This window comes from Lysinibacillus sp. F12 (genome assembly GCF_057773605.1).
The window spans coordinates 515,626-557,619 of the sequence record NZ_JBYMLP010000003.1; the positions used below are offsets into that span (position 1 = coordinate 515,626).

Below are 41,994 nucleotides of genomic sequence, written 5' to 3' on the forward strand. Positions count from 1 at the left end.
GAGCAGTTCAAATATAAAGGCGTGGTTTTAAATCGTTTGATTGAATTCCTCTTCATGATTCTACAATGCTATTCATCAATTTTGTATCCGATACCTCTTACTGTTTTAATATAGGGTATATTTAACTTTTTTCTTATATTTTTTATATGGGCATCAATCTTCCGTGTTTCTCCTGAATATTCATAATCCCAAACCTTTTGTATAATGGTATTTCTAGTAAGAACCTTTTTCTCGTTACGAAGTAGTAGCTGTAAAATTTTAAATTCTTTTGTGGTTAACTGTATTTCCTCTTTATTTACATAAACTTTAATTCTTTTACAATCAACTTGAAGTTGATTAAAATACAAATAATTTTCGAGATTTGTATTATTGCTTCTTCTAAGTACTGCTTGTACTCGTCTAATCAACACATGAAATGGAAATGGCTTAGTTATGTAATCGTTAATCCCAGGATCAAAGCCTTTTATTTTACCTAGTTCTTCTTCTAAAGCAGTTAGAAATATAATGGGTATATTAAATTGACTGCGAAACATTTTGACCACTTCATACCTTTTGGGCATTTTTATATCGAGGAGAATCAAATCATAGGATTGGGATTTTAGTCTCTTTATTCCCTCGTCTGCATCAGATACTACTTCTACATAATAATTATGTGTCATCAAAAACTGCTTAATTAATTCTTGAACTTTTAAATCGTCTACTACTGCAAAAATTTTATAGTTCATTTGATATCCCCCTAGTTTGACATTATAACCACGCTATCTGTAGTTTATGTGGAGAAACCTAGATTTTCTACAAAATTACTCATTTAAAATAGGTGGTAGTGGTTTTTAAGAATGATTCAATGCCCCGGATCTATTGAAAAAGGTACTTTTGCAATAGAGAGACAAAAGTACCAAAACGCTATATTTAGGGTTTTAAAACCACTTTAATACAGTCTTCCTGTTTTGTATCAAATATTTCATAACCATGTTTTGCTTTTTCAAGAGGGAGGACGTGTGTAATGATATCACCTGCGTTCACTTTACCATCTGCGATTAAGTTATAGACATGAGGCATGATATGAACAACTAGGGCTTGTCCAGTACGAATCGCTACATTACGCTGGAACATATCTCCGAGTGGGAAGGCGTTGTATCGACCTCCATATACACCTGTAATTTGGATAGTTCCTCCTTTACGTACAGCTTGACTGGCTGTGACGATAGCTCCCATAGCACCACTTTGAAGTTTTACGCCACTTGAAAGAAATTCGAGAGGCGTCATTTTGAAAGAGGGGGAGTAGGGGAAATTCAGGTATGGGGGAATGAATAGTTTTAATTAAGAAGATTGTCCATATTAAGTAGTTAAAATAGACTTATACAATAATTATAAACAGAACTTGAAAGCATATATCTTTGTCAACGGTTGGATCGGGTTGTTGGTAGTAGCCTATCCAAATTCAATAAAAATCGAAGGGAAATCATTGTTGGTATTTTGCTTATGTAATAGAGTTCATTACTGTTCGATAATATTGTTCAAAAATTTATTATGCAAGCAGTACGTTAGTATGTAATTAAACCTGATACTATTCTACATTAAAAGATGGAATCAAAGCGCAATTTATCAAATAAAAAGAAAAAAATTGACCGAACTGAGGTTACACCCAGATGTTGTTTACTAAGTCCTTTTTAGCGAATCTGTTTTTGCATTATACTTTTGATATATGGGTGGCTCCAACAAATCAAATCCTGAAAGCACCATTTGACCAATGATGCCATATTGCAAGCAACAACTGAAACAATAGAGATTCTAGCTAAACTTAATCTAAGAATGAGAGACTTTAAAATAAGAAATATATCCTGAGAAAACAAGACTATTTAGAATAAGGAAGAGAGGTACAATAGTGTAACCTTATTGGAGGTATTAAAGTGTAAGTTACTCCGGAACTCTTCAGTGCCCCCCACGCTTACTGCAAATCATTACCCCATCGGGTCCCAGATTGCTTAACATACAAAGTTACTCCATTAAAAACTTCATAATTACATAAAAAAATGTGTCATTTGATGAAGAATTTTATTTTTTTACTGCTCTAATTAAGTATTATCACGTTGATTTCAATATTATTTATAATACAAAGTGTGAAAAAGTAAGAAAAACCCCACATTATGAGCCTCTTTTGAGTATGTTTATGGACAATTTGTAAAATACTGTGAAATCTAATAAACTATTAATAAATAAATTATTAGGATGTGATTCTAGAATAAAAAGAAAATATGTATCTAGTGGATTAATAATGTTACTTTATTAGGTAGTGGTCTTATTCCTAATATTGTCAAAGCTGCTGAAGTTCAAGAGCATAGAAATAATATTCTAAATATGGAAAACACAGGTCCACAAGGAGCCGATTCCACCCATAGCTGGTTTTATACCATATCTTCGTACTCCTGTATTCGGTGAAGATGTTGAATACTCTGGAATAAATTTCAAACAAAATAATGTTACAAATGTGGTACCTATATTTATGGGAGAAAATACTTTTATAAATAATTCAGAGCAAGAACAGACATTTAATATTACTTCTTTTAGTGAATCAATTACCAAAAGTACATCCACTTCCATAGAAAGTGGATTCAAATCATCCATTACTACAAAAGGCAAAGTTGGTATTCCTTTTGTAGCAGAGGGTGAGGTATCTGCAATCCTTGAATTTAATTTGTCCACTACAATTAGTACAACAAGCACCATTACTGCCAATTCACAAGCTGTTAAAGTTCCACCAAATAAAATATACAGGCATTTGTCGAAACAAAAATAATTCCTATAAACTAAAAAACATTGTAAATCAGTGCTTATTTATTCTTAGTTCTATTATTTGTGTTTGATAACATCGAAAGTTATGGGGCCTTCACCTCGTTCACTACGGTTTTAGTTTAGACGCTACCATTATACTGAATTTGGGGAGTTGCCCATCAGTATGAGGTATAGTACTAAGTATGTAAATTCTCTGCTCTTATTTCCGTTCAGTTTCTGTTATAGTTTTTCCACAAAAGGTTAATATCTTTTAATCATGTCTTGTACAGTACTGGGTGAGATGAATGAATTAAAACCATACCACTTCAAGCCCCAATCATACTGTAGATATTCCATTACTGAACATTCAATTAAAAATTATATTATTCTACCAATTATTAATTTTTATGGATTATGTATTATAAAATTAATATTTTTTGTTTATTAATCCAAAAATAATAACAACTAAACTTAGTATGTAGCCATACGCTAAATTATACATACTAAAATTGGAGGAGAAATTATGAAAAACAAAGCAAAAGTAATATTAATGGGAGCTACTATTGGTCTAAGTTTACTTTCATCACCAATAGCAATGGCGGCAAATGGAGATAGTAATGTTAAAGAGAATCAAAGTATAGCAAATTTTAGTCCCGTTAAAAATAGCTTTCCAGATGCAGCAAATGGTTCAAGGTTCCTAGTTAATTACTACGGCAGATATTTGACTTCTAATGGGCTAGGTTCAATTGGTAAACACCCAGAAAATATTGACTTTGAAGTAAAAAATACCTATGGTAAATTATCTATGGAACCTCAAGTAATTAGTCAAAATCCTCTTTGGGCTGGTCAAAGTGACTTACGAAATGATACCGATAGGGATCAAACGTTAAGCTCGCAGGAATTTCGCAAATCATTTTCAAATACTACAACGGCTACAACTGAACATGGATTTATGTTTGGTACTGAAACCAGTCTGGCAACAGGGATACCTTTTCTAGCAGAAGGTAAAATCACACTAAAGGCAGAATATAATTTTAGTAGTAGTCAGGCAAATGAGACTTCGGAAACTGTAGAATATGTTGCTCCTTCTCAATCTATTGTTGTTCCACCACATACTATTGCTAGAGTAGTTGCTGTATTAGAAATTAAAAAAATCAAGGGTGAAATGGATATTTATGCAGAAGTTGGATTAAATAAAGAAAAATTTGGTTATGAGGAGCTTCCAATTTCTAGTATGGGAGGACTTAAGTGGGTATCTCTCGGTTCGATTTATGAAGAGGCTTACAATCAAGCTAAATTATCTGGAACTCATGAATTTCCAGATATTAAAATAATATCAAGAAGTGTCAATAACCCTGATTATTTTTTAGCTAGTGGAAAGGGACGCTTCGAATCAGAATACGGAAGTCTATTTAATGTTCAAGTTGAATATATAAGCACAAAAAGTAATGAAGTTATAAAGACCGAGAATTTGATGGTAAGTCCCACAATAATTTCCGAGTAAATATATAAATAAAGTTATATATGTTGTGGATAATTAAGTGATTTATACATTTATTGTAATAAATAAATTGAATATTAACATTCAGGAAATTGGTCTAAAAGGTGCGACATAAAAAAGATATAAGATATTAGAAGACCTACTACTCCCATTTCGTAGACAGATGAAAAAACATACTCCTGCAGCTGCTATCGGAGTTCTATATTTCGTACCAGGTATAGGACAAGCGCTCGTAATTGGAACAGGAATCTTCACAGTAGGTTTGGCCACTTATAAAGTAGGAACTTGGATTGGAGACTGTATAAATTCGTTCATAGAAAAAGAGACAGCAGACGAATATATTTCTAAGAACAGAAAAGGCTCTATTAGAAGTGAATTCCCAGGGGAATATTACGGAAAAACTCTCAATGAAATCGAAAAAGATGCCAACAACGGCAATGCTGCAGCAAAAAAAGCAAAAAAATTGTTAAATGATAATCGCTTTAAAAAATAATTAAATAGTTTAGGGGTATAAATTATGAAGATATATTCAGTGAAAATATTATTAGAATCTACTGTAATACCAAACACCCATTCATCTAAAACATTCGAAGAAATTATCATATTGGTAGAAGCTCAAAATTCCGATGAAGCAGAAATAAAAATCCGCCAAAAATTTGTTGATGATACTTACATAAATGCAGATGGTGGGCAAACTACATGGAGTCTTGTAAAAATACTTGATATATTTGAAACTGTTGATCAATTCGAAGGAGATATGAATTTCAAAGAAGTTTATAGTCGCTTTTTACCTTTCGATAAACCAATTACTGCAGATGAAGTCATAAAATTATATTCCCTTGATAAATAAAAAAAGGGCAACAGTATTTAATACTGTTGCCCCTTTTTATTTCAATAAAGAAACATCTATTTCTTCAACACTCTATCATTTATATTAATTATCTGGAGTATAAGTGGGGTATTAATTATCATTGTCCTGAAGTGTTGAAACAAGATATTGTGAGAGAGCAGAGCAATTTATAGCTGCTCTTTTTATTTATGCTGTATTAAAAACAAGCTCAAAACTTATTCGTGGTGAATGGACTTTTGAGTTAATATATAAAGAGAATATTATCTGTTCAAGTAAAGTTAATTATAATATTCTTAATAATAGTTATAAAAAACACAAAAACCACCATGCTAAAAATACTGCTTTTTAGAGTAGACATAAGAATGTAAGGAGCCATCTGCTATGAGATTGGATTCTATCTTTGTTAGATAAAGATAATAAGTATAAAAGGTTTAAAATATTAGGTTTACTATTAGTTGCCTGCCTTATATTAGAAAACATACTATTTGAGACTGGGATATAACTAGTTATTAGTTCACGATAAAATAGGAATTACATACAACGATGCGTAAAATAAAGAAAGTTTGTATCCAACAGAAAACCAATCTAAGCGATGTAATACCAACATTTAGATTGGTTTTCTAATAAACTACATCAAAAATTAAACTTCTATTTTTACCCCCATCCTTACTTGGTTAGAACGTTGTGTCCAATTATTAAAACAAAATGAATCAGTAGTGAATATTCACAGAAAAACAGGTCTTTCTAGGAACACTGTTTACTCAATTAAAAGGCAATTAGAAAAATGAATGTAGATATGAAATAAAGTCACAACGTTAATAAACAGTTTTAAGTAAAATCCTGTGTTGGCATGCAGGATTTTTTAATTGTTCCACAAACGGGTCAGATCATGGAATATCGATAGGGTATCTTTCTTGCGTATGAATATTTGCCACAATATTTAACAAGAAATGTTATGAACTGTTGATAGATATCTCCTTAAATCCTCTATATTATAAAAATAAAAGGAGATGAAAAACATGATTGGTATGAATATTCGTGTTTTGCGTAAAAGGCATAAACTAAGTCAAGAACAATTGGCTGAAAAGGTAAACGTATCAAGGCAGACCATAGCGAAGTGGGAAAATGGGGAGGCTATACCTGATATTTACAAATTCAAAATGCTCGGTGATATTTTTCAAGTAACCATAGATCAATTATCCCAAAATATGAATGAAGAAGAAGCAAATCGGATTAGTCCTAAAGGGAAGCAGTTCTTTGGTGTTGTGAAGGTAGGAGAACGCGGACAGATTGTAATTCCAAAACATGCACGTGAAATGTATCAGATTCATGCAGGTGATAAACTGGTTGTTTTGGGAGAGGATGCGACAAAAGGAATCGCTGTCTTAAAAAGTGACGGCTTCCTAGAATTTGCAGAGATGATTCGAAATGCGGAATCCAAGGATGAGAGTGAATGAGTAAAATCATCTTTTTTTCGTTACCCGCACATGGTCACACCAACCCCACTATTCCGGTAGTAACCGAATTAATAAAGAAAGGTCATCAAGTTTGGTATTATTCCTTTTTAGAATTTCAGGGCAAAATAGAAGACACTGGTGCTTTTTTTATAGCTTGTGATGAATTCTTACCTAAAGTTACACATTTAGAATTGGATCGTAAGGTTGGCAAAGATTTTGCAGCATTAATTGAAATGGCTGCGGATATAACAATTGCTTTGGATAAAAAGGTGTGTAAAGAATTAAGGGATATTCAGCCAGACTGCATTGTATCTGACTCTTTATGTATTTGGGGAAAATTATTTGCTGCGAAACTAGGAATTCCATATATTTGTTCGACTACTTCGTTTGCCTTTAATCAGTATACAGCAAAACTAATGAAGCGGAGTTTCATGGAAGTCTGGAGAATGATTCTAGGCATGCGGAGAATTAACAGAAAAATTAAACTATTAAATGATCATGGTTATCGAGTAGAGAATTTTGTATCGTTAGTTCAAAATGATAATGAAACAGACACCATTGTTTACACTTCGAAAGAATTTCAGCCAATGGCGGATACCTTTTCTGGGCGCTATGCCTTTGTTGGACCGTCCATAAAGCAGTCTATACCGATACAGAATGAAAAAAGAGGTAGAAAAGTAATCTACATCTCTCTTGGAACAATACTAAATCAGAATCAGGATTTTTACCAAAACTGTCTCAAAGCATTTGGGAAGACAGACTATGATGTTGTGATGTCAGTCGGAGAAAAAACGGAGATTTCGTCTCTTGATAGCGTACCAGAAAATTTCATAGTGAAAAACGCTGTGGATCAGATCTCGGTATTACAGAAAGCAGATGTATTTATTACCCACTGCGGGATGAATAGTACGAATGAAAGTCTATTTTTTGGAGTTCCAATGGTTTTATTTCCGCAACATAGCGAACAAAGAATGGTAGCTGACCGAGTTGCCCAGCTCGGTGCAGGAGTAAAACTTAAAAGAAAAACTCCAAAGGATTTAGCAACAGCGGTAGCTGAAGTGCTTACAAATCGAGTATACCAGGAAGAAGCGCAGAAACTGTCAGAAAGCTTTAGGAAAGCTGGTGGTGCGTTAGAAGCAGCTAATGTGATCCTGAGTATAATTGGAGAGAAATCCTAACGCCTTTGTATTCTGCAAAAGTTTATATGGTGAACAAAACTTCAAGAAGCAGGCGCATTTCTTTATTAAGGAATGCGTCTTTCTTCATCTAAAGGGTCAGATTATAGAATAACGTACTTTAACGCTGTGGGAATTTACTATTCTGTAATCTTCAAACAAAAATTGGATGACAAAGTAACTGGGCTAACCCATGATATTCGAGATAATATCATAGAAGTAAAAGACTCTGCTAAATCAACGGTGAAACAGACCATTAATGTACTCAATATGCTGGTGCGAGTTTTCAGTCTGTAGGTAAGCACCGCATTGAGGCTTTTTGCCCCAGTTTTAAATTTTACCAGACCGTACAGCAGTTTTTTAAATGATAACAATAAAAGATATAAAGAAGTCTACTAAGCAGGCGTCTGATAAGAAAAGTAATCTTTACAATCGTTAAAAAAAACTTTATCAAACCCGTACAGGTTTTTTAATGGGCTTTAAAGCCTTTGTAGGTGTTATATATGAGTCATTGAAAAAAATCAAAGCAGAGGACAAGTTAGGGTTGTCTCACGGCTATTTAGAAACAATCAAATATCACTCATTAGATGCAGCCATTTCAGCCAGTGATCAATACGTTAAAATCAATCCTAAAAAGTACACATGGCATATCCCTAAGTATTTACTTGATTTAAACATCCAACCAGGTGATATTGTTAATGTCGGAAAACCAATTGCACGTATCTTAGTAACAGAAGTTTTTAGGGAAGAGATTGAAGAGACAGGAAAACAATATAAAAGAATTAGAGGGCTTTTGGAAAAAGTATCCCAAAAAGTATAAGTTTTTACAACATGCAAGGATCGGGTACTAAGAGTTATCTTAGTTGCGTGAAAAGAGCCAAGTATAACGTGCAGGATTAAGAGTGTGCTACAGCACACTCGAAAAGCGCGTCGCACTTGGGTTGGAACGGTATACGGGAGGGTTTGATATTGTATACATAACAAAGTAGAACTATATGGAGAACGAAATGATAGGTATACCGGTTGAAAAAGGAATGAAATTTTGTTGTAAGGGTAGCCAGAATAATCACCATTAAATTTCAGAGTGCCCTTCTACGCACCTTCAAAAATTCGGTGTGCTTAATGGCATAAAATCGGAATCCGATTTTTGACCTCTGGCGATTTAATTTTCTCTAAATAGTGTTCCCAATGGGAGTGTGGCCACACTCCCATTGGGAGGAGATTCCTATGACCTTTACGAATATTTAGTTGTTATTTTTCAAAAAAATAAGCAGTTATATTTGTTGTTGCTTTGCTCGAATTGTAAAGAAAAAACTATAAGTGAAAATAAGTAAACTATAATTATTAAGAGTAACGAATTGGTTATTCAAATCTAAAGACAGTAGGGATAATACATTGTCCCTACTGTCTTTAGATTTTTGAAATTTTTATTTTTTACTCTTTTCTGATGATTTTATAATTATTAAGCTAACGATACTTATAAGCGCAACTCCATACATAATAGTTTTATTGGTTTCGCCCCAAGTATCAACCATTGCTAGTAGAATTATTAGTAGTAATAAAAAGTAAAGTAAGTAACTTCGCATTTGTTAAACTCCTTCTTAAGTATAGGAAAAAAAGTAGAATTAATAAATTTCCACTTTTAACCATTCAGTGTTAAGCTAAATTCTTTAAAGCACGTTCATTAAAGAAGTAATTTTCATCTTCATGTTTATTATTTTCGTATGAAAATAAAGGTCCACAAGATCCTATGATTGCACTTATATTAAAGAAATCCATAAATAATTGTTTAGATGCTGAAGATAACTTACTAGCAACAGAGAAATCTTCTAGAGCTTGACTTAGAGCTTTAGTTTGGCTATACCCCTTGTCTTTACGATAATATTTATAATTTGTAAGAACTTGTTGCATTACTTTAGTGGCACCACCAAGAGTGTCTAATAATTTGTGAACTTTAAGGATTTTTGTTACAGGAATAAGTCCTCCAAGAGCTCCGACGCATGCAGCTATTTCTATAACTGAAAACGAGTAAGCTGAAATATTAGGAATTTGAACTTCACTTTCACCAATTTGCTCTAAGGAACCAAAGTTTAAATATTCGCCTTCAGCTGTGATTGTTAAACCAGAATGGTTTGATAACCATTCTGCGACTTCTTCAGCACTTTGCTTTTCAGATGGTAGTTGCTCAATTGCATGCAGTAATTTATAAAAATCACTATCTTTATTAAATCCTAATTCATTTAAATATAATTCTTCTTCATTTGTTAGTTCAGTTGCTTGAGTAGAAATTGCCGACATAGTTACTCCACCAACTAATAATGCAGAACAGCAAAATGTTGTGAATGTCTTTTTGAATAAACTATTATGAATCATTATTTTTTCGCCTCTTCCTTATAAGTATATACTGTAAATTTTTTTATTAATTGTAAATTATTCATATTATTTACTATTACAATAATAACATTATTGAGGTTTAATAGAAAGTGTTTGTAAAAATGACTAAATATTCCTTATTTTCTGTTTCATCTTAATTCTGCAGTGAAACCATGTTTGGTTATGCGATTTTATACACGTTGCAGGTAGTAAGACTACCCTTAAAACGCTGTCAAAACAAAGATATATAAAATTTCGTATACACAATAACTAGTGATTCAAAAAAAGGCAGTAACGACAAAGGTTGGTCCTTCATCGTTACTGCCTTTTTTTAATGTTATGTATAGTTGAAATGCATGAACGTGAATAATTTTTTAACTTTTTTTAAAAAAAAGGTTGTTAAACCGAAATGAAATTACCTTTATAGAATGTTAGATGGTTAGCCAATTATAACAAATACAAAAAATATCTATACTTCTACAACATTCTTGTATCCACACGCAGGTCAATGCTGAAACTGAAGAAGTTTCTGAGAAGAATTCTATCGATGAAGTAGATAAGGAGCTTCATACAAAATATAGACAGTATCATGAAAAACTCAAAAAGCCTAGGTACTCCACATTGCTATTCCACATACATAATATTCTCTTCTAAAGGTTGAAGGTTGAAATCTGATATAATTCATTTGTATGAGGTTCAATAATATCTAAATTAGACTCATTCATCTAATTAGATAAATATTGTGTGGGCGGAAAAAAAGAAGGAGGAAAATCAGAGTTTAAAGGACGCTGATCTTTTTTGCATAACGTAGGGCGTATCCACCCTCTTCTTTTTCCGTCAAGTGAATTTCATATAATAATGAAGTGAGGTAAGGTGTTCATTCAATTTGAAAACTAAAAAAAGATTTTATCAGAAAAAAAAGCGATGGATGATTCCCGTTTATATTATTGTCATTCCTATATTGCTTATATTTATAATTGGTCAGTTTACACCTGTACTTAATACCTTTATTATCAAGCAGCTTTTTGAATCTGATTCTTTTGCATCCCCTAAGGACATTGAAACAATAAAAAGGCAAGTCCATGTTGAAAAAGATATTGTTTATGATGAACATGGAATTGAGAATAGTCTTTTAGATATTTATTATCCGAAAAATATGAAGGAAGAACTCCCTGTTATTATGTGGATACATGGTGGTGCATTTGTATCAGGTAGTAAGGAACAAACGCAAGAATATGGAATGGCATTAGCCAATGAAGGATATGTTGTAGCAAATATAAACTATGCTATTGCACCGGTACAAAAATATCCGGGGCCAATCATACAAACTAACCAAGCTCTTAAATATTTACAGGATAATATTTCGAAATATGGCGGCAATATGAATCATTTATTTATTGGCGGTGATTCAGCAGGTGCACAAATTGCCAGTCAAACCATTGCGATAATAACAAATGAAGCTCTAGCAAAATCAATGGATATTCAACCTACAGTTGATAAAAAACAGTTAAAAGGTGCTCTTTTATTCTGTGGGGTTTATAACATGGATAAAATAGGTGCTCAGTCATCTCCAATAATAAAAAAAGGTATCCAATCAGTATTTTGGGCATATACAGGAACAAAAGATTTCAAGTCTTACTCTAGAATAGATGAGATGTCTACAGTTAAACATGTAACACCTAATTACCCACCTACCTTTTTGACAGTTGGAGATGCAGATCCACTAGCCCCACAATCAACAGAGCTTATAGATGTTCTCAAAAAGAATGGGGTGGAAGTAGAAAGTGTTTTATTTGAAGGAACAAATTCTGACCTAGGTCATGAGTATCAATTTGATTTTACTACTACGCACGCTGAACAAACACTTGGGAAAACGCTTGCCTTCATAAAGAAGTATAGTGGGAAATAGCTCAATACGCACATCAGGTTTGGTTTAATGAAATCGGCTTCTGTCCGTTACTAGTGAGCTAAAAAACATCACATGGTATTAATCATCACCTTTGTAGAAATACCTTGTAACTTCATCACCTGATTTTAATTTTACTTCTTGCCGATGACTTCCTCTCGTTCCCATAAAAATAAGCACCTCCGATTGATATTAGGATACATTACCCTAAATTCAATTGAAGATGCTTTTTTGTTTTGTCTAACCCGAAGGAGTCAGTTCAAGGGGCAGCCTACCCCTCTTTTTGTTACCTAATTGAGTTTTGTGAAGTATCTTATCTCTTCTTTATCCGTATAAAAGCCAACCGATTCGTATAGAGATAAGGCTGATTTATTTGTCGTTAGTACCATGAGAGTGGCTTTTTGTAGCTTATGAGACTTAAGATATTTCAAAGCCTGTGTAAGCGTAAACTTTGCAATTCCACGCTTTCTCCATGGTTCACGGACAAAAACGTCCTCAATTACACCGTAGTCTTCTTCCTGCCATGTCATTAGTCCGCCAACAATAGTGTCTATTTGACGTATGACCATGGATGTCCATAGCTTGTTTTTTTTGTATTCAGACAATCTATTAAGACCAAGTGGAGCATCTGGCCAAATTTCAGCTTCAATATTAAGGTAATCTCTTTCCTCGCTAGATGTCTCCATGCTCCAGTGTGAGAATTGAAACTCCTCCTGAAGTTTTAACTCCACAACCGGTTCAGTCAAATCTCGATTCATGCTATACAAACTATTCAGAGGGAGATATCCTTTTTGGATAAAAAACTGATTGTTTGCTGTTTCTTTCGAATCGTTACCTACACAAAGTATTGTTCCGTATTCTTGAGGTAAAGTTACCTTTAATTGCTTTGCTCTTGTTAAAAGATATTGATAGACTTTGTCGAGCAACGTAATGTCCTGTTCTCTTTCAGAAATGGTTTTCAGATTAATATATATAGAGTGATTGTTCTCTTTTGAACGACCTGGAGGAACAACGTTAATGATGCTAACTTGCCCCTTAGCGACCATTTTCCCATCTTCAAATGCGCAATAAACGTTACTCCAATTATCTTCGTCCCCGACCCACCAAAATGTCGCGTTGTCTTTTGCTGTTACTGATTGGTACAACTCACCAAGTAAAGGCATATCTCCATGTTCGAAGTTACGAATGAAAAATTCTGTTGGTGATTGGCTCAAAATAATACCCCTCTCAATAGTAGGGGGTTCCGCAGTTTAGAGGGCTAGCTATGCGTTTTCCCCTTGAAAAATTTGCCCTTTGCTAACATTTGTTTGCTCACAGTAAACTCCTCCTTTGACTATTATTACCATTTAAAATAACACACTTTAATACTTGTATCTACATATTTTTATCTCTATATTAATTTTTTTTAACAAATATATAATCGAATTTTGATAACACACTAATTCAATTCTTTTAATAAACCTTCAATGACAAATTCAATTAAAATATATGAATATAGCATTGATTTAGTATGTATTTAAAAAGATTCCTTTGTTTCGCGTTGGATAGCCCGAAAGAAGTAATCAAAAAAATCTCTTTTTATCATAATTCCTGGGAATTCACTAGTAATTTGAGTATTTGGATACAGATTCAAAAAAATATATAGTTCTTAAAGTAAATGAGGTAGCCGTTATAAGGAATATAGTGCATCTAAAAAATATATTATTTTTCGAGTGCTTTTTAACTATTTTTTCGGTTATAATGAGAAAAACACGAAATATGATTCTAGTTTTATAACTAATGATTCTTGAATTAGTCATGTAATCTATACACTATCGAAGGGGAACTAAGAATGTTTTTAAAAAAAGAACGGAACATAACAATTGGCGATCTTATTAAGTTGAGTGAGGCTCAATTGCAAATGGCTAAACAGGGTCAATATGATTTTGAGTATACTTTAGCTTCAACAAATGATGAGGAATTAAACCAGTTAGTACATAATTTAAATCAAGTAAATAGGCTTCGGAAAGAATCTGAAGATCAATTGCAGAAAAAATTGGGTAATGTATTGAAAAGTAATGAAATGGGTCTTTGGGAATTACGAGTATTAAACGGACGCTTGGATGATTCAAACAATGTTTTCACAGCTTCGTCAGAATTAAAAGAGCTCTTAGGGTTTGATAGTTATGCTCTTAAAGACAGTTTTCAAGATTTTTTGAAGGTAATTACAGAGGCGCATCGTTCTGATTTTAAAGAGATGCTAGAGGAGAGTTTAGAAACACAAACTCGATTTAATATGGAGCATTTGATATGCTGTCGTGACGGTCAAGAGCGCTGGATACAGACTACAGGAATGGCTTCCCATCTTGAAGATGATCAGTATCAAATCATTGGTTTGATGATGAATATTCATGATAAAAAAATAAACGTGGAAAAATTACAGGGATATGTAACACGTTATGATTTAATTAATAAAGCTCTGGTAGAAGCGCCATGGGATATGATTGTAGATCAAGGTAATCCATTAAATCCACAGAATTCCTTTTGGTGGAGTGAACAATTTCGAAGAACATTGGGCTTCAAGGATGAACATGATTTTCCAAATATTATGAGCTCTTGGAGTGATCGCTTGCATCCAGAGGACAAGCAGCCTGCATTAGATGCGTTTAGTGCCCATTTATTAGATTTTTCTGGGCGTACGCCATTTCAAGTAGATTATCGCCTTCAATTAAAATCAGGTGAATATCGCTGGTTTCATGCAAACGGTACAACGCTTCGTGATAATGAGGGAGCTCCTTTGCGAGTGGCAGGAACTATTCGAGATATTACACATGAAAAAAAGAAAGAGCAAAATGTGCAAGAAACTATGACACGTATGGAGGAATTATCAGCTTCTATTAATCAAATGGTTGATGGCATTAATTCTATTACTATGCAGGCACAGGAACTGGCGAACACACAGGAAAAAACTACAGAAGCTGCCAATGATGCGAAAGGGGTAGCAGATGAAACACAGATTATATCACATTTTATTCGAGAGATAGCAGATCAGACAAATTTACTAGGGTTAAATGCTGCAATAGAAGCCGCACGTGCAGGAGAACAAGGAAAAGGTTTTGGTGTAGTAGCTGAAGAGGTAAGAAAATTAGCAGTTAATTCGGCTAAGGCAACAGGTAATATTGAATCAAGTTTAATGCAAATAAAGGTTTCTATTGATACAATTATTGACTATATGGATAAAATTAGTGAGCTTGCGCAAATGCAGGCGGCTCTTACAGAACAATTGAATGCCTCGGCAGATGAAATTGGTACAATGTCACAGGATTTGGTGGAATTTTCAAAGCAACAATAAAATAAAAGAGTATTTCGCTAAAAAGCTTTTATATAAAGCAAATAGGGGAATTCTCATTAAAATAACCAGGTACTCCTAAAGTTTTTTATGAGTATCTGGTTTTATTTATGAGCTTTAAAAAGATGCTTTTTTTTTTGACATTCAGTACACCGAGTGCTAGCAGAGATATACTTAGATCAAGAGACTATCTAAAAGTCCCACAGAAACATATCTTATTTTTATTTATTTACTCAGATGGTCATGGTTTATCGGAGGTTGGAATTGCTATAGGATTTCATGTAGATGCTACGTATCTTCCGTCGATCGTAACAGGGATGCTTGTAGATAAAGTCGGACGAACATGGTGGAAAGGGGACTTTTTTTGTATAAAAAAGTAAATTGCCTTATATGGCGATGCAAGATTACTTGATTTATTCCAGTAAGAATTAAAAGTCTTTCGAAAAGTATAGTTGATGTTAAGGTAAGAATTTCTTTATCCTGTTATAGTGTCTAGATTGATAAAGATAAATGTACTCTCGGTTTCAAAATTGAAATATTTGATTACAAACATTTATCTCAATAAAAATAATTACCTTCAACTCAAATAAGGCGTCTTAGTAGAAGAAAATTGAGTTTTTATGTTGCCCTTCCTCCTTTACCTAAACATTTTTATCTGCTTATACATTTAATAAAGTAAGTCATATTGATTCTATGACTATCAATGACTATTAATTATTGATAAGGAGGCAATTAAATTTGAAATTAAAAAAGTTTATTGACGCATTACCAATTCCACCTACTATTAAACCAACTGGAATACGTGATGGAATCCCTTACTATGAAGTGTTGATGGAGCAGATAAAACAAAAGCTACATCGGGCCTTACCACCGACAACAGTTTGGGGATATAATGGTTTGTATCCTGGGCCGACATTTGATGTTCTCAGGGACCATCCCATTCTTGTAAAGTGGGAAAATAAACTACCTTTTACACACCTTCTGCCAGTGGATACTACTGTTCACGGTGCTGAACCTAGTCAACCACCTGTTAGAACGGTAGTTCACTTGCATGGGGGGCGTGTTCGCCCTGAAAATGACGGATATCCCGAAGCATGGTTTACCAAAAACTTCGAAAACTTTGGCAGCAAATTCCTACATGAAGTTTACTACTATCCAAATTGTCAGCGTCCGACAACTCTCTGGTATCACGACCATGCCCTTGGAATCACTCGATTAAATGTATATGCCGGGTTAGCAGGGTTTTACCTAATTCGAGATAAGGAAGAAGAAAAACTAAATTTGCCCAAAGGTGAATTTGAAATTCCATTAGTTATCCAGGATCGTTCTTTCTATGATGACGGTCAACTGTTCTATCCTTCCCAGCCCGGACAAAAACCACCACCTGCATCACAACCACCACCACCAATAGATCCTGATCTTCCGAATCCATCGGTTGTTCCGAGTTTTGTTGGAGATACAATATTAGTCAATGGAAAAATATGGCCCTATCTTAGAGTTGAACCAAGAAAATACCGATTTCGAATCCTCAATGGTTCTAATGCTCGTTTTTACCGTATGCGATTGAGTTCAGGTCAAGATTTTATTCAAATTGGTACGGATGGCGGATTATTAGAAAAACCTGTACGAGTTTCTGAAATCATATTGGCTCCAGCAGAAAGAGCAGATGTAATCATTGATTTTTCAAAACATAGAGGGCAGAATATCATACTGACTAATGATGCTCCGGCACCTTTTCCTGGTGGCGTTCCTCCTTCTCCAGATCTTTCGCAAATTATGGAATTTAAAGTTAAACAAAAATCTTCCCAACCGGATACAAGTACAGTACCCGAAACATTAAGTTGTTTAGAAAAACTTCAACCTAAAGATGCTATATATGTAAGAGAAAACTTTTTAGTTGAAACTACTGATGAATATGGCCGACCGTTGTTTGAACTCAATAACAAGATGTGGGTCGATCCCATTACAGAAACACCATATAATGGAACAATAGAAATTTGGGAACTTTATAATTTAACCGCAGATACCCATCCGATACATTTGCATCTAGTTCAATTCCAGATTCTCAATAGAGCACCAATTACCGTAGATGAAAATGGGAATATCATCAAAGTAGGGAAAGCAAAGAAACCGGATCTGAATGAAATGGGTTGGAAAGATACCGTACGTGCAAACCCGGGGGAAGTTACCCGTATCATTGCACGCTTTGGGCCGTTTACGGGAACTTATGTATGGCATTGTCATATTATTGAACATGAAGATCATGATATGATGCGTCCGTACCAAGTACTTCAAAATCATAATTTTGATCCATGCATCCCTATTTCAGGCGTATGCCGGGACGATTCATTTACCCAGTGCTGCGATCATGGCCATAAATATTGTGACTGTGAAAAGTATCATGACGAGGATGAGTCAAGTTTTCAATAATGAACATGATAAACCGATTCAAGATTCTAGCATTGTCCCTGAACTGGAGGTAAAATTTTCGCAAAATATTTTTGGTAATGGTGAAGGTATATCTTTAGACAATGATGGATGAAAGAACTTTTGAATGGACAACAAGCCGGCTTTACGAAAGGGAATCTTAGATTTATGAAGTTGTTGAACTAACGAGTGTCGACACTAAAGATAATGAGCATGTTTTGTAAAAAGATGGGTCAAAACATGCTTTTTATATTTGTTCTCATACGGAGGGTAAAACAGTCTCGAAACACTCGTTTTTTAACATACTAGAGAAAGAGGGAGGTAGGGAAAATTCAGTTATGGGGGAAATGAATAGTTTTTATAAACAAAAAAATCACTCTAAATGGAGTAGCATCAAAAAACCAAAAAAATTTAAAAGATAATAAAGATACAAAATTTCAAGTTTACATTAGCTATTCCCATTTATACCCTGCAAGGCAATATTTTTAGCCCCAATTCAGCCCCATATCGCCCCAAAAAAGCATTAATCTGCTATAGCTTGTACACTCTCGAAGGTCAGAGCAATAGCCATTAAACGTAGCAACTCTTAATAGAAAAGTGTATAATTTAGCTTATATTGGAAAATGCGAACGTAGTAGTAAATTGAAAATATGCAAAACGTATTGGGGACTATAAAATGAGAAGAAACATTATCAGTACAGTAGTAATTTTTTTATTAATTGTTCCTGTTAGTCTAACTGTGCAGGCAGCAAATCTATTTGAACTTTATAATGATATTACAGAAAATGACCTTCATAACAGTATCATTTTGTCGCCTGAAAGCTCAAAGGCATTTGTTAATGGTAATATGGTTTCTGCCATACAGCCAATTGTAATAGATGGAAGAACCTTAGTACCACTTCGCTTTATTTCTGAAGGATTTGGTGCAAGGGTAGATTTCAACCCTAAAAATAATACCATAACCATTAAAAATTCGGATAAAACTATAACCTTGAAAATAGGGAACAAGGCAGTAGATGTGAATGGCGATTCGATTCAAATGGACGTTTCTGCAGTCCTGCATCATAATACAACCTATATTCCTCTAAGATATATAGGGGAGGCATTTAATAAGAAAGTAGTCTATTTGAAGAATGAAAACCAGCAACCATATAGTTTGATTATTATCAGGGGTGTAAATGCTACGGAGCTTGAAAACCTTAGACTTGTTCGCATTTGTGAATGGCTATTTCAGGGGAAATCTATTGTCTATAGCGATCGTTTTATGGCTGTGATGCAAGAAAAAGGTCAATTATTCTATAGCAATTATTTTTCTGATTTTGAACCCTTTGTTTATGAGGAATTTATTGAGGATGAAAATATAGTTAAACTAGGAGATATTTGGATTAAAACGGATATGGGCAATTTTTATATGGACTACGCATACAGCACTACAAAAGAATTTATTTTATATTATGTGGATGGACAAGCCATTTCAAGAGTAGCCGTAGAAAAAGCACCGATTAAAGCTGTAAAACCTTATCAGAATCATGTATATTATCTAACAAGATATGAGCGGGGGATAGTAAATGCGCCTGAAACAAGTAATTTAAAATATGCAACACGAGCAAATAGACAATGGGTTTCTGATTATTTAGGCATGCCAGGTTTTTATTATGGTTTTGATACGATAGGTAATGCCTATAACTGGAAAATAAATGATAATGGCATCTATATTTTCGGTTATAATAGATTTGGCAATTTAAGCTCAGAAGATAGAAAAAAGACTTTTGGAAATTACAGGGTAGACTTAAAGGGGCACCATCATGAGGTCATCAACCCTTAAAGGTTGCGTTTTAAGCTGAATTGGCTGGTTTACGTTCTGTTTTGTATGGAACTTTAGCCAGTCAATTTTTATTTACTCTGTTCCCTATATCTGGAATGGGTACATGGTCGAATGGTTTATATATAGAGGGTTTAACTATTATTTGCGTTTCTTTTTAGTATAAAAAATAAACCAAATAAAATATAGGATTGGCATGAGTGACAAACCTAGTGAAACATATTTATGTTGCTCATTAGGTAAAATAATAATAGAAATAATCGCTAATATAATGGCAGGGAATACAGTGTAAAACCAGATTCGTACAGCTTTATTTTTAAAAGTAAGTTCAAATCGATCCATACAAGAGCACCTCATTTATTAATCCTAAAGACCATTGTTCGGATAATTGGGAATTATTTCCTAATAGAAAATATATCATAGTAAAATAAAAAATAGAAGTAAAATGGTAGGGGTGACGGATAAAACTAGCTCATTAAAGGTTATCGAAAAATATTTTTTGTCCTGTAACTTTATTTGAAGTTGATGCGTCTACTTAGTAGTGTATTTAACTATTTTTGAAAAAGAATAGTGAATTTACATCATTTACCAAAGGGTTTTTAGTTGCTTATCGACAAAAATATAGATTAAAATGATTCTGACTGTTTTTTTATCAGGTACAATGTATCCTGATCAACTACTTGTGCCCGCAAGCACATCCCCGTTTTGACTGCTTACTATAAGTGATGAAACAAACCTTGTCTGCAAATCGGAAAAATATCCCAATCCTTTATATGATGGAATACACGATAATTTCATAGAAAAATACTGTAGAAAATGATATGCCTTATGGTTGTAGGCAAAAAATCAATAGGACATTCAGCTCTTTCAAGTGGCAGAAATGATGATAAAATAAACATGTTATTGGAAATATTAACTATCGGAGGTTTATTATGGGTAAAGGCGTATTATGGACAGCCACTGCTATCCTAGTAGTTTTACTTGGGTTTGGAAGCTACTACTTTATTAAAGAAATAACGAACTCTATGGCATACAATAAATTAGTGGATGAGTATAAAAAGCCAGTACCCATCAACAATATAGAGTCTGAATATGATGTGATTGTCATTGGTGGTGAGCCTGAGGGTGTCGCTGCTGCTGTTGCTTCTGCTCGTAATGGAGCTAAAACCTTATTGGTAGAAAAACGTGAAGAATTGGGTGGATTATTTACATATGGGATGCTAAATTTTCTAGATATTCCACGTGATGGTCATAATAACTCCATCAGTGAAGGTATTTTTAAAGAATGGCATGAGCTAGTGAGAGGCAATGATGCTTTTGGTATCGTCGGAGCTAAAGCAGCGTTTAAAAAGCTGATTGATGAGGAACCCAATTTAACATTGTCGGTGCAAACGGAAGTAGTTAAAACGAATCTTCAACAACAACAACTAAATTCTGTTGAGCTAAAAAATGAATACGGTACATATGTCGTTAAAGGAAAATCATTCATAGATGCTACTCAGGATGCAGATTTTGCGACGATGTCTAAAGTTCCTTTCTTTGTTGGTGGAGAAGATATTGGAATAAAGGATAAGCGCATGGCTGTAACATTAATGCTTCACTTGAAAAATGTCGATTGGGATCAAGTAAAAAAAGCGGCTAAGTCAGATGTATTTGGCGGGGCTAACTTGAATCATACCGTAATGTGGGGCTTTACAAAGCTTCATGATGAATATAAACCTTTGCAAGAAGGTACAAGATTAAGAGGGTTAAATTTAGCCCGAGTGGATGATGAATATTTTATTAATGCATTACAAATTTTCGGAATTGATGGTTTAAATGAGAATTCGAAGCAGGCTGCCATAGCTGCAGGTAAAAAAGAAACATTGCATGTACTAAAATATTTACAGGAAAACTTCCCCGGATTTGAAAAAGCAGAAATTGTCAGCTTCCCGGAAGAGCTTTATGTACGAGAAACTAGACATATTTGGGCTGAATATCAATTACCAATGTCCGATATTTGGCAGAATCGTGATCATTGGGATAGTATTGGGATTGCCTCTTATCCAGTAGATGTGCAGGCTCAAACACCACATGATTATGGGTATGTTATTTCTGCGCCAAAGCAATATGCGATTCCATTCCGATCTCTAGTACCAAAGGATATCGATGGATTACTTGTTGTGGGACGCTCTGCAGGTTATTCATCTTTAGCAGCGGGAAGTGCCCGTATTGTCCCAACTGGTATGGTGACTGGTGAAGCGGCAGGGACAGCGGCAGCACTAGCTCTTCAACAAGATGTTACTTTTAGAGAAATGAGCAAGGATAAGAAATTAATTGCTACATTAAGAGAGCAGTTGGATAAACAAGGTGCCTATGTCGATTCATTTTCTGTGAACTATCCTTATCAGGGCAAATGGTATGATGAAGCCATTCAAACGTTAATTAACTATGGACTTGTTGTTGGCGGCTATGATAATGATTTAAAGGTCGACAGTAAAGCAACGAAAATTAAGTTTGCTAAAATGTTGAAAGAAAGTATGCTACGTGCCGGCGCAGAGAGTACAGCCGATAAAAAAGATAAGCTGGAGATTGTTATTAATAAGGTATATAGCACGGGTGATGAAGCTATTACGCGAGATGAGCTGGCACAATATTTGGCAGATGTGCTCATCGGTGAATCGACTGCAAATAGCTGGGAAAGTTTAATTGATAAAGAAATTGTTTCGGAAAAAGTAGCGAAGAAAGTGAAAGACAATAAGCAACTGAAGTTAAAAGAGATGTATGCCATCATGGCAGATGTCATTCATTATGTAGAAAAAGAACGTTCCTCTAAATGAGGAGCGTTTTTTTATGGTGGATCGTTTGGAATGCCGTCTGTAACTTGTGTAGACGAATGCAGAAGCAATCAGTGCTGCCTATGCAAAATTCTCTAAACGCTCTGAAGCAATGATTCATTCATACAAAAAGCATTGACGCCAAGCGAAGACTCCTGTAAAATATGTCAAAATCTTAGAAAAATTCGATGAAAAAGAGAGTAATTGATGGGACAACTGGAAAGCGAGTTAGGGATGGTGTGAGCCTAATACAGAAACCATGAATGAAGCGCACTTTGGAGAAGGTTCTCGAACTAAGAGTAGAGAATAGCGGGGCGTCACCTCGTTAACAATGGAAAGTGGTCATTATGAATGGCAACTAGAGTGGTACCACGGGATTACTATGCTCTCGTCTCTAATTATAGAGGCGAGGGCTTTTTTTATTGAAAAAAGAGGAGGATATACATGAATCAACAAATTGCAAAAAGTATTGCTGAAATTTTAAATCATCAGCTAACAGCTCAAGACGTGGAACAATTACTAGAAAAACCAAAAAGTTTAGAAAGGGGCGATATGGCATTTCCCTGCTTCACCTTGGCTAAAATATGGAAGAAGCCCCCTCAACAAATTGCAATAGACATCGCAAGCCAATTACAAAATGAGATAATCCATCAGGTGCAATCTGTCGGTGGCTATGTCAATATTTTTCTTCATCAAGTAAAAGTGACACAACAAGTGTTGGGTCTTATCATGCAGGAACAACAAAACTATGGTACGAATCAAGCAGAAAGGGGAAGTGTCGTCCTTGACTTTTCTTCGCCCAATATTGCTAAACCGTTCTCTATGGGACATTTACGTTCAACCGTCATTGGTAATGCCTTAGCCAATATTGCAGTGAAAAATGGTTATCAGGCTATTCGTATTAACCATCTAGGGGACTGGGGCACCCAATTTGGCAAGCTAATCGTTGCGTATCAAAATTGGGGTGATAAGGAAGCCATTACAGCATCCCCTATAGAGGAATTATTAAAGATTTATGTTAAATTTCATACTATGGCTGAACAAGATCCTATACTAAATGAAATGGCACGTGCTGCCTTTAAAGCATTAGAAGATGGTGATTCAGAGGCTTTAGCGTTGTGGCAATGGTTCCGTGATGTATCATTAGATGAATTTCAGACTATTTATCAGCTGCTAGGCATCAAATTTGATGAATTTACTGGAGAAGCCTTTTACAATGATAAGATGACAAAGGTTGTAACAGAGCTACAAAACAAAGGGTTACTTATGGAATCGGAAGGTGCATTTGTAGTGGAGATGGAGGAAATGCCTCCATGTTTAATAACAAAAACAGATGGAGCTACACTTTATGCAACACGAGATTTGGCTGCTGCCTTTTACCGACAGCAACAGTATCAACCCAACAAAATTTTCTATGTAGTGGGTAATGAACAAACTCTTCATTTTAAACAATTATTTCAGGTGATTGAAAAAATGGGATATGGCTGGGCAAAAGATTTGCAGCATGTACCATTTGGGATGATGCTTAAAGATGGTAAGAAAATGTCGACACGTAAAGGCAAGGTGGTATTATTAGCTGATGTTTTAGCCGAGGCGATTGCGACAGCTAAGCGTAATATAGAAGACAAAAACCCTCATTTACAGCAGAAAGAGCGAGTGGCTCAGCAAGTAGGAGTTGGAGCGGTAATCTTTAATGACCTAAAATATCATCGTCTAAACGATATAGAATTCTCCATCGAGCAAATGATGAATTTTGAAGGAGAAACGGGGCCATACGTACAGTATTCCTATGCACGTATTTGCTCCATCTTGGCAAAGGGAAATGTGCCTTCTCAATTGAAGTCATATGCTCCACTAGGACAACAGGCTTGGTCAATCATTTTATTATTGGAACAATTTCCGCAAGTGGTAGACGCCTCATTTAACCAGGCTGACCCATCGCTCATCGCGAAATATGCTTTACAGCTAGCGCGCTTATTCAATAAATATTATGCACACCAAAAAATATTAGCCGATGATGCCCAGCAAGCTTCACGTCTTGCGCTCTGTCATTGTGTAGGAATCGTCTTAAAAGAGTCACTAGCTTTACTGGGTATTGAGTCTCCAGAAAATATGTAGGGAACGGACCACTTACCCAATCATTGACCATTTATAGAATACATGGTAAAAGAATAAAAGAAAACTCTTCTATTGATTGGCAGCAGAGAGGATTAATCAAATGAATAAAAAACAATGGACCGTTTCACTTATCTTAGTGGTAATGAGTATATTTTTAGTCGCACTAAATATGAGACCGGCTGTAACAGCGATTGGACCACTCTTTAATGTCCTTATGATAAATTTACACGTATCCAATACAAGTATGAGCTTTCTGACATCTATTCCTGTTTTTTGCATGGGTTTATTTGCTCCTTTTGCTGTACCATTTCAGCGCAAGCTTGGCACAAAATTAGCAATCGTGCTATTAATGGCTATTCTTGTCTTCGCAAATGGGCTGCGCTTATTCCAAGAAAGCTATCTTTTATTAGTGGTTACAAGTTTTGCAGCTGGCTTGGCCATTGCGATGATTGGCCCTATATTAAATGCGTATAGTAAGAAAAAATTCCCTCAACGCTTTACGATTGTTATTGGAATTTACTCATTTGGTATAGGCGTTGGTGCGACATTAAGTGCAGCTTTGACTGTGAACTTTTATCACTATTTTGATAATCAATGGACAATAGCACTAGGGATTTGGGCCATACTTGCTATGGTCTCACTAATTATATGGAGCTGGGTAATCCCAAAAGAACAAGGGGCAGATGTTCAAAATTCGGCCAACAACGAGCCGGTACGTAATCCTTGGGTAACAGGTCGTGCTTGGCTGATCGCATTGTATTTTGGCTTACAAACCTCATTGTTTTTCTCAATGATGTCGTGGCTTACACCTCTTTTACAGGACAAAGGCTTGACGCTTGAGGTAGCGAGTATAATGCTGACATTTATGTCGATTATACAAATGATGGGTAATATTGCTGTGCCCATGCTTATGGAGAAATGGACAAATCGATTAGCATGGGTATTGGCGTTAGGCTGTTTTGGGCTGATAGGTTTTACATTATTATGGCTTATGTCAGGGATCTATTTGTGGTTGGCCGTATTTATTATCGGCATTGTTTTAAGTGGGCTATTTCCGATTGGTTTATTGTTACCGCTTGATGAGGCTAGAAATGATCAAGAAGCCAACAGCTGGTCATCCATGGTATTTTCAGGTGGCTTTATGTTAAGTGCCATCATCCCAGTTTTGATTGGCGTTTGCTATGACATGACAGGCAACCATACATGGACGTACGCCATCTTTCTAGCATTGATGCTTGGAATAATTGCCACGACAGGGCTACTACGAAAAAATTAATTCGAGAAGACATGCCATTCAAAATGCATGTCTTTTTTTCTGTCAAAAATATTTTGAAGGCCTAAAATCCATCCATTTTCATAGCAAATCGGAGAATCCATTAATTTTAATAGGTAGAATGAAATAGAACTGAAGGGAATAATGTATTTTACTACTATTTTAATTACAATAATTATATTATGTAAACTTGAAACATCCTAAGTCCTTGATTATGATAGACAAGAGAGATAGTTGAAAAGAAAGTTTTGGTGAAGGTATGTATAAAAAGATGCTCGTATTAGGAGCGGCGGCCATGCTGTTGACAGGTTGTGACAGTCAAATTGGTGCAGGTTGGTTTCAAGCAGAAAAAGCAGAGGTGCCAACAAAAACAGTGGCCAAGCAAGAAGAAAAGATAGTGCCTGAGGTTGAGGTGATAGGTGAGCATGGAGTTGGTGCAGGCATTATTATTCAGCAAAAGGAGGATGAGCTTTATATTTTAACTAATGGCGCACTGGTAGCCTCAAAGCCAACCGCCCTTGTGAAATTTGGTCAGGATAAGCTAGTGGCAGCGAATGTTCATTTCATGTCAACGGCACATAATGTTGCACTTTTGCAAGTGACCTATAAAGCGAATGTGCAAGTTCCAAAAATGTATGAAGGGGAGCTCAATCAGCTGTCAGTTTACGTGAATGGCTTACCTTATACGATTCAAAAATATCAAGATAAAATAGCTGCCTATTATATTGATACACAAGAAAAGCTACCATTAGGGAGCCCGGTGATGGAGGCGGAAAACGGAGCAATTGTGGGGCTTTATTTTAACCGCCAGCAGCAAGGAGAAGCACAACCATACATATTGCCGATAAAGGAAATTCAACCATTTATGCAAAAATGGTTAAAGGATGGCATGAAGGCGAGTATACGCCTATCCCAATCAAAAAATTTATATCCTTATATAGAGCAGGGGGATCAAGAAACCGTTCAGCAAGCCCTCGAGCAATACGGTGAAAATATTTTTGCGTATAATAAAGATGAAATCATTCTTTTTTTAGATACATTCCATAAGCATTTAAAAGGAGCTGTAACTATTCAAGATGCAAGTGTCATGGAGCCGATAGTAGGGTCAGAAGAATTGGAAGACACTCTGGGCGGCATGGTTGCTTACTATGCCTCTAAGCAAGCGAAGATTCATTTCTCGAACACAGACATTCAAGATATTCGTATAGTGAATCAGCATCTTCAGGTACGAGCTAAAACGGAGTATGTATTGACCAATGCAGCAGGGCAGGAAGCTCTTGCCCATTCCATTATGCTTTACGAAATTATGAAAAATGAACAGGGCGAATACAAGTTACTTCGTCTTACTACTGAGGAGTGAACTTTGCATGGAGCAAGCAAGACAAATGCTACAGCATCATTTTGGCTATGAAGCCTTCAGGCAAGGACAAGCCCAAATTATTGAACAAACATTACATGGACAATCAAGCCTGTGTGTGATGCCAACAGGTGGTGGGAAATCCATTTGCTATCAGATTCCTGCGTTAATACTTGAGGGGCTGACAATTGTCATATCGCCCCTTATTTCTTTAATGCAAGATCAGGTGGAAGCTTTACGAGCAGCTAATATTCCTGCTGCCTATATAAATAGTACATTAACAGCACAAGAAGTGAATGAAACGATGCAGCTAGCTAGTGCTGGTTATTTAAAACTACTTTATATCGCACCTGAACGACTGGAAAGTGCTTCCTTCCTTCAAGCATTGTCCTATTTATCTGTCCCATTAATTGCGGTAGACGAAGCTCACTGTATTTCACAATGGGGTCATGATTTTAGACCAAGTTATCGCTCCATTCAAAAGCTTTTTACACTGTGGCCGCAGAAGCCAGCTGTATTAGCTCTTACCGCCACTGCGACACCTGCTGTTTGTGAGGATATTCGGCATTTATTAAACATTGACGAAAATGCAACAGTGATGACAGGCTTTACGCGTGATAACTTGGCACTTTCGGTGCTAATTGGAGAAAATAAAGAACGTTATATTAAAAATTACTTACAGAAAAATAAACAGGAAGTCGGTATTATCTACGCCGCCACACGAAAGGCGGTAGACGCGATTTATGACATGCTTAGTCGTACTGGAGAAGCAGTAGCCAAATATCATGCGGGGCTATCAGAGGAACTACGTATGGCAGAGCAGGAGCGATTTTTAAAAGATGAGGCGCGTATTATGGTGGCTACCAACGCCTTTGGCATGGGAATCGATAAAAGCAATGTGCGCTTTGTCCTGCACTATCAAATGCCTCGGAATATGGAGAGCTATTACCAAGAAGCAGGGAGAGCTGGTCGAGATGGTCTTCCAAGTGCTTGTATATTATTGTATGCCTCCGGTGATGTTCAAACTCAGCGTTTTCTTATTGAGCAATCGCAAGACGAGGCACGAATACCACAGGAATTAGCGAAGCTCCAAACAATGGTCGACTATTGCCATACAGAGGGCTGTCTTCAAAATGCTATTTTAGCGTATTTTGGTGAAGTACAAGAGGAGCCTTGTGGTCGCTGTAGTAATTGTAATGATGGTCGTACCGTGATGAATGTGACAGAGGATGCACAAAAGGTACTGGCTTGTGTTGTACGGATGGGCCAAAAATTCGGCAAGACGATGGTAGCACAAGTACTCATCGGCTCCAAAAATCAAAAAATGACGGAATTTGGGTTTGCTCGTTTATCCACCTATGGTATTTTGAAGGGACATTATTCGTCTAAAGATGTCTCGAACTTTATTGAGTTTCTAATTGCAGAGGGTTTATTGGCTGTTAAACACGGCACATATCCAACTATTTATGTGTCAGCCGAGGGCAAAGAAGTACTACTTGGCCAACGACAGGTCATGCGGAAAGAAGCTGTAACGGTTAAAAAACTGGTAGATAATGATCCATTATTTGAACATTTACGTGTGTTGCGAAAAGAAATTGCAGATGAAGAGAAAGTACCGCCATTTGTAGTATTCTCGGATAAAACATTGCGTGAATTATGTGACAAGAAGCCAGCAGAATTGGACGATTTACGCCACATAAGCGGCATTGGTGAAGTGAAATTTGATAAATACGGCAAACGTTTCTTTGAGGCGTTACAATCGTTTTTAGAAACACCCATCTAGGACAATTTTCGATCAAGCACGTGCTTTTACAAAAAAGAGAGGTGTCTCAATGAAATGGTTGAGGCACCTCTAATTGTTTATTGATCCCAATGCTTAGTTATAAATTCATCACGGCCGGAAATAGCACGGTCTTGCTGATAGTGATTAGCTTCTTTTTTATAGTAATCTTGGTGATAGTCTTCCGCAGGATAGAAGCGTTCAGCATCCCGAATTTTGGTTACAATAGGTTTATCGAAGCGTCCACTAGTGGCAAGCTTTTCTTTCGAGGCCTCGGCGATTTTCTTTTGTTCATCCGTGTAAGTAAAGATGGCCGTTGAATAGGACTCTCCACGATCATGAAACTGTCCGAAAGCATCAGTGGGATCAATTTGCATCCAATAAATGTCTAACAGTTGTTCATAGCTAAAAATGGCTGGATCGAATTCAATTTCGACGACCTCTAGATGGCCAGAAGTCCCTTTCTTAACATCCTCGTATGTTGGGTTTTCTAAATGACCGCCCATATAACCAGATGTTACTTTATGTATACCATCCCACTCGACGAATGGCTTAACCATGCACCAAAAACAACCGCCAGCAAAAGTAGCTTTTTCTATCATGTACATCATCCTTTCTTTTGTGAAAATATTATAGCATTGTTTGGCGAAAAAACTGAGCATTTGGGTGTAAAATAACAATAAGATAGTTGAAGTTGGGACTTCCTCTATCAACAAATGAAACTTTCCGGCTAATCAATCGTTACATTAACTATAAAAAAATAGAGGAGTTAGTCATTATGGAAGAGCAAGATTATACAAGACGCTCACAACGTCCTAAAAACCGAAAGCTTCGTAAAGGGAGAGCAATTTTCACATTATTATTACTGTGTATCATAGTAGTGGCAGGCTACTCGATTATGCAGTACCGCAGTGGACTAAAGCTTGCCAATCAAACACAAGTCGAGCAGGAGGATTTCTCTGGCGATACGTTAAAAGGCGATATTGAAAATTACTTAATTCTCGGTGTCGATACACGTGGCGAGGAAAAATCTCGAACAGATACGATGATGGTATTATCTTGGAATAAATCAAACAACGATATTAAACTGGTATCCTTTATGCGGGATATTTATGCGGATATCCCTGGCTATCAATCCTATAAGCTTAATACAGCGTACTACTTAGATGGGGTACAGCTACTTAAGGATACACTAACAAATATGTTCGGCTTACCGATTCACCATTATGCCCTTATTGATTTTAAAAACTTTGAATCGTTGGTGGATATTTTAGCACCTAATGGTGTTGAGATGGATGTTGAGAAGGATATGTCCGAAAATATTGGGGTAGAGTTGAAGCAAGGTGTACATCATTTAAATGGACAGGAGTTACTAGGCTATGCACGCTTCCGTCATGATGCAGAAGGTGATTTCGGTCGTGTTGCTCGTCAGCAAAAGGTCATAGAGGCCTTAAAAAATGAGCTTTTGACACCTGCGAATGTATTGCATTTACCAAAATTCGTAGGGGCAGCACAAGGCTATATTACAACCGATTATTCTTCTGCTGAAGAAATGCAACAAGTGCTAAAATTACTATCAAAGGGCAAGGTGAACATTGAAAAAGCAACGATTCCAATCGAAGGAAGCTACCAATTCCAAAACTTTAGCCATGCCGGCGATTCGATCGTGATTGATGTGGAACAAAACAAAGCCTTTTTAAGCGATTTTTTAGGCATTTCACTGGAGTGATGTTTAGCAAAATCCAGCATTATCCTGTAATATAAAGGTAGAGTTTTTTGATTGGGGTGGATATATGGAAAAAGAAAGACCAAAAGAACGTTCAAACCTGTTAGCAACCAAGTTTATTCGTTTCTTAGGTGGTAGAAACCTATTATTTACGCTGGTTATTTTATTATTAGTTGCATGTGTTATTTTTATGTTTAATCAAGTTTCCTTTATCTTTACCCCGCTTCAAGTGTTATTTGAAGTCGTCATTTTACCAGGGGTATTAGCTGTCATTGGGTACTATTTATTACGTCCATTATTGGCGATATTGGTTAGATGGCGTATTCCAAGAATTTGGGGTATTTTAATACTCTACATCGCGGTAGTTGGGGTCATAACACTGCTCGTTGTGTTGGTTTATCCGTTTTTACGTGACCAATTTACGAACTTAGTGCAGGAATTCCCAGAGTATTTTATGAAGTTTACGGAAAAATTTGTTGCATTCTTTAATCATTCACGTTTTAACGATTATTTAGATAAAATTAACTTTGACTACAATGAAGTGGTTAAAAACTTTACTACTGATATGGTAAAAACTGTGAAAGATACGGCTACAAATATAGCACAGGGTGTAGCATCCGGTATTACGGGTTTCCTATCAACGTTAACAGGCATCGTCCTATCGCTTGTAACCGTACCATTTATCTTGTTTTATTTACTAAAAGAAGGCGAAAAATTACCGAAATTTATGCTGAAAGTATGCCCACCGCGTATGCGTAAAGAAGTGACTGAAATTTTCCATGATATGGACAAGCAAATAAGTTCTTACATACAAGGGCAAATTTTAGTATCTATGTGTATTGGTGCAATGGTCACAATTGGCTTCTTAATAATTGGTATGAAATATGCTTTATTGCTCGGCTTCCTTGCGATGATTACAAGTGTAGTGCCTTATTTAGGTCCTGTTATTGCCATCACACCAGCCGTTATTATCGCTCTTGTCACATCACCATTGATGTTGATTAAGCTAGCGATTGTATGGACGATTGTTCAGTTAATTGAGGGAAAATTTATTTCTCCACAAATTATGGGGAAATCGCTCAGTATTCACCCAATTACAATTATCTTTGTATTATTAACGGCAGGCTCGCTATTTGGTGTCCCTGGGGTCATTTTGGGGATTCCAGGTTATGCAATCTTTAAAGTGCTTGTGACTCATCTATTCAAGCTATTTAAACAGCGCTATAACCGTTATGAGGATGACGTTCACCAAAAATATGATGTATAAGAGGATACAGCTACTTCGCTTGACAGTAGCTGTGTTTTTAATAGGAAAAAAAGAACGGGGGAAAATAGCATGACCTACATACCTATTAATTTTCAAGAAAAATTTGCAAAATTCCAAGAGCACTGGTCTCCAAAGGTAATTGCTGAGATGAATGAATATCAATTCAAACTGGTTAAAGTAATCGGAGATTTTGTTTGGCATAAACATGATGATACAGATGAAGTGTTTATGGTGATTGAAGGGGAGCTTGTCATTGAATTTCGTGATGGAGAAGTAAGATTAAAGGAGGGTGAAATGTTTGTCGTACCACGCCAAGTTGAACATAAACCTTACGCTGCAGCCGAGTGTAAAATTTTGCTCGTAGAGCCTGCTGGGGTAGTAAATACGGGTGAGGAAAAAACTGCGCTTACTGCTGAAAATGATGTTTGGATTTAATGAATAAAACCCTTCTAGCATGTTGTTAGAAGGGTTTTCTATGTTAGTTTTCTTGTAGTAATTGTACTTGCGCTAAACGATCGACAGCTTCCTGAAGGATTTTCGCTGGTTGCACAAGTGCTAAGCGCAGATAACCTTGTCCTGCCGTTCCAAATACAGTACCTGGAACCGTAACAATGCCAACCTGCTCAATCAATTTAAAAGCGAGTTCGGTGCAATCCATATCATATGGATACTTTGCCCAAACAAACATCCCACCGTTAGAAGGTGCTGCGTCCCAACCTAGTGCCTGTAAGCCATTCATCAATGTTTGATGACGCTCAGAAAAGGTTGCACGTAGGCTTGCTGTAATTTCTTCAGCGTGATCGAGGGCAACGACAGCTGCATCTTGAATAGGCTCAAAAATACCGAAATCTAAATTCGATTTTAATTGCTTTAAAATCGCAATCATTTCAGCATTTCCTGCGATATAGGCAATCCGTGTTCCTGCCAAACTAAAGCTTTTGGAAAGGGAGTTAATTTCCATCCCTACTTCTTTTGCACCTGGTGTAGCAAGGAAGCTAATCGGTCCATCGCCCGTAAAATAAAACTCAGAATAGGCTGCATCATGCAGGACGATGATGTTATATTTTTTAGCAAAGGCAATCACTTTTTCAAAATATGCTAAGGATGGCATCGCTGGTACTGGATTTCCTGGTAAGTTTAAAATTAATAGCTTTGCTTTATGGGCAATATCTTCTGGTACAGCGTCTAAGTCTGGAAGGTAGTTGTTGTCAGCTGTTTGAGGCATGTAATAGGGTGTTGCACCAGCTAAGTGAATGCCTGCGTCATACGCAACGTATGCTGGGTTTGTCGATAGCACGATGTCTCCAGGATCACAAAAGGCCATTGGAAGATGCACTAAGCCTTCTTGAGAGCCAATTGTTTGAATGATTTCAGTAGTAGGATCTAAATCAACGCTGCTACGGCGCTTATAGTAGCGGCTGACAGCCTCATAAAAACGCTGTGTGCCTGTAAGTGTATAGCCATACGATTCAGCTAAACCTGCTCGATAAGATAGATGTTCGCGAATTTTGGCATGTGGAGGAAGATCGGGGCTTCCTAAGCTTAAGTCAATCAGAGTCATGCCCTTTGCCTGCTGCTCTCTCGCAAAATTTTTCAAATCTCCGAAAATTGCTGGTGTAAATAATGACATTTTTTTAGATGGTACGATTTTCAAGACTAGTACACTCCTTGTAGTTGTATAACAGAATAGTAGTTCACATTTTATCATACTAAAGCGAAGAAAGGGACAGATATTCTGAAAAAAGAAAATATTTATATAATGTAGAGGATGTGCGCATAGGCTAGCGAAAATGGATTGCCTAATGTTGGGGAAACCTACTGTAAATTCCGTAAATGTAGAAGTTGTATTATACTTACTATATAGTTTTTCAGTGGGAATCATGGAGTAAACCGATTCATCAAACATCTCTATCAAAGCATGAGGAACAGCTATAAAGATTAATTAGCATAAGAGGGGGGAGGACTTTGAAGGTATATTCGTTAAGTGGACCAAGCGGCACAGGAAAAAGCACTAGCGCTCTATCTTTTGCCCATAAAATTGGCGTACAGGCGATTATCGATGATGGATTACTCATTGTCAATGGCGTGAGAGTCGCAGGAGTTTCTGCTAAATTTGAAAAAAATACAATTACCGCTGTAAGGCGTGCCATTTTTACCGACCAGGAGCACCGTGAGGCAGTCAAGAAGGCGCTAGCAAGCCATCGAGTGGAATCTATTTTACTAATTGGGACGTCAACGAAAATGACGAATAGTATTGCGAAGCAGCTGGAGCTAGGCGCTATCGAGCATTATTATGATGTGGAAGATATTCGTTCCTTTAAGGACATTCAAAAAGCTCGTTTTATTCGACAAACACAAGGGAAGCATGTTATGCCGATCCCTTACCGACAAGTTGAGCAAAATTTCTTTAAGCGACTGGTGCTAAAGGGAATGGAGATTTTTTCAACAAAACGTGAAAAGATTGGGGAAACAACCATTGTTCGTCCTGATTTTCAACGGGAGTATATTGAGATTAGTAATCATGTTTACGTCCAGCTACTTACGTATTGCTGTCAACAACAGGATTTTGTGCAAAAGGTGGAGCAAGTCCAATTTGTACTTGGTGAACAGGTCCAAGCTATTTTGTCCCTACAGGTAAGGCTACCGATTGATTATCCGTTAGCAGCACGTTTATATAACTTACAACAGGCGGTGCAGACGGAATTTTATCAGCATTTTGGCTATGAATTGGATGCTATCCACGTTCATGCCAAGTCAGGTATCCAAAAGAAAAAATCATAAAAAACTCTTACTCCTGTCACTTTAGGAGTTATTTTGCACTTTTTTCAATCGTATAAGGAAATATAAAAAAGCCCAATTTCTTAGCATAAAAATTGAGAAATTGGGCTTTTATCGTTGCTCGGGTTTAATATTTATTTGATTCCAATTACTAAACTGCCTCGTGCGGCTTCAACAAGTTATTGTTTGTTGTATGTAAAACTTTATATGTTGCTCTCAAAATATTGCTGATACCTGTTGAAATAAACTTTCTTTAATCAGCTTGATTTTTACGATGAACCTCAGTAAGATCTTTTAAATAATATAATGAATAGTCATCTCTAATATCCACTTCAAAAAAGTAATGATTTTTAGTTTCTATATCTTTAACTTCTATTTCAAACAAACCCATTCCTCTCATGTAATCGATTTCTTCAGGTTTTAAATTTTCTCTAGCAATGCCATAGTTAGTTTCCATATAGTTTTCCACATAGTTGTATACGATAGCGTTTCGAGATTTAGAATTAAAATAATTGTAATTAACAAAAATAACTACTATACAAAATAAAAGATTAAAGATAATTATTTTTTTCATTTACCTCTCCTTCCACCATATCAAGTATCAAGACTATATTTATTAATGATTTCCATTTTTTAAACTAGTAAAATGCGATTTTAGTGTCATTACCTAGCAATTTCAATATAATTGCAGAGTTAACGTTATATTTATATCACGTATAGTACTATTAGGAGCTAACGTTTGACCTCTAACATTGTACCTGTGGAAGCGTAGGTATTTCCAAGTCCAGGTGCAGGTACTCCTGTCGCCAGTGGGCGAGAAGAGTACCTATTTTTATTTGGGCTGACGCGTAAACTGTGGCTGGCGTTTTTCAACGAATGCTCGACAACCTTCTGCAAAATCATTGCCGACAAATGGCGTGGAGCCTTTCCATAAGGCTGGAACACTATCGAGGCATTCTTGGACAGACTGCTTTACTGCCAGTAAGGATTCAGGAGACATTCCCGCCACAAGCTTACCCATGCGGATCATGTATTTATTCAAATCCTTCTCTGCTACAAGATAATTGAGCATCCCAAGCTTATAGGCTTCCTCTGCTTTAAACATTCTTCCTGTAAACACTAAATCCTTTGTTGTGGCTGGGCCAACAAGCTGTACTAAACGCTGTGCAAATTTATTATTTAATGTAATCCCTAATTTACCAACAGGAATGCCCAGTTTGGCTTTGTCAGAGCCAATACGAATATCACAGGCTAATGCTAATTCCAAGCCAGCCCCCATTGCAGGCCCATTAATCACACCAATCGTAGGGATAGGCAAGCGCTCAATAGTGGAAATGGTCTTTTCCATATGTATAAACGCCTCTTCAGCCTTGTCGAGAGAAATGGCATTAAATTCTTTAATGTCAGAGCCAGCAGTGAAATTTTGTCCTGAGCCTCGTAAAATAAGGACTTTATTTTTGGGATTATCTAATACTTGCAGGGCAATTTTTGCTAATTGATCCCACATATTTGCGGTTAATGCATTCTTCGCCTGTGGTCGATGGATCGTAATAATTGCTAGCCCAGCAGTTTCTTGATAAATAATTTTTGCGTCTTCTGCTTCCAGTCGAGTCGTCTTTACTTGCATTTTAGAGAGCCCCCTACATATTTGTCTATACCATTATTATATAACACCATGAACGATAAACACGAAATTATACGAATTTTCATATAAAATTGCGTTGTTATACAAAAATAGATGGAATAAATAGCAATTGTCTTACAACAGGGGAATGGAATTTACTATTGTAAGAAAGCAAAAGATGTGAGAAACTAATAGTCGAACATTTGTTTCTTTACGATGCAAGAAGCACTTGAATGATGGGAGCATGTATGAATCTAAAATACAGATTATCCGACACTATATATTATTTAGAAAATAAAAACATACGCTCCACATATATAGTAAAATAAAACTAACTAACGCACAGCACACAAGGAGGGAGCCTATGGTCACACTCAAGGAAGCGTGGAACAGCTATATTTTGCTATTACAGTCATTAAAAAAAAGTGCAGCAACGATGAAGCAATACAATATGGACGGGCAGCATTTTTTATCATTTGCCCATGAAAAAAATTACTTGTATGTAGATCACCACTTTCAAGAGTTATTACAAATCTATGGTCACTATTTAAAGGAAACCTATCACAATATCAATACGTTTAATCATAAAATAGCAACTATGCGGGGCTTTGTAGACTTTATTTTCCTACGAGAATGGATAGAGCCCTTTGATTATCAACATATTTTACAGCCGAGGAAAAGGCAAAAAGAGGCACTACAAGTACTTACAAATAAGCAAATCGGGCAAATGGCTAATGTTTGGCCTATTTATTTTCAATATGCAAAAACAGCAGAGCATGCATGGCTGGCGAGACGCAATGGTTGTATTGTGCAGGTTTTGATGGAGACAGGGTGTAAGCCAGCTGAGCTTGTACGAATGAAGTGGTCGCATTTCCAAAAGGAAAAATCAACTCTTTATATTGCGAATCGAAATGGACGCCGCGAGGTAAAGTGTTCGCCCATACTTATGGACATGCTAGCGCATTATCAGGAAGAAACAGAAACCATGCATGACAAGGAAATGGGGGAATGGGTGTGGGTGAGCGAGGCAAGCCTGACAAAGCCGATTACAACGAAGACAGTGGAACGTATTTTTCAAACGATGTCCAAGGATATTGGGAAAAACGTCAGAGCCACCGATTTGCGTTATACTGTTATGCAAAGGGCGTTTCAACAAGAGAAAACATTGGAACATATTCAGCAAGAAATGGGCTATGTTCGCAAATGGGTACTAACAGAAAGACAACAGCGCTTTGAATAAAAAACGTGCAGGAATTGCGTGTTCTCGCCAATCCTGCACGTGTCAATAATGCTTATAAATGATTCAATGCTTTGACACTTACTTTTACGGTTAAATCATGCTTGCCTCCTGAATAAACCCCTTCAACAGGGCTTATATCACTATAATCTCGGCCAATACACAAAATAATATGGTTTTCTAATACTTCCACGTTATTGGTAGGATCCAGACCAATCCAGCCAATACCAGGTATCATGACTTCTACCCAAGCATGTGTTGCACTATCGCCGACGAGAGCTGAATTTTCATCGACATATAAATAACCACTAACATAGCGTGCAGGAATTCCTTTAGAGCGTAATACACCCAGCATAACATGAGTGAAATCCTGGCATACTCCACGCTTTAGGGCAAATGCCTCACTAGCTGTTGTACTTACATCTGTTGCTGACGGGTCGTATTCAAAACTAGAGTATAAGTATTGCATTAAATTAAGCGAAAAGAGCACAGGATTTTCAGCATGGCCTATCGCATGAAAAACCTCCTCCAGCTGTTGCTCTGTCATATACGTAAAATGAGTTGCTTTTAAATAGGGAAGATAATGTTCATAAAATAGCTGTGAGTGAAAAATAGTCTGCATTTCGGGTGAATATTGAATACGATGAATAAATGGCGCACGCTGGATACTGACAATCGACGATGTATGAATTTCTAGTACTTGATGCTGCTCCGGGATATAAAATGAACCTACTGTATTTCCCCAAATATCCGTATGCTCACGGGTAAGAGAGGATGGAGTAATTGCAATTCGATAGGATAATAGCCGTTGACGCTCATCACTGCGTGGCTTTAAGCGAATCGTATTTAAACTTTGGTCGACTTCAGACTCATATTGAAAAATATTTGTATGTTGAATTTCAAATTTCATCGTGTCCGCTTCCTTCTGCTTACTGACTTGCCTGTTGAAAGGGAGCTGTGATGGATTCCTTTCAAGGTTGTACGCTGGGTTCATATAAATGATAGATTGTCGAGAATGTTTCGCTAAAGGCAATCCATTGACTCAATCTTTCCTCCATGATTGTAATGGCTTCCTCGACGCTCATTGTCCAAAAATCAAGATGATTGAATGCTAAAACAAAGCTTTTGATGGTCGAATGGAGCGTTAAACATTTTGGTGATAAAGGATCATGCTCGATGGACTGGAAAGCTTCTTCTAATTTCTTCAGACAAAACATGACCGAGCAAGGAACATGTTCATCCTGCCATAAATATCGAATGCCCAATAATAAATTTGTTTGGCGATGCTTCTGCAAAAAGGATTCTTTTGCGGCAGCAAGCTCTAATAAAAATGTACCATCCATCTCATGAAGGGATTGGCCTGTTATTTTCTGTTGCTCGAGAATAATTAACGACATCCGCATCGTTTTTTCTGCTCTTTCCAGCCATTTCCCAATTTCCATGAAATAAAAGGGGAGATCGCGATCCATTGTGCCCTCGACCAGTCCAGTCACCATCCACAATGTCTTCCGCACTTCCTGTAAAAAAGCTTGAAGATCAATTAACGGGATAGGTCGATCCATTGTTAGTATGTCCTGCTGCTTCGTTAAATAAAAGGCATTTTGTATTTCCCATAGCTCCGCAGGTAGACGATCTCTTGTCACTCGGGCATTTTCTCGAATGGCACGTAAGGTAGCAAGGAGGGCGTTGCCATTTTTCTCGGAAAACAATAGATAATCAATTAATGGATTAACACGTAATGCTGTATAATTGGCTAAATACTCCTCCTTCGAGGCACAAATATTTAAAACAGCCTCCCAATGATCAATATAATCATGTTCTTGCCCAGATTGCTCCAACATATTCAACAGCTGTACCTGTAATATATGTGTATTGGTTTGTGTGCGTTCACTATACCGTGCCATCCAGTATAACGCGTCGGCTACTCGACTCAGCATGCTGCACCTCCTCCTTTAAAATCCATGTGTCCTTAGCACCGCCGCCCTGCGATGAATTGACCACAAGTGAACCTTCTTGTAAGGCCACTCGTGATAATCCACCTGGCAATACATAACAATCCTCACCCTTCATGGCAAACACACGTAAATCCACATGGCAAGGATAAAACCGCCCATTTTGAAAGGCTGGTGCTCTGGACAATTTTATGGTTGGTTGAGCAATATATTGGCATGGATGCTTCATTATTTTTCCCTTAAACAGAGCGATTTCTTCCTCACTTGCATGGGGACCAATGAGCATATCATAGCCCCCGGAGGCACTTACATTTTTAATGACTAGCTCCTGAATATGCTCTAATACCCATGCTCGCTGTTGCTCATCTTCTAAATGATAGGTTTTCACATTCGGTAATATAGGCTCTTCTTGAAGGTAATAGCGAATCATATCAGGTACATAGGCATACATCGCCTTATCATCTGCCACGCCATTGCCAACAGCATTTAAAATGGCCACATTGCCAGCTTGGTAAACTGCCATTAAATGAGGGACACCTAACAAAGAGTCCTCACGAAATGCAATCGGATCTAAAAAATCATCATCAATCCGGCGATAAATAATATCGATTTGTTGTAAACCGTAAATGGTTTTCATATAAACCTTCAAATCCTGTACGACCAAATCGCGGCCCTCTACTAGTTGAATCGTTAAATGCTGAGCTAAAAATACGTGATCATAATAGGCTGAGTTGTACATACCTGCTGTTAGCAGCACCGCTTTTGGTTCTCGTCCTTCCTCCATAGTAGGTGGACGATGAGCAAGCAGTGCTTTTTTCATGTTAGCCATCTGCTTATCCAGAGATAAAATAGTATGCTTAGAGAAAAATTCAGGATACACCTCCTTCATGACGTCACGGTTTTCAAAAACATAAGAAATGCCAGAAGGATTCCGTAAATTATCTTCCAGCACGAAATATTCACCATTCTCATCCCGTATTAAATCAATACCTGCTAAAAATATATGATTAGCAATTGGTACCTTAAGTCCATGCATGATTGGTGAGAAATATGGATTATTTTCTACCAACTGTCTAGGAATATAGCCATCACGAATGATTCTTTGTTCATCATACACATCTTGTAAAAATAAGTTCAGCGCTTCCACACGTTGCTTGACGCCTACCTCAATAATTGCCCACTGTGTTTGAGGAATAATGATAGGGACACAATCAAAGGGCATGGTCCTTTCGGTTCCACCTTGTGCACCATAGACAGTAAAAGTAATTCCTTGTCTGAGAAAGCTTGCTTGTGCTTGCCGATATTTCTCTTCAAGTTGCTCCTGAGAAAAAATGGATAGCTTATGATGAAAAGATCGATAATGGGGCTTCGGTTGATTGCCATCAAACATTTCATCGAAAAACAGACTAGAATCATATAAATTCATCCTATGAATCCCTCCGAATTTGAGTAGTAATAAAAACATGGTACACTGTGAGTAAATACATAAAAGGAGCTAACATTCATGACAATCATTAATCTAATGCAAGCTTATGAACTTGATAAACTATCTAAATTAAATTATTCAGACGAAGAGATTTTGCGTGCTTTACGGGCGGGGGATGTATCAGCTTGGCAGGAACAAGTCCCAAACTATGAATTTAGTGAAACAATGGCACTTTTCCAGGATGGCGAACAAGAGTTCTTAGATGCGTTACATGGCCATTATCGAATTAAGTATGTAACATTGCCTGGCATCCAACGTTTATTGCATCTACGCTTTAATCTTGAAGAAGGGGTAGATTACCAACTTTTAGAAAATGGTATCCAACATTTGATGTGTGATGAGGAAACGGTCACAAAACTACAGCAAATGTTATCGACGAACTGGTCACTTACAAAACAAGGTGATGAGAAGTACTCGGTTTTTGTAAAATAGTCAATTTATCCAAATAATCCCATGCGTGTTGTGAGACGAATCGACATGGGTAGTTACCCACCTTTCTAATTTTCGAGTCGCCTCACAAACCAATAGAAGTATACTAGATTTTAATATTCATCGAACGTCAACTTTATACCTAAAAACCAGTAACTGTCACAATTCTTTTCTTATTTAGTCAAAGGATTCCCTTTAAAAAAAGGGGATCTTTTTTTATTTGTATACACCGAATGTATGTTCTTAATAATAGGAAAATGACCTATTTGTCCAGATAAAGTTCCCAAATTTATATTTGGGAACGTTTTTTATGGTAAAATAGAGCAAATAGAGGTGATTGGAATGCAAAAAACAAAACTACCAAAAATCATGAAGGACTTTCTTGTTTATTTAACGACTATCAAAGGAAAGTCCCAGCGCACAAGAAAAGAATACGAATATGATTTGTCTTTATTTTTCCGTTTCCATACAGCTGTTCAGGAGGATCTGAATATAGAAAATTTAGCAGCAATTGATATTGCCACTATTTCAATAGAAGAA

General features: G+C 36.5%; 34 protein-coding genes, 1 pseudogene and 1 other annotated feature. Of the genes and pseudogenes, 23 read left to right on the forward strand and 12 right to left on the reverse strand.

Features of this window, described 5'->3' with window-relative positions; all coding sequences use genetic code 11:
• Positions 1-68: 68 nt before the first annotated feature.
• Positions 69-725 carry a response regulator transcription factor gene (locus AC3CH7_RS16580; protein WP_012294438.1) on the reverse strand — a complete coding sequence of 219 codons (657 nt, stop codon included), beginning with the start codon at positions 723-725 and terminating at the stop codon, positions 69-71.
• 184 nt (positions 726-909) lie between these two features.
• Positions 910-1,269: pseudogene (locus tag AC3CH7_RS16585) on the reverse strand (glutathione-dependent formaldehyde dehydrogenase); the annotation flags it as partial.
• A gap of 1,189 nt (positions 1,270-2,458) precedes the next feature.
• On the opposite strand from AC3CH7_RS16585, the gene AC3CH7_RS16590 reads away from it, so the two are divergent.
• From AC3CH7_RS16590 to AC3CH7_RS16620, 7 genes are all read left to right on the forward strand, one after another.
• On the forward strand, positions 2,459-2,797 hold the full coding sequence (locus tag AC3CH7_RS16590; RefSeq protein ID WP_258858680.1) for an ETX/MTX2 family pore-forming toxin: 339 nt from the start codon (positions 2,459-2,461) through the stop codon (positions 2,795-2,797).
• Positions 2,798-3,295: 498 nt separating this feature from the next.
• Positions 3,296-4,276: an epsilon-toxin family protein gene (locus AC3CH7_RS16595; RefSeq protein WP_012294440.1), complete on the forward strand. Its 981-nt coding sequence runs from the start codon at positions 3,296-3,298 to the stop codon at positions 4,274-4,276.
• A gap of 160 nt (positions 4,277-4,436) precedes the next feature.
• On the forward strand, positions 4,437-4,766 hold the full coding sequence (locus AC3CH7_RS16600; protein WP_012294441.1) for a hypothetical protein: 330 nt from the start codon (positions 4,437-4,439) through the stop codon (positions 4,764-4,766).
• A 24-nt stretch (positions 4,767-4,790) separates the two neighbouring features.
• Positions 4,791-5,123, forward strand: a complete 333-nt coding sequence (locus AC3CH7_RS16605; protein ID WP_488381649.1) for a DUF4288 domain-containing protein — start codon at positions 4,791-4,793, stop codon at positions 5,121-5,123.
• Between the two features lie 1,019 nt (positions 5,124-6,142).
• Positions 6,143-6,580: a helix-turn-helix domain-containing protein gene (locus AC3CH7_RS16610; RefSeq protein ID WP_036218312.1), complete on the forward strand. Its 438-nt coding sequence runs from the start codon at positions 6,143-6,145 to the stop codon at positions 6,578-6,580.
• Positions 6,577-7,758 carry a macrolide family glycosyltransferase gene (locus tag AC3CH7_RS16615; RefSeq protein WP_036218308.1) on the forward strand — a complete coding sequence of 394 codons (1,182 nt, stop codon included), beginning with the start codon at positions 6,577-6,579 and terminating at the stop codon, positions 7,756-7,758. Before AC3CH7_RS16610 ends, AC3CH7_RS16615 begins: the two co-directional genes overlap by 4 nt.
• A gap of 469 nt (positions 7,759-8,227) precedes the next feature.
• Positions 8,228-8,575, forward strand: a complete 348-nt coding sequence (locus tag AC3CH7_RS16620; protein WP_243432493.1) for a DUF5839 family protein — start codon at positions 8,228-8,230, stop codon at positions 8,573-8,575.
• A gap of 836 nt (positions 8,576-9,411) precedes the next feature.
• On the opposite strand, the gene AC3CH7_RS16625 is transcribed toward AC3CH7_RS16620, so the two are convergent.
• Positions 9,412-10,128, reverse strand: coding sequence for a hypothetical protein (locus tag AC3CH7_RS16625; RefSeq protein ID WP_197149045.1), 717 nt, complete (start codon positions 10,126-10,128; stop codon positions 9,412-9,414).
• 886 nt (positions 10,129-11,014) lie between these two features.
• Here AC3CH7_RS16625 and AC3CH7_RS16630 point away from each other — a divergent pair.
• The gene (locus AC3CH7_RS16630) at positions 11,015-12,037 is read left to right on the forward strand and encodes an alpha/beta hydrolase (protein ID WP_031415857.1); all 1,023 of its coding nucleotides are present in this window, start codon (positions 11,015-11,017) and stop codon (positions 12,035-12,037) included.
• A gap of 287 nt (positions 12,038-12,324) precedes the next feature.
• On the opposite strand, the gene AC3CH7_RS16635 is transcribed toward AC3CH7_RS16630, so the two are convergent.
• Positions 12,325-13,248 carry a GNAT family N-acetyltransferase gene (locus AC3CH7_RS16635; RefSeq protein WP_227256845.1) on the reverse strand — a complete coding sequence of 308 codons (924 nt, stop codon included), beginning with the start codon at positions 13,246-13,248 and terminating at the stop codon, positions 12,325-12,327.
• A gap of 617 nt (positions 13,249-13,865) precedes the next feature.
• Here AC3CH7_RS16635 and AC3CH7_RS16640 point away from each other — a divergent pair.
• The 3 genes from AC3CH7_RS16640 (at position 13,866) to AC3CH7_RS16650 (ending at position 19,614) form a co-directional block, all read left to right on the forward strand.
• The gene (locus AC3CH7_RS16640) at positions 13,866-15,365 is read left to right on the forward strand and encodes a methyl-accepting chemotaxis protein (RefSeq protein ID WP_012294449.1); all 1,500 of its coding nucleotides are present in this window, start codon (positions 13,866-13,868) and stop codon (positions 15,363-15,365) included.
• Between the two features lie 735 nt (positions 15,366-16,100).
• Positions 16,101-17,792 (forward strand): multicopper oxidase family protein, encoded by a 1,692-nt coding sequence (locus AC3CH7_RS16645; RefSeq protein ID WP_488381650.1) that lies wholly within the window; start codon positions 16,101-16,103, stop codon positions 17,790-17,792.
• Positions 17,793-18,465: 673 nt separating this feature from the next.
• A complete protein-coding gene (locus AC3CH7_RS16650; RefSeq protein ID WP_488381651.1) occupies positions 18,466-19,614 on the forward strand; it encodes a copper amine oxidase N-terminal domain-containing protein in 1,149 nt (382 codons plus the stop codon).
• A 138-nt stretch (positions 19,615-19,752) separates the two neighbouring features.
• Here the strand turns inward: AC3CH7_RS16650 and AC3CH7_RS16655 are convergent, their stop codons facing one another.
• On the reverse strand, positions 19,753-19,953 hold the full coding sequence (locus AC3CH7_RS16655) for a hypothetical protein (protein WP_031415863.1): 201 nt from the start codon (positions 19,951-19,953) through the stop codon (positions 19,753-19,755).
• Positions 19,954-20,543: 590 nt separating this feature from the next.
• Between AC3CH7_RS16655 and AC3CH7_RS16660 the strand changes: the two genes are divergently transcribed.
• From AC3CH7_RS16660 to recQ, 5 genes are all read left to right on the forward strand, one after another.
• Positions 20,544-22,430 carry an FAD-dependent oxidoreductase gene (locus tag AC3CH7_RS16660; RefSeq protein ID WP_031415865.1) on the forward strand — a complete coding sequence of 629 codons (1,887 nt, stop codon included), beginning with the start codon at positions 20,544-20,546 and terminating at the stop codon, positions 22,428-22,430.
• 176 nt (positions 22,431-22,606) lie between these two features.
• Positions 22,607-22,826, forward strand: a binding site (T-box leader).
• Between the two features lie 45 nt (positions 22,827-22,871).
• Positions 22,872-24,545: an arginine--tRNA ligase gene (gene argS, locus AC3CH7_RS16665; protein WP_031415866.1), complete on the forward strand. Its 1,674-nt coding sequence runs from the start codon at positions 22,872-22,874 to the stop codon at positions 24,543-24,545.
• 100 nt (positions 24,546-24,645) lie between these two features.
• A complete protein-coding gene (locus AC3CH7_RS16670) occupies positions 24,646-25,821 on the forward strand; it encodes an MFS transporter (protein WP_488381652.1) in 1,176 nt (391 codons plus the stop codon).
• Positions 25,822-26,077: 256 nt separating this feature from the next.
• A complete protein-coding gene (locus tag AC3CH7_RS16675; RefSeq protein WP_488381653.1) occupies positions 26,078-27,178 on the forward strand; it encodes a hypothetical protein in 1,101 nt (366 codons plus the stop codon).
• 7 nt (positions 27,179-27,185) lie between these two features.
• Positions 27,186-28,958, forward strand: coding sequence for a DNA helicase RecQ (gene recQ, locus AC3CH7_RS16680; RefSeq protein WP_031415869.1), 1,773 nt, complete (start codon positions 27,186-27,188; stop codon positions 28,956-28,958).
• 77 nt (positions 28,959-29,035) lie between these two features.
• Here the strand turns inward: recQ and msrA are convergent, their stop codons facing one another.
• A complete protein-coding gene (gene msrA / locus AC3CH7_RS16685) occupies positions 29,036-29,557 on the reverse strand; it encodes a peptide-methionine (S)-S-oxide reductase MsrA (RefSeq protein WP_012294459.1) in 522 nt (173 codons plus the stop codon).
• Positions 29,558-29,733: 176 nt separating this feature from the next.
• Between msrA and AC3CH7_RS16690 the strand changes: the two genes are divergently transcribed.
• The 3 genes from AC3CH7_RS16690 to AC3CH7_RS16700 all read left to right on the forward strand — a co-directional run bounded on the left by AC3CH7_RS16690 (position 29,734) and on the right by AC3CH7_RS16700 (position 32,383).
• The gene (locus tag AC3CH7_RS16690) at positions 29,734-30,684 is read left to right on the forward strand and encodes an LCP family protein (protein WP_012294460.1); all 951 of its coding nucleotides are present in this window, start codon (positions 29,734-29,736) and stop codon (positions 30,682-30,684) included.
• Positions 30,685-30,748: 64 nt separating this feature from the next.
• Positions 30,749-31,948 carry an AI-2E family transporter gene (locus AC3CH7_RS16695; protein WP_012294461.1) on the forward strand — a complete coding sequence of 400 codons (1,200 nt, stop codon included), beginning with the start codon at positions 30,749-30,751 and terminating at the stop codon, positions 31,946-31,948.
• A 69-nt stretch (positions 31,949-32,017) separates the two neighbouring features.
• Positions 32,018-32,383: a cupin domain-containing protein gene (locus AC3CH7_RS16700; protein ID WP_031415875.1), complete on the forward strand. Its 366-nt coding sequence runs from the start codon at positions 32,018-32,020 to the stop codon at positions 32,381-32,383.
• Between the two features lie 43 nt (positions 32,384-32,426).
• On the opposite strand, the gene AC3CH7_RS16705 is transcribed toward AC3CH7_RS16700, so the two are convergent.
• The gene (locus AC3CH7_RS16705) at positions 32,427-33,602 is read right to left on the reverse strand and encodes an aminotransferase class I/II-fold pyridoxal phosphate-dependent enzyme (protein ID WP_012294462.1); all 1,176 of its coding nucleotides are present in this window, start codon (positions 33,600-33,602) and stop codon (positions 32,427-32,429) included.
• Between the two features lie 311 nt (positions 33,603-33,913).
• On the opposite strand from AC3CH7_RS16705, the gene AC3CH7_RS16710 reads away from it, so the two are divergent.
• Positions 33,914-34,729 (forward strand): ATP-binding protein, encoded by an 816-nt coding sequence (locus AC3CH7_RS16710; protein ID WP_012294463.1) that lies wholly within the window; start codon positions 33,914-33,916, stop codon positions 34,727-34,729.
• A 250-nt stretch (positions 34,730-34,979) separates the two neighbouring features.
• On the opposite strand, the gene AC3CH7_RS16715 is transcribed toward AC3CH7_RS16710, so the two are convergent.
• Together AC3CH7_RS16715 and AC3CH7_RS16720 are read right to left on the reverse strand one after the other, a co-directional pair.
• Positions 34,980-35,300, reverse strand: coding sequence for a hypothetical protein (locus AC3CH7_RS16715; RefSeq protein WP_031415877.1), 321 nt, complete (start codon positions 35,298-35,300; stop codon positions 34,980-34,982).
• A 258-nt stretch (positions 35,301-35,558) separates the two neighbouring features.
• Complete coding sequence (locus tag AC3CH7_RS16720; protein WP_012294465.1) at positions 35,559-36,353, reverse strand: enoyl-CoA hydratase/isomerase family protein; 795 nt, start codon at positions 36,351-36,353, stop codon at positions 35,559-35,561.
• A 361-nt stretch (positions 36,354-36,714) separates the two neighbouring features.
• Between AC3CH7_RS16720 and AC3CH7_RS16725 the strand changes: the two genes are divergently transcribed.
• Positions 36,715-37,590 (forward strand): tyrosine-type recombinase/integrase, encoded by an 876-nt coding sequence (locus AC3CH7_RS16725; protein WP_099805136.1) that lies wholly within the window; start codon positions 36,715-36,717, stop codon positions 37,588-37,590.
• A 52-nt stretch (positions 37,591-37,642) separates the two neighbouring features.
• Here the strand turns inward: AC3CH7_RS16725 and AC3CH7_RS16730 are convergent, their stop codons facing one another.
• From AC3CH7_RS16730 to AC3CH7_RS16740, 3 genes are all read right to left on the reverse strand, one after another.
• Positions 37,643-38,497, reverse strand: coding sequence for a transglutaminase family protein (locus tag AC3CH7_RS16730; RefSeq protein ID WP_012294467.1), 855 nt, complete (start codon positions 38,495-38,497; stop codon positions 37,643-37,645).
• A gap of 61 nt (positions 38,498-38,558) precedes the next feature.
• Complete coding sequence (locus AC3CH7_RS16735) at positions 38,559-39,524, reverse strand: alpha-E domain-containing protein (RefSeq protein WP_197149055.1); 966 nt, start codon at positions 39,522-39,524, stop codon at positions 38,559-38,561.
• Positions 39,478-40,965 carry a circularly permuted type 2 ATP-grasp protein gene (locus AC3CH7_RS16740; RefSeq protein ID WP_012294469.1) on the reverse strand — a complete coding sequence of 496 codons (1,488 nt, stop codon included), beginning with the start codon at positions 40,963-40,965 and terminating at the stop codon, positions 39,478-39,480. The genes AC3CH7_RS16735 and AC3CH7_RS16740 overlap by 47 nt, the downstream gene beginning before the upstream one ends.
• 78 nt (positions 40,966-41,043) lie before the next feature.
• On the opposite strand from AC3CH7_RS16740, the gene AC3CH7_RS16745 reads away from it, so the two are divergent.
• Positions 41,044-41,457 carry a hypothetical protein gene (locus AC3CH7_RS16745; protein ID WP_031415882.1) on the forward strand — a complete coding sequence of 138 codons (414 nt, stop codon included), beginning with the start codon at positions 41,044-41,046 and terminating at the stop codon, positions 41,455-41,457.
• Positions 41,458-41,796: 339 nt separating this feature from the next.
• Positions 41,797-41,994: site-specific integrase (locus tag AC3CH7_RS16750; protein ID WP_488381796.1), on the forward strand; the 198-nt coding region annotated here is incomplete at its 3' end.

What these genes read in the sequence shown, in the direction of transcription:
- AC3CH7_RS16595 (WP_012294440.1), top strand. Translation starts at nt 3,296, where the DNA reads ATGAAAAACAAAGCAAAAGTAATATTAATGGGAGCTACTATTGGTCTA.
- msrA (WP_012294459.1), bottom strand. Translation starts at nt 29,557, where the DNA reads ATGATAGAAAAAGCTACTTTTGCTGGCGGTTGTTTTTGGTGCATGGTT.
- AC3CH7_RS16625 (WP_197149045.1), bottom strand. Translation starts at nt 10,128, where the DNA reads ATGATTCATAATAGTTTATTCAAAAAGACATTCACAACATTTTGCTGT.
- AC3CH7_RS16725 (WP_099805136.1), top strand. Translation starts at nt 36,715, where the DNA reads ATGGTCACACTCAAGGAAGCGTGGAACAGCTATATTTTGCTATTACAG.
- AC3CH7_RS16745 (WP_031415882.1), top strand. Translation starts at nt 41,044, where the DNA reads ATGACAATCATTAATCTAATGCAAGCTTATGAACTTGATAAACTATCT.
- AC3CH7_RS16600 (WP_012294441.1), top strand. Translation starts at nt 4,437, where the DNA reads ATGAAAAAACATACTCCTGCAGCTGCTATCGGAGTTCTATATTTCGTA.
- AC3CH7_RS16735 (WP_197149055.1), bottom strand. Translation starts at nt 39,524, where the DNA reads ATGCTGAGTCGAGTAGCCGACGCGTTATACTGGATGGCACGGTATAGT.
- AC3CH7_RS16610 (WP_036218312.1), top strand. Translation starts at nt 6,143, where the DNA reads ATGATTGGTATGAATATTCGTGTTTTGCGTAAAAGGCATAAACTAAGT.
- AC3CH7_RS16690 (WP_012294460.1), top strand. Translation starts at nt 29,734, where the DNA reads ATGGAAGAGCAAGATTATACAAGACGCTCACAACGTCCTAAAAACCGA.
- AC3CH7_RS16650 (WP_488381651.1), top strand. Translation starts at nt 18,466, where the DNA reads ATGAGAAGAAACATTATCAGTACAGTAGTAATTTTTTTATTAATTGTT.
- AC3CH7_RS16620 (WP_243432493.1), top strand. Translation starts at nt 8,228, where the DNA reads ATGGGCTTTAAAGCCTTTGTAGGTGTTATATATGAGTCATTGAAAAAA.
- AC3CH7_RS16640 (WP_012294449.1), top strand. Translation starts at nt 13,866, where the DNA reads ATGTTTTTAAAAAAAGAACGGAACATAACAATTGGCGATCTTATTAAG.
- AC3CH7_RS16715 (WP_031415877.1), bottom strand. Translation starts at nt 35,300, where the DNA reads ATGAAAAAAATAATTATCTTTAATCTTTTATTTTGTATAGTAGTTATT.
- recQ (WP_031415869.1), top strand. Translation starts at nt 27,186, where the DNA reads ATGGAGCAAGCAAGACAAATGCTACAGCATCATTTTGGCTATGAAGCC.
- AC3CH7_RS16675 (WP_488381653.1), top strand. Translation starts at nt 26,078, where the DNA reads ATGTATAAAAAGATGCTCGTATTAGGAGCGGCGGCCATGCTGTTGACA.
- argS (WP_031415866.1), top strand. Translation starts at nt 22,872, where the DNA reads ATGAATCAACAAATTGCAAAAAGTATTGCTGAAATTTTAAATCATCAG.
- AC3CH7_RS16580 (WP_012294438.1), bottom strand. Translation starts at nt 725, where the DNA reads ATGAACTATAAAATTTTTGCAGTAGTAGACGATTTAAAAGTTCAAGAA.
- AC3CH7_RS16660 (WP_031415865.1), top strand. Translation starts at nt 20,544, where the DNA reads ATGGGTAAAGGCGTATTATGGACAGCCACTGCTATCCTAGTAGTTTTA.
- AC3CH7_RS16670 (WP_488381652.1), top strand. Translation starts at nt 24,646, where the DNA reads ATGAATAAAAAACAATGGACCGTTTCACTTATCTTAGTGGTAATGAGT.
- AC3CH7_RS16605 (WP_488381649.1), top strand. Translation starts at nt 4,791, where the DNA reads ATGAAGATATATTCAGTGAAAATATTATTAGAATCTACTGTAATACCA.
- AC3CH7_RS16720 (WP_012294465.1), bottom strand. Translation starts at nt 36,353, where the DNA reads ATGCAAGTAAAGACGACTCGACTGGAAGCAGAAGACGCAAAAATTATT.
- AC3CH7_RS16730 (WP_012294467.1), bottom strand. Translation starts at nt 38,497, where the DNA reads ATGAAATTTGAAATTCAACATACAAATATTTTTCAATATGAGTCTGAA.
- AC3CH7_RS16655 (WP_031415863.1), bottom strand. Translation starts at nt 19,953, where the DNA reads ATGGATCGATTTGAACTTACTTTTAAAAATAAAGCTGTACGAATCTGG.
- AC3CH7_RS16700 (WP_031415875.1), top strand. Translation starts at nt 32,018, where the DNA reads ATGACCTACATACCTATTAATTTTCAAGAAAAATTTGCAAAATTCCAA.
- AC3CH7_RS16695 (WP_012294461.1), top strand. Translation starts at nt 30,749, where the DNA reads ATGGAAAAAGAAAGACCAAAAGAACGTTCAAACCTGTTAGCAACCAAG.
- AC3CH7_RS16615 (WP_036218308.1), top strand. Translation starts at nt 6,577, where the DNA reads ATGAGTAAAATCATCTTTTTTTCGTTACCCGCACATGGTCACACCAAC.
- AC3CH7_RS16740 (WP_012294469.1), bottom strand. Translation starts at nt 40,965, where the DNA reads ATGAATTTATATGATTCTAGTCTGTTTTTCGATGAAATGTTTGATGGC.